Origin of the sequence: Sphingomonas sp. CBMAI 2297 (assembly GCF_029870595.1) — a bacterium.
In the GTDB taxonomy this organism is placed as follows: Bacteria; Pseudomonadota; Alphaproteobacteria; order Sphingomonadales; family Sphingomonadaceae; genus Sphingomonas.
The window spans coordinates 53844-106277 of record NZ_JAPDIR010000010.1 but is presented as its reverse complement, the minus strand read 5'-3'; the positions used below and the strand labels follow the sequence as shown (position 1 = coordinate 106277).

The window sequence follows — 52434 nt, the reverse complement described above, 5'->3', positions numbered from 1 at the left end:
TCGCTGCCTTCGGTGCCCAGCGTGTGGCCGACATAGTCGGTGGCGGAGGCGCCGACGATCAGCAGGTCGGTATGGCCCGACTGGCCGAGCTTCATGTCGGCAGCGAGCCCGGCGGCCGTGGCCACGATCGCCTCGTCGAACTCGGGCGAGGCGCGGAAGGCAGTGCTGTTGCCGGCGGCGCGGGCGAAGCGGCCGTCGCCGACGCTGCGGTTGGGGTTGAGCTGGAAGGCGCGGCTGCGCGCCTGGCAGAAGGGCGGCAGCTCGAGCGGCTCCTGCGCCTCGGCGATCCGCTTGGTCACATTGGCGTTCATCCGCGTGACCATCGCCGGCTCGGCGCGGCCGGCATAGGAGACGAACGCCTTGCCGTTCCACCACCAGATCTCGTCGGTCTTGTGGCCGCCCATCATCACGGCGGCGCGATCCTTGCCCGCCACCGAGACCACCCGGCTCTGCGGGTCGGCGAGCTTCATCCACTCGCCCAGCGTCGACACCTTCAGATGCTTGTCCGAGACGGTGTAGCTGTTCGAGGTGCTGCCGGGGACGCTCTCGTCCTCGGCGCAATAGACCGTCTTGTCGGCGCGCGGCGCGCTGAAGTCGATCCAGTCATTGGCGATGATCCCGGTCTTCGACGGATGGTCGCCGGTCAGGATCGTCGAATGGCCCGGGCAGGTCTCGGTCGCGGCATGGCTCTGATAACCCGAGGGGAAGACCGCGCCCGACATCAGCCGGGCGAAGCCGGCGCTGAACTGGGCGCGATATTCCGCGAACAGATCGGCCGAGAACTGGTCGACCGAGATCACTACCACCAGCGACGGCGCGGCGCGCGGCGCCTCGGAGGGGACATTCCGCGCCGGGGCGGTTTCCTGGGCGGCGAGCGGGGCTGCGGCGAGCAGCGCGGCGGCTGCTGCGAGCGGACGGAACGACTTCATGCTTTGGCCACCTCCGGCGTGTGCAAATCCTGCCGGGCTGCTATTGGGCCAACAGCTCTTCCACGGCAAGGACGCTCCATGACGGCGGTTCGTTTCGGATTGATGGCTTTGCTGTTCTGGATGTTTGCCGGCATGGCCATGGCCCAGGCGCCGGGCGAGGAGCACGTGCGGATCACGCTGGTCGCGGAGAGCGATCGGCCCGCGCCCGGCAGCGAAGTTACGCTCGCGCTCGCCTCGGTGCCCGAGAAGGGCTGGCACGCCTATTGGCTCAATCCCGGCGATGCCGGCCTGCCGGCGCGCGCCGAATGGACGCTGCCCAAGGGCGCGACCATCGGCGCACTCCGCTATCCGGTCCCCGAGCGGCTGACGATCGCCGGGCTGATGAACTATGTCTATGAGGGGCCGTTCGCGCCGCTGGTGACGCTCAAGGTCCCGGCGGATGCGAGCGGTGCCTTCCCGATCCAGCTGAAGCTCAACTATCTGGTCTGCACCGATGCGATCTGCGTGCCCGGCAAGGCGGACCTGGCGACCACGCTCCAGATCGGCGACGGCAGCGTGGTCCCCGGGATGCGGGCGCAGTTCGACGCCTGGCGCGCGGCATTGCCCAGGCCGCTCGGCGCGCAGGGAGTCTATCAGGTCCAGGGCAAGGCGCTGCGCCTCGCCATTCCGTTCCCGGCCGCCGCGACCGCACCGGGCGAAGGCTATTTCTTCCCCGCCACGCACGGCGCGTTCGACTATGCCGCTCCCCAGAAAGTGACGCGCGACGGCGACCGGGTGGTGGTCGACACGGCGGGCGTGAAGTCGGTGGGCCCGATCGAGGGGCTGCTGGCGTTCGGCAAGCAGGGTTTCTGGGTGCGCGCGGTGCCCGGCGTCGTTCCCGCCGCCAAGGCCGCGCCCGCGCAGCTGCCGTGGAGCGGCGCGCTGCTCGCCTTTCTCGGCGCGGTGCTGGGCGGGCTGATCCTCAACATCATGCCCTGCGTCTTCCCGATCCTCAGCCTCAAGGCGCTGAGCCTGGCCAAGGCCAATGCCGAGGGCGGCAGCCCGCGCGCCGAGGCGCTGGCCTATACCGCCGGGGTGGTGCTGGTCTGCCTGGCGCTGGGCGGCACGTTGCTGGCGCTGCGGGCGGGCGGCGCGACGCTGGGCTGGGCCTTCCAGCTGCAGGATCCGCGCGTCATCCTGGTGCTGCTGCTGCTCGTCACCGGCATCGGCTTCAACCTGGCCGGGCTGTTCGAGCTTTCCGCCCCGGGCTTCGTCAATCGCGCGGCTTCCAGGGGAACCGGCGGCGCCTTCATGACCGGCGCGCTCGCCGCCTTTGTCGCGACGCCGTGCACCGGCCCGTTCATGGGCGCGGCGCTGGGCGCGGCGCTGGTGCTGCCCTGGCCGGCGGCGCTGGCGGTGTTCGCCGGGCTCGGGCTCGGCATCGCGCTGCCCTTCCTGCTGCTCGGCTTCGTGCCCGCCTTCCGCCGGCTGCTGCCCAGGCCCGGCGCCTGGATGGAGACGCTGCGCCGCATCCTTTCGGTGCCGATGTTCCTCACCGCGCTCGCGCTTGCCTGGGTGCTGGGGCGGCAGGCCGGGGTTGCCGGCATGACGATCGGCCTTGCCGCCGCGCTGCTCGCGGTGTTGGGCCTGTGGTGGACGGGCCTGCGCCAGCGCCGGGGCAGGGCGCTCGCCTGGCTGCCGGCGGCGGCGCTGCTCGTCCTTGCCCTTGGCGCGATCGCCCTGGTCAGCGCGGCGCCCACCGAGGCCAGGGCGGTGCCGGGCGCCGAGAAGTTCAGCGAGGCCCGCCTCGCCGAGCTGCGGGCGCAGGGCAGGCCGGTCTTCGCCTATTTCACTGCCGACTGGTGCCTCACCTGCAAGGTCAACGAGAAGGCGGTGATCGAGACGGATGCCGTCGCCAGGGCGCTGGCCGATCGCAAGGTGGCGGTGCTGGTGGGCGACTGGACCGATGGCGATCCCGCGCTCGGCCGCTTCATCGAACGCCACAACCGCGCGGGCGTGCCGCTCTATCTATGGTACAAGCCGGGCGAGGCCGAGCCGCGCGTCCTGCCCCAGATCCTGACCCGGGCGATGCTGATCGACCTCGCAAACGGGGATTGAGAAGGAGAGCGAAGATGATTCATCGCATGCTGGTCGGTGCCGCCATCGTGGCGGCGGGTGTCGCGGCCTCGCCGCTGATGGCCGAGCCCGAGATCGCCGCCGCCGTCCCCAATTTCCGCGCCCTGGACATGCACGGCAAGGTGGTCGACCTCTCCGCCTATCGCGGCAGGACCGTGGTGCTCGAATGGAACAACCCGGGCTGCCCCTTCGTGAAGAAGCATTATGGCAGCGGCAACATGCAGAAGACCCAGGCGGCGGCGAGCGCGCAGGGCGTGGTGTGGTTGACGATCAACTCGGGCGCGCCGGGCCTGCAGGGACACATGACCGGGCCGGAGGCGCAGAAGTTCGTCGCCGCGGAGAAGGCGCGGCCCACTGCCTATCTGCTCGATCCCAAGGGGCTGGTCGGCAAGGGCTATGGCGCCAAGACGACGCCGCACCTGTATATCATCGATGGCCAGGGCCGGCTGGCCTACAAGGGCGCGATCGACGACCGGCCGACGGCGGACGTCGCGGACATCGCCGGCGCGCGCAACCATGTGCTGGCGGCGCTGGCCGAGATGCGCGCGGGCAAGCCGGTATCGGTGCCTGAGACCCGGCCCTATGGTTGCAGCGTGAAATACGCCGGCTAGCTCCCTCTCCCCGCGAGCGGGGAGAGGGTCGGGGAGAGGAGAGTGCGGGCACCATGCCCCTCTCCCCAGAAGGGGAGAGGGAGATACTTCCCCTTGTGCAACGCAACAAAGCGTTGCAGCATGCGATCCGTCGGCATTACCGGCACATGGGAGGCGCATGGCGGCAGGCGGGGCGTTCGACGAAATCTGGGGGCATGGCGGGCCTGACAGTCCGCGCGCCGAGTTCGCCGCGCTTTCGAGATGGCTGGCCGATACCGATGCCGCCGAGCTGCAGCGCCGCCAGCAATCCGCCGAAGCCGCGTTCCGCCAGCTGGGCATCACTTTCGCCGTCTATGGCGACAGCGACGCGGCGGAGCGGATCATCCCGTTCGACATCGTGCCGCGCGTGTTCCTGGCGGGCGAATGGGCCCGGCTCTCGGAAGGGCTGGTCCAGCGGGTCGAGGCGATCAACGCCTTTCTCGAGGACATCTATGGCGAGCGCCGGATCCTGCGCGAAGGCGTGATCCCGCCCGAGCTGATCTATCTCAACGAGCAGTTCCGCGCCGAGGTCGACGGCATCCGCCCGCCGCACGGCGTGTGGGCGCATATCTGCGGCATCGACCTGGTGCGCACCGGCCCGGACCAGTTCTATGTGCTGGAGGACAATGCCCGCACGCCCTCTGGCGTGTCGTACATGCTCGAGAATCGCGAGGCGATGATCCGGCTCTGCCCCGAGCTGTTCCGCGATTTCCGCGTGGCGCCGGTGGACAGCTATCCGGACATGCTGCTCGAAACCATGCGATCGGTGGCGCCCGGCACCAATCCCAAGCCGGTCTGCGTCGTGCTCACGCCCGGTCATTTCAACTCGGCCTATTACGAGCATTCGTTCCTGGCGGACTCGATGGGCGTCGAGCTGGTCGAGGCGGCGGACCTGGTGGTGGACGACGACATCGTCTGGATGCAGACGATCGCCGGGCGCGTGAAGGTCGACGTCATCTATCGCCGCATCGACGACGATTTCCTCGATCCGCTGGTCTTCCGTCCGGATTCGATGCTCGGCGTGCCCGGCATCCTGGCGGCGTATCGCGCGGGCAATGTCGCGATCCTCAACGCGCCGGGCAACGGCATCGCCGACGACAAGGCGATCTACAGCTACATGCCCGAGATCGTGCGCTTCTATTCGGGCGGCGAAGCGAGGCTGCCCAATGTCGAGACCTGGCGCTGCCGCGAGCCCGAGGCGCTGAAATATGTGCTCGCCAACCTGCCGGAGCTGGTCGTCAAGCTGGTCGACGGGTCGGGCGGCTATGGCATGCTGGTCGGCCCCACCGCGACCCGGGCCGAGATCGAGGCGTTCCGCGCCGCGCTGATCGCCGAGCCGCATCGCTACATCGCCCAGCCGACGCTGGCGCTGTCCACCGTGCCGACGCTGGCGGATCGGGGCCTGGCCCCCCGCCATGTCGATTTCCGCCCCTTCGTGCTGACCGGCCGCGACGGCGTGCGGGTGGCGCCGGGCGGGCTGACGCGCGTGGCGCTGCGCAAGGGCTCGCTGGTGGTGAACTCCAGCCAGGGCGGCGGCACCAAGGACAGCTTCGTACTGCTGGACGACGGGGCATGAGGGGCATGATCCCAGGCCCTTCCCGCGCCTGCATCGCGAGGGAGGCATGCACATGCTGATGCTCTCCCGCACCGCCGCCGCGCTCTACTGGCTTGGCCGCTATCTCGAGCGGGCGGACTTCATCGCCCGGCTGGTCGAGGCGACCGTCCGCCTCGACGCCCTCTCCGCCCGTCCCGCCGGCGAGGCGGCGTGGCAGAGCGCGCTCGCCGTCACCTATACCGACCAGGCCTTTGCCGCGACCGGGCAGGAGCCGACCCAGGCCCATGTCGCGCGATTCCTCGCGCTCGACGACGGCCATCCCGGCTCGATCGTCCGCTGCCTGGAGATGGCGCGCAACAATGCCCGGGCCGTGCGCACCGCGCTGACCCGCGAGGCCTGGACGGCGATCAACCGCGCCTGGCTGCTCTTCCAGAACCGCCAGACCATCGGCGGCGCCACCGCGACGCTCAACCTGCTCGAGCAGGTGAAGGGCGAGACGCGCGGCTTCGAAGGCGCGATCCACCGGATGATGCGCAACGAGGCGACCCTGCTCATCCAGCTCGGCGCCGCGATCGAGCGGGCGGACAACACCGCGCGGCTGGTCGACGTCAAATACCACCTGCTGCTTCCCGAGGGCGAGCGGGTGGGCGGCGTGGTCGATCGTGATCAGTGGAACACGATCCTCCAGACCGTCTCGGCGGTGAACGCCTATCGCTGGCTCTACAATGACGGGCTTCAGCCGGCCAATGTGATCGACCTGCTGATCAGCCGTGCCGAGCTGCCGCGCAGCCTCGCGGCCTGTGTCGAGGAAGTGGTCGCGCTGCTCAACGCGCTCGCCAAGCGCACCGGCCTCCAGGGCGAGGCGGATCGCATGGCCCGCACCCGCCTGGCCCGGATGCAGAAGACCAGGACGCATGACGTGATCGTCTCCGGCCTGCACGAGTATCTGGGGGCGTTCGTCCGCGAGAATGCGATGCTCGACGGGGCGATCGCCCGGCAGTTCAGGTTCATCTAGGGGGCGGCATGCGGATCGCGATCGAGCACCGGACCCAGTATCGGTTCAGCGAGCCGCAGGCGCGCATCGTCCAGATGCTGCGGCTCACGCCCTGCGACACGCAGGACCAGACGGTGGTGAGCTGGCTGGTCGGCGTGGATTGCGACGCGCGCCTGCGCGACGCGGGCGACGGCTTCGGCAATTCGGTGACGATGCTCTATGCCGAGGGGCCGATCGAGGCGCTCGACATCACCGTCACCGGCGAGGTGCTGACCAGCGAGGCCAGCGGCATCGTGCGCGGCAGCCTGGAGCCGCTGCCGCCGCTCTTCTATCTGCGCGCCACTCCGCGCACCAGGGCGAGCGACGCGCTGTTCGCCTTCGCCGCGGAGAGTATCGGTGCCGGCGGCGACCGGCTGGAGCAGCTCCACGCGCTCAATGCGGCGCTGCGCCAGCGCTTCCCCTGCGTGCCCGACTTGCCCGATGCCGGCTGCACGGCGTCAAAGGCGTTCGAGGCGGGGCGGAAAGTCAGCTCGCGCGACATCGCCCAGATGTTCATCGCCGCAGCGCGCAGCCTGTCGGTGCCGGCGCGCTATGTCTCCGGATATCGCGCCGAGGATGCTGCCCGCTCGGCCCCGCATGCCTGGTGCGAGGCGCATGTCGAGGGCCTGGGCTGGGTGGGCTTCGATCCCTCGACCGGGCTCAGTCCCGACGAAAGCTATGTCCGCGTCGCGATCGGGCTCGACGCGAGCGCCGCCGCGGCGACGGGCGGCATGCGGATCGGACAGGGGCAGGAGCAGCTGGCCGTGGACCTGCACGTCGATCAGCTGGGGGGCGAGGCGTAATTCCTCCCGAGGAGCTGCGCTCCGAGAGGAATTGGATCAGGCAAATGCCGGCGCGTTCGCCCGTGCCGGCATCGCGACGTGCAGGTCCTCGTCCTCCAGCACCGTCCAGCCATTGGGGCCGAGCACTTCGATCGGGCGATAGCGCGTCTTGTAGGCCATCCGCTCGCTGCCCTTCACCCAATAGCCGAGATAGACATAGGGCAGGCCCGCCGCCTGGCTGCGCAGGATGTGCTCCATGATGATGAAGTTGCCCAGGCCCGGGCGGCTGTCGTCGTCGGCGAGGAAGAAGCTGTAGATCATCGACAGGCCGTCGGCCTGCTGATCGGTGATGCAGGCGCCGACCAGCCGGCCGCGCGCGCCGTCCACCGAAGGCTCCCGATATTCGATCACATAGGAGCTGACCGGCGACTGCTCGACCATGTCGGCATAGTCGTTCTCGTCCATCGCCGCCATGCCGCCGCCCGGATGGCGCGCCTTCAGATAGCGGTGGAGCAGCGTGAACTGCTCCTCGGTCGCCCAGGGCTTGCAGGCGGTGATCTCGAGGTCGGAATGGCGCTTGAGCAGCTTGCGCTGGCTGGCATTGGGCCGGAACGCATCGGCGACGACGCGGACGGAGACACAGGCGGTGCAGCCCGCGCAGCTGGGCCGATAGGCGACCGACTGGCTGCGGCGAAAGCCGATGCGACCCAGCGCGTCGTTCAGCTCGCCCGCGTGCAGGCCTGAAAGCTCGGTGAAGATCTTCCGCTCCTGCCGTCCCGGCAGATAGGGGCAGGGGGAAGGGCTGGTGACGAAGAACCGTGGAAAACGGGAAAGTGCAGTCACCCCTGATGCCCCTATCTTCTGGCCGATACGATGACCCGACAAGGCTGAATATGCGGTGCTTCGCGAAGGATGAAAAGCGACTTTACCATGAAAGAGGGTTAACGATTCACCAGTTTCGCGGAGAGCGTGGGCGTTAACCATCGGGCCGCGTAAACTGCTGCCTGAAAAGGGGAATTTATCCTGTGCGCGCATCATACCGGCTGCGGTGAATCGTGTGAATCCAGCGACGACTCAATTCGTCGCGCGTGCGATTCGTTTCGTCCGGTTGGCGTGGAACACAAGGAGTCCGGCGGAGTCGCGAGTGGCGCTCCCCTCCCTGGAAGGGAGGGGCTGGGGGTGGGTAGATGACCGCGTTACGGTGCGGCCGGTACTCGGCCAGCAGTATCGCCCGGACCCACCTATCCCCGACCCCTCCCTTCCAGAGAGGGGAGCCGCGCTTGCAATACAGGATCTCGCCCGCGCCCCGCGGGGAACCCCAGGTCGCCCGGATGCCCCGCGCCCGGCCTATGCCAGTTCGACCAGCTGCACTTCGTACTGCGCGCGCCGCAGCGCGGTCATCAGCCGGTCGAGATGGTCGCGGTCGCGGGTCTCGCACTCCACGTCGAGGCTCAGGCCCTTGGCGGGGAGGTTGGTGAAGATGCGCTGGTGCGACAGCTCGAGGATGTTGACCGAGAGCTGCTCGAAGATCTGCGCCACCTTGTAGAGCGCGCCCGGCCGGTCCTGCAGGCGGATGCGCAGCCGCGCCATCCGGCCCGAGCGGGCCAGGTCGCGCAGCAGCACATAGGCGAGCAGCCGCGGATCGATGTTGCCGCCGCACAGCACGATGCCCACGGTCTTGCCCTTGAAGCGCTGCGGCTCGGCGAGCAGCGCGGCGAGGCCGGCGGCGCCGGCGCCCTCGACCACGGTCTTCTCGATCTGGAGCAGCAGGCTCACCGATTCCTCGAGCCGGCGCTCGCTCACCAGCACGATGTCGTCGACCAGCGCCTCGACCAGCTTGGCGGTGATGCCGCCCGGCTGCTTCACTGCGATGCCCTCGGCCAGCGTGTCGCCGGCGCAGGGCATGTCGGTGTGGTGGATGCGATTGTACATCGAGGGGTAGAGCTCGGCCTGCACGCCGACCACCTCGATGTCGCGCCCTTCCGACTTGGCCACCGTGGCGCAGCCCGAGATCAGGCCGCCGCCGCCGATCGGGATGATCAGCGTGTCGATCTCCGGCACGTCCTCGACCATTTCCAGCGCGACGGTGCCCTGGCCCGCGATGATGCGCGGATCGTCGAAGGGATGGACGAAGGTGAAGCCGTGCTCGGCTTCGAGCTGGCGGGAATGGGCATAGGCGGCGTCGAACGTCTCGCCTTCCAGGATCACGTTGGCGCCGTGATGCTCGGTCTGCGTCACCTTCACGATCGGGGTATTCTTCGGCATCACGATCGTGCTCGGGATGCCGAGCCGGGTGGCGTGATAGGCGAGGCCCTGGGCATGGTTGCCGGCCGATGCGGCGATCACGCCCTTGGCGCGCGCGGCCTCGTCGAGCTGGAGCAGCGTGTTGAGCGCGCCGCGCTCCTTGTAGGCGGCGGTGAACTGCAGGTTCTCGAACTTGAGATAGACGGTCGCGCCGGTCAGGTCGGACAGGGTCTTGCTCACCAGCGTCGGCGTCCGCACGATCTGGCCCATGATGCGCGCCTGCGCTGCACGGACGTCGTCGATCGATACGGAGAGCGGCTGGGTCGCCGGGACTGTCTTGCTGGCCATGATTCCGCTCGCCTAGACCATCTGGCGGCGGGGGGAAACCACGCTTCTGCAATGAAGGCCATGTTCGGCGGGCATGAAGGCGCCGTATCTGGCGCGCGGGGAGAACAGGCCCTATGCCCTGGCCCCATGCTGAAGCGCCTCCTGCGGCTGTTCGCCGCGCTCGCCCTCGTCCTCGCCCCTGCCGCCGCCATGGCGGACGGGCTGATCGACAACGTCAACGGCATGACGCTGGACGAGAAGGGCGATGTGGTCCGCTTCAACGGCATAATGTTCAACCGCGACGGGCAGATCACCGCGCTGCTCACCCGCGAGCACAAGCGGCCCAAGAAGCTGGAGTGGAAGCTCGACATGGGCGGCAAGACGCTGCTGCCGGGCATGATCGACGGGCACGGCCATGTGATGGGGCTGGGCGCGCAGCTGCTGCTGCTCGATCTCTCCGCGACCACCTCGCTCGACGAGGCGCTGGCGAAGATCAAGGCCTATGCCGACGCCAATCCGACCAAGTGGATCATCGGCCGCGGCTGGAACCAGGAGACCTGGAAGCTCGGCCGCTTCCCCACCGCGGCGGAACTGGACCGGGCGGTGTCGGACCGGCCGGCCTGGCTGCAGCGGGTCGATGGCCATGCCGCCTGGGCGAACAGCCGCGCGATCCAGCTGGCGGGCGTCACCGCCGCAACCAAGGATCCGAATGGCGGCCGCATCGAGCGGGACGCCAAGGGCGCGCCCGCGGGCGTGTTCGTCGACGGCGCCACGGCCCTTGTCGACAAGTTCGTGCCCCGGCAGACCCCGCGCGAGCGCAATGCCGCCTTCCTCGCGGCGCAGGACCGGCTGCTGTCGCTCGGCATCACCGCCACCGCCGACATGGGCACCAGCGTGGACGACTGGCTCACCTATCGCCGCATGGCGGACCTGGGCCAGTTGCGGATCCGCATCATGAGCTATGCCAGCGGCGTCGAGACCGCGCTGGCGGTGGCGGGGCAGGGGCCGACGCCCTGGCTCTATGGCGACAAGCTGCGCATGGGCGGGATCAAGCTCTATGCGGACGGCGCGCTCGGCAGCCGCGGCGCGTGGCTCAAGGCGGCGTACAGCGACGCGCCGGGCGAGAAGGGGCTGGGCTTCCTCACCGACGACCAGCTCCTCAACATGATGACGCGCGGCGCGATGGACGGCTTCCAGATCGCGGTCCATGCGATCGGCGACCGCGCCAACCAGCAGGTGCTCGACGCGGTGGAGGTGCTGTCCGACACCTATAAGGACGATCGCCGCTGGCGGATCGAGCATGCCCAGATCGTCGATCCCCGGGATCTGCCGCGCTTCGCCAAGCTGGGCGTGATCGCCTCGATGCAGCCGGTCCACCAGACCAGCGACATGAAGATGGCCGAGGCGCGGCTCGGGCCCGACCGGCTGGCCGGTGCCTATGCCTGGAAGACGATGCTCAGGGACGGTACCCGTATCGCCTTCGGCTCGGACTATCCGGTCGAGAGCCCCGATCCCTGGGCGGGCTGGGCCGTGGCCTTCACGCGCACTGACGCCGATGGCCAGCCCTTTGGCGGCTGGCGGATCGAGGAGGCGGTGACGCGCGAGCAGGGCTGGGCGGGCTTCACCACCGGCGCGGCCTGGGCGGGCTTTGCCGAGAAGCAGATCGGCCGCCTCGCGCCGGGCATGCGCGCCGATTTCATCATCGTCGACCGCGATCCGCTGCTCGCCTCGCCGGCCGAGCTGCGCGGCACCCAGGTGCTTGAGACCTGGGTCGGCGGCGCGCGGGTATTCGTGAAGAAATAGGCGGCGCGGATGCGGGTTGCGACCGGACGGCGGGGGGCGCCTTGCTGACCCCGTTCGCGGCCTGTCGGCTGCTCGAAGGCGCGGAGGGGCGGCTGCGCACCATCCCGTTGCCGATAGCGGGGGAACGGAACGAAGATGCTCGAGCGGCTTGATCGACCGCTGCGCCTGCGCCAGCTTTCCGGCACCAATTGGCGGGAGCGTGCCGTCGCCGCGCTGGGAGCGGCGCTCGCCATTGGCGCCGCCGGGGCGATCAGCGCGCTGATCGTGGGCAGCCATGCGGCGCTGCTGCTCGCGGCGCCGATCGGGGCCTCGGCGGTGATCCTGTTCGCGGTGCCGTCGAGCCCGCTCGGCCAGCCCTGGCCGGTGATCGTCGGCACGATCCTGTCGATCGCCTGCGGCATTCTCGCCACGCAGCTGCTCGGCCATGGTCCGCTCGCCGCCGGCATGGCGGTGGGGGCGTCGATCCTGCTCATGTCGGCCACGCGCTCGCTGCATCCGCCCGGTGGCGGCTGCGCGCTCCTGGCCGTGCTCGGCGGGCCCGAGCTGCTTGCCAAGGGCTATTGGCTCGCGCTGGTGCCGGGCGGACTCAATGCCGCGCTGCTGGTGGTCGCCGGCCTGGTCTTCCACCGCTTCTCGGGCCACAGCTATCCGCACCGCGCGGTGCCGGCGCCGGCCGATCCACGCATTCTGCCTGAGGATATCGATGCCGCGCTCGAGGCGGCGCAGGAAAGCTTCGACGTCAGCCGCGCGGATCTTGTCGGGTTGTTCGAGGCGGCGGAACGCCATGCCGTCGCGCGGCGCCGGCGGGCATAAGCGAAAGGCCGCGATCCTCGTCGGACCGCGGCCTCGCCAACCCCCTGGAAACCCGTTGCGTCAGGCGACGGCCGAAACCGGCTCCTCGATGCCGTCGGGCTCGCGCAGCACATAGCCGCGGCCCCAGACGGTCTCGATGTAATTCTCGCCGTCGCATGCCATGCTGAGCTTCTTGCGCAGCTTGCAGATGAACACGTCGATGATCTTGAGCTCGGGCTCGTCCATGCCGCCATAAAGGTGGTTCAGGAACATTTCCTTGGTGAGCGTCGTGCCCTTGCGGAGCGAGAGCAGCTCCAGCATCGCATATTCCTTGCCCGTCAGGTGCACGCGGGCGCTGTCGACCTCGACCGTCTTCGCATCGAGGTTCACCGCCAGCTTGCCGGTGCGGATGACCGACTGGCTGTGTCCCTTGGAGCGGCGGACGACGGCATGGATGCGCGCCACCAGCTCTTCGCGGTGGAAGGGCTTGGTCACATAATCGTCGGCGCCGAAGCCGAACGAACGGACCTTGGAATCCATCTCGTTGATGCCGGACAGGATCAGCACCGGCGTCTGCACGCGGGCGACCCGGACCTTCTTGAGGACATCGTACCCATGCATGTCGGGCAGGTTCAGGTCGAGCAGGATGATGTCGTAGTCATAGAGCTTGGCCAGATCCAAGCCCTCCTCGCCGAGGTCCGTCGTATAGACGTTGAACCCCTCGGCCGTGAGCATCAGCTCGATCGCCTTGGCAGTGCTCGGCTCGTCTTCGATCAACAGCACGCGCATCGTCAAAGTCCCCTTGCCCGCAGGCTGCCTTGCCCCAATGAAAGGCATGCCCTGAGCGATTCATTAACCTAAGCGTGTCTGAAGGCAAAAGGTTAATTTCTCCCTAACCGGCCTGAATCCACGAGTCGTGGGGAATCTACCTAGGGAGGGACTCGTTCTCGTTACGGAGTCGAGTCCTTTCGACGCGAATCTCGCCGCAGGTCCGCTTCAGCTGCTCGGACAGGAACGCGATCATCGTCTCGACACGCGCGGGGCGGAGCGTTCCGGGCGGGGTGAGCAGGTGGAGCCCGGACGCGCTGGCCGACCATTCGTCGAGCACGGCTTCCAGCCTTCCCTTGGCCAGATCGTCTCCCACCATGAATTCGGGAAGCCGGGCCACGCCCAGCCCGGCGCGCAGCGCGGGCAGCATGGCGTCGCCATTGTCGGTGCGCATGGGCCCTTCGACCCGCACCGCGGCTTCCTCGCCACCCGCCTTGCGGAAGCGCCACACATCGGGATTGGCGGTGTTGGTGTAGACGAAGCAGGAATGGCGTGCGAGGTCGGCGGGGTGCTGGGGCCGCCCCACCCGATCGAAATAGGCGGGCGACCCGACGATATGGGCAACCATCGGCCCGAGGCGGCGGGCGCGCAGCGAGCTGTCCGGAAGCTCGGCGATGCGCAGCGCGATGTCGATCCCTTCCCCGACGATGTCGACAAAGGCGTCGGAAAGCCGGAGCTCCACCTTGATCCCGGGATAGAGCTTCATGAAGTCGGCGAGCACGGGCGCCACCGCCTGGATGCCGAAGGTGAGCGGTGCCGCGACCCGGACCAGGCCGGCGGGCGCGCTGGCGGATTCGAAGGCGGCTTCCTCCGCCGCCTCGCCTTCGCTCAGGATGCGCTGGGCGTGTTCGGCAAGGCTGCGGCCGCTGTCGGTGAGCGTCAGCCGGCGCGAGGTGCGGTGGAAGAGTGTGGTGCCGAGCCGCGCTTCCAGGCGCGTGATCGCCTTGGAAACGGTCGCCTTGGACACTGCCAGCGCGTCCGCCGCGCCCGAGAAGGAGCGGTGCTCCACCACCGCGGCGAAAACGGCCCAGGCCTCAAAATCCGGTAGCTTCATGCGTTGTTTCTCTTGCTGGCGCTCACGGGCGCCGGGTGTCGACGGCGATCCAGTTCAATTCCCAGCTCTTGCCGCCATCGGTTGAAAATGCCTGTTCGAACCGCGCCGCGTTCGGCGTGATGTCCGAGATCACGAAGCGCACCAGGATGGCGCGCCCTTCCCAGCTGTCCTGCGCATAGAATTCGCCACAGCCCTTGTGGAACGCGCCGATCGGCGCCGGCGTGAGCACGCCTCCGCCGGCGCTGGCGAAGTTCAGCGACCATTGGCGGGCGTGCGGATTGTAGAGGCGCAGCGAGGCGCCCTCGATCCGGCCCGCCGGCCCCTCGACCTTGAGCTCCACCAGATTGGCCCGCCCGCCCATCACCGGGCGCACTTCGCTGGTGCCGCGATATTCGACCCAGGTCGTCGAGCCCGAGAGCGGGCTCTTCAGGCGCTTGAGGTGCGTCGTCCAAGATCCGATCTCCCAATCGAAATCCTTCTGCCCGTCCCCGTCCGGCGTCGTCGCGGCGGGGCAGGTCGTCGGCACCGGGGCCCGCTGCGCCAGCGCGGCGGCGGGCAGGACGAGCAGGATGGCTGGGGCGAGGAGTCGACGAAGCACATGCGGCATGACGGCTGCTTTCGGCGGTGGGGCGGCCCAGTCTAGCAGCTTTCGCCTCGAACGGAAGTCTTGGGAAACGATCGGTTTCCAACGTTTCCATTTACCGTGCGATCCTGCCGCCTATCTTCCTGTTCAACACAGGAGGTTCACACCCCATGATCGATAAGAGACCCTTTGAGACGCTTGGCCATGCCGACCATGGCTGGCTCAATGCGCGGCATCATTTCAGCTTCGCCGACTATTATGACCCGAGCCGCATGAGCTGGGGCGCGCTGCGCGTCTGGAACGACGACGAGATCGCCGCGGGTGCCGGCTTCCCGCCGCATCCGCACCAGGACATGGAGATCATCACCTATGTCCGCCGGGGCGCGATCACGCACCAGGACTCGATGGGCAACAAGGGCCGCACCGGCGCGGGCGACGTCCAGGTGATGAGCGCGGGCACCGGCGTGCGCCATGCCGAATATAATCTCGAGCCGGAGACGACGACGCTCTTCCAGATCTGGATCATGCCGCGCGAGCGGGGCGGCCAGCCGAGCTGGGGCGCCAAGCCTTTCCCCAAGGGCGATCGCTCGGGCCGGTTCGTCACCCTGGCGAGCGGCTTTGCCGAGGATGCCGACGCGTTGCCGATCCGGGCCGATGCCCGGGTGCTCGGCGCCACGCTGAAGGCCGGCGAGAGCGTAACCCACGAAGTGGGCGCCGGCCGCCACGCCTATCTGGTGCCCGCGGTCGGCCGGATCGAGATCGACGGCGAGCCGGTCAATGCCCGGGACGGCGCCGCGCTCGCCAGCGGCAAGGCCTACACCATCACTGCGATCGAGGACGCCGAGATCGTCCTGGTCGACAGCGAATAACCGACTTCCCCCCTCCCGCTCGCGGGAGGGGCTGGGGGGAGGGCGTGCGGCCTTCCCGCCATGATCACCCCTCTCCCAATCCCTTCCGCCAGCGGGAGGGGAACTCGAAGGAAACCGTCATGTCCAAGATCCTGGTCCTCTATTATTCGTCCTATGGCCACCTCGCGAAGATGGCCGACGCCGTTGCCGAAGGCGCGCGCAGCGCCGGTGCCGAAGTGGATGTCCGCCGCGTGCCCGAGACTGCGCCGTTCGAAGTGGCGCAGGCCGCCGGCTTCGTCGCCGACCACAGCCATGCGGTGCTCGAGGACGTCAACGAGCTCGCCAGCTATGACGGCATCATCGTCGGCGCGCCGACCCGGTTCGGCCGCATGGCCAGCCAGATGGCTTCTTTCTGGGATCGCGCCGGCGGCGTCTGGTTCCAGGGCCAGCTGAACGGCAAGGTCGGCGGCGCCTTCACCTCGACCGCCACCCAGCATGGCGGCCAGGAGACGACGCTCTTCTCGATCATCACCAACCTGCTGCATTTCGGCCTGACCGTCGTCGGCCTGGACTATGGCTTCCAGGGCCAGTCCGGCGTCGGCGAAGTGAAGGGCGGCTCGCCCTATGGCGCGACCACCATCGCGGACGGCGACGGCAGCCGCCAGCCGAGCGAAGTGGAGCTGGACGGCGCCCGCTATCAGGGCCGGCGCATCGCCGAGGTGGCCAACAAGCTCGCGGCTTCCCCCCGCGAAGTCGAGACCGCGTAATCTCCCCCTCCTGGCGCGGTCTCCAGGGACGGCGGCCGGACTTCGTGTCCGGCCGCCGTTTTCATTTGCGCGGGCGGAATGGCGGGAGGCGCCGGGAAGTTCGTCCGCGCGGCGGCGAAGCGGGCACGGGCCGCGGGCGCACCCACCCAGCGCCAATGCCAGGGTTCCCAGCCCACGCCCTGCCTGTTGCCCGCCGGGAAGGAGAGCTCGAAGCCGAACGCCGCCGCCCGGCGCATCAGCCATTGCCCGCCCGGGGTCAGCGCGAAGCATTGCTCGGCCGCGCGGCAATCCGCGCCGCGCTGAACGAAGTCGATCGCATAGCCGGTGGCATGCTCGCTATAGCCCGGCGGCGCCACGAAACGGGCGCGAAGGGCCGCCTCGCCGTCGCAATCGCGCAGCCCCGCGCAGAACAGCTGGCGCTGATGGGCGATCGAGCGGAAGCAGGACAGGGCGCCGAGCGCGATACCCTCCGCCCGCGCCGCCGCGAGCAGCCGCTCGACATCGGGCACCGCCGCGCGTGCCATGACGCAGCCCGCTAGGCCCGGCACCGGCTGCAGGTCCGCCGGTGCCGCCTCGCCATAGGGGAGATGGTTGAACAGGCGCGCGACGGGCGCGGGCGGGGGCGCGGCATCGTCGCCGGCATGCGCCGTCAGCGGCAGGAGCGAGAGCAGGATCAAGGCCGAAGGACGCATACGCAACCTCGCGACGCTGAAAAAAGGCGTCACCCGTTCAAACGCGGTTCAAGCGGAAAGGCTCACGCAACTTTGCACATTGCTGTGTCGTTGCGCAGTTGTGTCCACAGGGCCAAAAACGGGCCCGCCGTTGCAGCAGAGGGAGAAATCATCATGTTCCTGCGAGTTTCCTGTCTTGCCTTGTCCGCGGTGCTGTTGAGCACCACCGCTTCGGCGGCGCCGGCGCCCGGTTACGCCGCGCCCGCCGCCATGCAGCGAGTGGACGGCAACAATGTCGGCCGCGTCCGCCACAGCGGCGGCGGCGCCTTTGTCGAGACCCGTCCGGGCCGCTGGGTCGAGTTCGCCGACGACGGCACGCTCATCCACCGCTTCGACGAGACCAATCGCAGCCGCGACGCCGTCAACCTCTATGATCCGTCGCGCGGCGCCCGCGTGCGCCTCGACCTGCGCCGCGGCGACATCTCGGGCGTGCCGCGCTCGGGCCCGCCGCGCTTCCTCTACCGCATCACCGACGTCGACCCGCGCCGCAACAACGGCTGGGGCGACAATGGCGGCTGGGGCGAGGGCGGCTGGGGCCGTCCGGGCGGTGGCCGCCCGGGTGGCGGCGGCTGGGATCGTCCCGGCGGCGGCCGCCCCGGCGACGGCGGCTGGGATCGCCCCGGTGGCGGCCGTCCCGGTGATGGGGGCGGCTGGGGCACCGGCGGCGTGATCCGCGACATCGAGGTCGGCCCGCTCTGGAACCAGTCCGACGCCGATCGCAAGTGCCGCGACACCGCGCGCGACATGCGCGGCGAATGGACCGGCAACTGGCACACCACCGTGCAGGGCCGCCAGTCGGTCTGCTCGATCCGCTTCCAGCGCTGATCCGAACCCACCACCGCTGGCGCTTCGGCGCCGGCGGTGGCATGGGCAGGCGATGTTCAAGGATCGCGTGCTCTTCATCGACGGCGAGGCATTGGTGATCGACAAGCCCGCGGGCCTGCCGGTCGATCGTCCGCGGGACCGCGCGGAAAGCCTCGAGGACCTGCTCGACCAGCTCACCTTCGGTTTCCAGCGCTTGCCGGTGCCCGTCCACCGGCTCGACCGCGACACCAGCGGCTGCCTGCTGCTCGCCCGTAACCCCAAGGCGCTGAAACGCTTCGCCCAGGCCTTCGAGGCCGGGGCCGTGGCCAAGCGATATCTGGCGATCCTCGACGGCGAACCCGCGCAGGACAGCGGCACGATCGACTTGCCGCTCGCCAAGGTCTCGACGCGCGAGCAAGGCTGGCGGATGGTCGGCGATCCCCGGGGCAAGCCCTCGATCACGCGCTACAAGGTGATGGAGCGCAAGGGCGGCAGGAGCCTGGTCGCCTTCTATCCCGAGACCGGCCGCACCCATCAGATCCGTGTGCATGCGGCCGAAGGGCTGGGCGCGCCGGTGATGGGCGATCCGGTCTATGGCCGGGGCGGGCCGGCGATGATGCTGCACGCCATCGAGCTGACCCTGCCGCGCGAGGGCAAGGACGATATCCACGCCACCGCCCCGCTGCCGGTGCGCTTCCACAATGCGGGTTTCGGGGCCGGCTTCGGCCATGGCTGAGATACCCGACGAGGCGATCGTCGAGGAGAAGTTCCTCGCCTCGACCGGGCCGGGCGGGCAGAACGTCAACAAGGTCGCCACCGCCGTCCAGCTGCGGATCGACGTGTTCAAGCTGGGCCTGGCGCCTTATGCCTATCAGAAGCTCAAGACGCTGGCCGGCACCAAGCTGACCGCGGGCGGCGAGCTGGTGATCACGGCCCGCAAGTTCCGCACCCAGGAAGCCAATCGCGCCGATGCCCGCGAGCGCGTCGCCGAGCTGATCGCCAAGGCGTATGAACGCGATGCCAGGCGGATCAAGACCAAGCCGAGCAAGGCAGCCAAGGCGCGGCGCGTGGACGAGAAGAAAGGGCGCAGCGCCGTGAAGGCGGGCCGGGGCAAGGTGCGGCTCGACTAGGCGGGGAAGCCTTACTCACTCTACTCGTCATCCCCGCCCGCGCGGGGATGACGGCGCTTCTCGAAGGCATCGCGACCCTGGCATTCCCGTTCCAGCCATCCGCGCGGGCTCGTGCCGGTCCAGCGCTTGAACGCGCGGGAGAAGGCGCTGGGATCGGAGAAGCCGACCAGATAGGCGGTTTCGTTCACCGAGGTTCGCCCGCCGCTCAGATAGTTGAGCGCCATGCGGTGGCGGAGCGCGTCGAGCACCGCTTCGAAGCCGCTGTCCTCGTCCTTCAGCCGGCGCTGGAGCGAGCGCCGGCTCAGCCCGAGCTTGCGGGCAACGGCCTCCATCGTGGCGTCGCCGCGGTGGAGCATCGGCATCAGCGCGCCTTCCACCCGGCCGCGCATCGACTTGGCGCTCTCCAGCGCGCGCATCAGCCGGTCGGCGCGCTCGCTGAGCACGCCAAAGGCATAGCGGCTGGGATTGTGCAGCGCGATGCCGAGCCAGGACGGATCGATCCGGATCGCATTGCGATCGCTGGCGAAAGTGACCGGCACGCCGAGCACCGCTTCATATTCGGCGGCATGGGCCGGGGCGGCATGAGTGACGTGCACGGCCAGCGCGAAGGGCGCATCGGGAAAATGGCGCCGCGTCTCGCCGATGAAGCGCGCCCAGCTGGCCTCGGTCATCTCGGGAAAGGCATTGGGATCGGCGCGCGTGTCGGTCAGCCAGGTGCCGCCGTCGCGCTGCTCGATCCGGAAGCGCGGGCCGGTCATCGCCAGATCGACCTCGGCGACGAGCCGGCCATAGCGATTCAGCTCGGCCAGCGCTTCGCCCATGGTCGGCGCGGCATAGCAGATGAGGCCGACGACCGAGAATTCGCGAAAGTCGTTGCCCGCGCCCAGGTGCAGCGCCAGCGCGGGCATGCGGCAAAGCTCCTTCGCGGCGCGCATCAGCGCCTGATAGCGGGCGAAGGGCACGCGGATGTCGGGATCGGCGAGGCCGGCGGGATCGATCCCCGATCGCCGCGCCAGCTCGGCCGCATCGGCGCCGCGCGCCACGGCGAAGCGCCATAGATAACCGGCATAGCCCGCCGAGACGGTGGGCGCGGCCTGGCGCGCAAAGTCATGTTTTCCGATCGGCGCGGTCATGTCCGAGGCCAGTCTCGCCGGGTTATCGACCGCTTGGCAAGTCCGGGAGGGAAGATGACCGAGAAGACCGTCGCCATGTGGAGCGTGAAGGCGCTGAGGGGTTCCGTCCTCTTCTGGTTCGCCGTCGCGACGACCGGCCAGCTCGCCTTCGTCCTCTATATCGCCGGCTTTTATGGCCGTGCCGCCGTGCAGGGCGATTTCGCGCGGTGGAACCAGGTGCTGGTCGGCGGCTATGTCCCGGGCGGACTGGCCGGCAACCTGGTGCTGGCGATGCACCTGCTGCTCGCCGCGGTGATCACGCTGGGCGGCCCGCTCCAGCTCGTGCCCGCGATCCGCCGCCGCTGGCCGCGCTTCCACCAGTGGAACGGCCGCACCTACATGCTCACCGCGCTGCTGATCAGCCTGGGCGGCCTCTACATGGTGTGGACCCGGGGCACGGCGGGCGGGCCGTTGCTGCGGATCGGAATCAGCCTGAACGGGCTGCTGATCCTCGGCGCGGGGGCAGTCGCCTGGCGACTCGCCCGCCGGCGCCGCTTCGCCGAGCATCGCCGCTGGGCGCTGCGCGCCTTCGTGCTGGCGAGCGGCGTGTGGTTCTTCCGCGTCGGGCTGATGTTCTGGATCCTCGCCAATCGCGGCCCGCTGGGCATCGGGGCCGATTTCGACGGCCCCTTCGTCCGCGCCTGGGCCTTTGGCTGCTATCTCGCGCCGCTGGCGATGCTCGAGATCTACCTGGCCTCCGAACGGCGCGGGCCGCTGTCGCGCTTAGCCGTCGCTGCGGGGCTCGGGCTGCTCGCGCTGGCGGCCGGGATCGGCATCTTCGGCGCGGTGATGGCGATGTGGCTGCCGCGCCTGCTCGGTTGACCCCTCCCGCCGGGGCGCGGGATCGACTACATGGGCGCCATGTACGCCTTCGACATCGACACCGCCGACAAGACCGAGCTCTATCGCGACCTGGCCGCCGCGCTCGACGCGCTTACCGCCGACGAGCCCGACGCGATCGCCAACATGGCGAACGTCGCGGCGCTGATCTGGCAATATCTGCCCGACCTGAACTGGGCGGGCTTCTATCGCAACGTGAACGGCGAGCTGGTGCTCGGGCCGTTCCAGGGCAAGGCCGCCTGCATTCGCATCCCCTTCGGCAAGGGCGTCTGCGGCGCCGCCGCGACGACGCGCGAGACGCAGCTGGTCGAGGACGTGCACGCCTTTCCCGGCCATATCGCCTGCGATGCCGCCAGCCGCTCCGAGCTGGTCGTGCCGATCGTCGTCCAGGGAGCGCTGATCGGCGTGCTCGATCTCGACAGCCCCAGCCCGGCCCGCTTCGATGCCGGCGACGCCGCCGGCTGCGAGGCGCTGATGCGCATCCTGGGTCCCCGTCTGGCCGGCTGACCCGGATCGGGACTCCGTTAAGCATAGGCAAAAGTGGCGCCGCGTACGTGCGGGGTTTAACTCTTTGGCAACCATCGGAGCAGCGCGCGCTCCGGCATGGGGCGAAGGAGTATCGATATGCGTCACCTGTTGAAGCCGGCCCTGATGGCCTCGGCGCTGCTGGCAGCGCTGCCGGCGGTTGCGCAGGTGGCCGCGCCCGGCCCCGCCTGGGGCGGCAGCGGCGGCCCGATCCCGGCGCCGGGCGGCGCCTATGGCGGGCGGGGCGTGCCGATGCCGCCGCCGCCGCGCGTTCCCGGGCCGCCGCCCGTCGTCCAGAACGGCCCGGGCGTGCCGACCGCCGGCGCGCGCGTCTGGCAGAATGGCCGCTGGATGGCGCTGCCGCCGCGCGGCCATGGCCAGGTGACCCGGCCGAACGGCAATCGCTGGGGCGGAATGATCGGCGGCCGCTGGTATGCCGGTGCCCAGGCGCCGGGCGGCTGGAACGGCTATCGCCGGCTCGGCCGCGGCAATCATCTGCCCGGCTATTGGATGGGCGGCGGCTTCCGCATTCCCGATTATCTGAGCTGGGGCCTCGCCGCGCCGCCCTATGGCTATTTCTGGGTCCGTTATTACGACGATGCCGTGCTGGTCGACGATCGCGGCGACGTGTGGGATTCGGTGAGCGGCATCGGCTGGGCCGATGCGGATTCCTGGGCCGATTCGAGCGGCAGCTATTCGAGCGCCTATAGCCGGTCCGGCACCGGCGCCGGCTATCGCGAGCCCATCCGGCCGATCGATCCGAACGACTATTATGACGGCTATCCCGGCGACTATGCGCCGCCGGCCGACGCGCCGCCGCCGCCGGGCGTGCAGGTCCAGGGCTATTACGGGTCCGGCGGGGCCTATTATGGCGGGGGCAGCCACCAGTCCGGCGCTTATTATTATGGCGCGCCGATGGGCTCGACCGTGATCGTCACCATGCCGGCCGTGACCACCACGACCACGGTGACCGAGGAAGTGGTCGAGCGGACCACCTATGTCCGCGCCGCGCCGCGCCGGGTGGTGCGCAAGGCGCCGGTGCGGCGGTACAAGCCCCGGGTGCAGTGCTGCGTCTGCGGCTGCCGGTGATTTCCCGCCGCGCCGCGTGGCGAATGCGCGGCGATCCCATATTGCAACCGCAGGAATAAGCTCCCCTTCCTTCCCGGGAGGGGAGTGACGGGCTTCACCGCCGCCCGAACGTCACCAGGCTCTCGGCCCCGTCCGCGCCGAGCGCCGACACACCGACGAAATTGTCGTCGACCACCACGCCCTTCAGGCTGGCTTCGGTGCCGGTGACGTCGAGATGGCCGGCCCAGTCGCGGGCATCGGCGCGGCGCCAATGGACGCGGTATCCGACCGCGCCGGGCACGGCCGCCCATTTCACCGAAGTGTCGGAGGCGAGCGCGCCGCCGATCGTCACTCGGTCGGGTGCCGCCGGCGCGGCGGCCAGGCGGCGGATCGTCGCGACGTTGAGCGCAGTCACCTTGGCCAGATAGGGGAAGTCCATCTTATCGACCGTGTCGCCCTTGCCGAGGGCGAGGTCCTGGTGCTGCGCGTCGTAATTCTCGATCCCTACCGAGAAGCGCACCGTCGGATAGCCGAGTTTCTGGAACGGCGAATGGTCGCCGCCGCGGCCGAACCGGTCGGGCCGGCGGACGAGGAACGCCTGGAGCCCGCCGGGGACGGCGCCCGCGACCTGGCCGATCGCCTTGGCGAGCGCGCGCGAGGGGCCGTCATCCTCGCCGCCATCGGCGCGCAGGCCCTGGAGCGCCGGGGCGGCGTCATTCTCGCCGAAGCTCTCGGAGAAGACGCGCACCCGGTCCGCCACCTTGCGCCCGTCGGTGCCGACGGTGTTGCCGACGATGTCGTTGTTGAGCACCGCCGTGACCGTCCAGCCGCGTTCCTTCGCGGTCTCGGCGAGCAGCTGGCCGCCGAACAGCCCCTGCTCTTCGCCCGAGAGCGCCGCATAGACGATCGTCGCCCGGAATTTCTCTCGGGAAAGGATGCGCGCCGCCTCGAGCACCAGCGCGACGCCGGAGGCATCGTCATTGGCGCCGGGGGCATCGGCGGTGGCGTTCATCACGTCGCTCACCCGGCTGTCGATATGGCCCATCACGATGACGACGCGCTTGGGATCGGTGCCAGCCTGGAAGCCGAGCACGTCGACGATCTGCACCCCGCCCGGCGCGCGGGGCCCGGTGAAGCCGCGCGCGATGTTGGCGACTTCGATGCAGCCGCACCGGTCCCCCAGCCTGGCGAGCTCGGCGGCGAACCAGCGCCGGGCGGCGCCGATGCCGCGATTCGGGTCGTCCGCGTCCGAAAGCGTGTGGCGCGTGCCGAAGCCGACCAGCTTCTCGACGCTGGCCTTCAGGCGCGCGGGATCGGGCTTTTCCTGGGCCTGGGCCTGGGCAGCGACGGGGAGGGCGAGGAGGAACGAAGCCAGGGCGAGGATGCGCATGCGGCGAAAGTGGCGGGCGAGGGGGGATGGGTCAATCGCCCTCACCGTCCCCCGCCGCGAGGCCGGAGGGCAAAATGGGGCGCGCCGCTCGCGGGCGTTCAGCTCAGCCGGTCGATCGCGTCCATGTCGAGCGCCCCGGGAATCACCATCAGCGGCACCGGCAGCTTGCCCGCGTCCGATCCGGAGAAATGCGCGACCATCGGCCCCGGCGGCCCGCTCGCCGCGGCGCCGAGCACCAGGGCGGCGATGTCGCGATTGGCGGCGATCATCTCGCGGACGATCCGGGGGCCGTCGCCCTCGCGCACGGTGATCGAGGGCTGGAGCCCCGATTCGGCGAACAGCGTGCCGGCGGCGCGGGCGACCAGCGCCTCGGCGCGTTCGCGCGCTTCCTCCTCGATCGTCGCCATCACGCCGCCCCATTGGACGAAGTCCGGCTTGGGGATTAGCGCGAGGATTTCGACGTTCCCGCCGGTCTTCACGGCACGCCGCGCGGCGAAGCGCAGCGCGATCTCCGCCTCCGGACTCTCGTCGATCACCACCAGATAGGTGCGCATGGAAGGTTCCTCTTGGTCGTGCGTTACGTGCCCCGTAGCGTCATTTCCTGCAAGCGCGTCTCTTGACCCGGGGCGGGGGCGGCGCAAAGAGGGCCCGAACCTGTTCAGGGCTCCAACAACGGGAACCTTCATGTCGATCGAAATCAAGATGCCGGCGCTTTCTCCCACCATGGAAGAGGGTACCCTCGCCAAGTGGCTCGTGAAGGAGGGCGATACGGTGAAGTCCGGCGACCTCATGGCCGAGATCGAGACCGACAAGGCGACCATGGAGTTCGAAGCGGTGGACGAAGGCGTGATCGCCAAGATCCTCGTCCCCGAGGGCACCGACAATGTGAAGGTCGGCACCGTGATCGCGGTGCTGGCGGGCGAGGGCGAGGACGTCTCCTCGGCCGCCGCCGCGCCGGCTCCCGCTCCGGCGGCTGCGCCGGCTCCCGCGCCGGCAGCGACTCCGGCCGCCGCTGCGCCCGCGCCGACTCCGGCGCCCGCCCAGGCCCAGGCCGCCTCGGGCGACCGCGTGAAGGCGAGCCCGCTCGCCAAGCGCATTGCCGCCGAGAAGGGCGTCGACCTGGCCGGCGTCGCCGGCTCGGGCCCGAACGGCCGCATCGTCAAGGCCGATGTCGAGGGTGCCAAGCCCGGCGCCGCGCCCGTTGCCGCCGCTCCGGCCGCTGCCGCCGCCTCGGCCCCGGCCGCGCCGGCTGCCGCCCCGGCCGAGCACAAGCCGGTCTGGTGGGACGAATCGATCCCGCACGAGGCCGAGAAGCTCTCGAACATCCGCAAGACGATCGCGCGCCGGCTCACCGAGTCGAAGCAGACCGTCCCGCACATCTACCTCACGCTCGACATCCGGCTCGACGCGCTGCTCAAGCTGCGCGGCGACCTGAACAAGGCGCTCGAGGCGCGCGGCATCAAGCTCTCGGTCAACGACCTGCTGATCAAGGCGCTCGGCGTGGCGCTGGCCCAGGCGCCCAAGTGCAACGTCACCTACACCGGCGACCAGCTGATCAAGTACAGCCGCTCGGACGTGTCGGTCGCGGTCTCGACTCCGACCGGGCTGATCACCCCGATCATCCGCGACGCCGCGAACAAGGCGGTCTCGGCGATCTCGACCGAGATGAAGGACCTGGCGGCCCGTGCGCGCGACGGCAAGCTGAAGCCCGAGGAATATCAGGGCGGCACCGCCTCGCTTTCGAACATGGGCATGTTCGGGATCAAGCAGTTCGAAGCGGTGATCAATCCGCCCCAGGGCATGATCATGGCGATCGGCGCGGGCGAGAAGCGCCCCTATATCGTCGACGACGCGCTGGGCGTGGCGACGGTGATGTCGGCCACCGGCAGCTTCGATCACCGGGCGATCGACGGGGCCGACGGCGCCGAGATGATGAAGATCTTCAAGGAACTGGTCGAGAATCCCTTCGGGATGATCGCCTGAACCGGAGGGCGCGGCAATGCGCGTGCTGATCGAAGTGGTGCACATCGCGATCGGGCTGCTCGCCGCGGCGCTGATCTCGGCCGCGGCGGCGTGGTCCTATCCGCGCGCGACCGGGGACATCTGGCTGGTCGGCTATGCCTGCATGATCGCCGTGGTGCTGATGGGCGTCGGCCCGGTGCGCCGGGCGTTCGCCGAGGACAAGGCCCGGCTCGCCGGCACGGAGCCGCGCGCCGATGGTTGAGGGCGGCGCGACGCCCCCGCAGCAGCAGCCCGCGATCCGCGTGAGCACCATGCCCGCGGACGCCAATGCCTATGGCGACATCTTCGGCGGCTGGCTGATGGGCCAGATGGACCTGGCCGCGGGCCTGGTCGCCGCGCGCCATTCGCGCGGGCGGGCGGTCACCGTCGCGGTGGAGGGCATGAAGTTCCACGCGCCGGTCTCGGTGGGCGACGAAGTCTCGGTGTTCGCCGATATCGTGAAGGTGGGGCGCACCTCGATGACGATCGACGTCCAGTCCTGGCGCCGCGCCCGCCACTCCGAGGAAAGCTGCCTGGTCACCCAGGCGCAGTTCGTGTTCGTCGCGGTGGACGAGCACAAGCGGCCGCGGCCCGTGGACGCGATCCCGGCCAACCCTATCTGATACAGAACCAATTAAGCGGAAGGACTTCCCCCTTGGCTGACACCTATGACGTGATCGTGCTCGGCTCCGGCCCCGGCGGCTATGTGGCGGCGATCCGCGCCGCGCAGCTGGGCCTCAAGACGGCGATCGTCGAGCGCGAGCTGCTGGGCGGCATCTGCCTCAACTGGGGCTGCATCCCCACCAAGGCGCTGCTCCGCTCGTCCGAGATCTATCACTATATGCAGCACGCCAAGGATTACGGCCTGGTCGCCGAGAAGATCAGCGCCGACCTGGAAGCAGTGGTGAAGCGCTCGCGCGGCGTCGCCAAGCAGCTCAACCAGGGCGTCACGCACCTGATGAAGAAGAACAAGATCGCGGTGCATTTCGGCACCGGCGTGCTGACCGCGCCGGGCAAGCTCACGGTCACCGGTGACGACGGCAAGAAGACCGATATCGAGGCGAAGAATATCATCGTCGCGACCGGCGCCCGCGCCCGCGACCTGCCCTTTGCTCCGGCCGACGGCAAGCGCATCTGGACCTATCGCACGGCGATGACTCCGCCGGAGATGCCGACCAAGCTGCTCGTCATCGGCTCGGGCGCGATCGGCGTCGAGTTCGCCAGCTTCTACAACGACATGGGCAGCCAAGTGACCATCGTCGAGATGCTCGACCGGATCGTGCCGGTGGAGGACAAGGACGTTTCCGCGCATCTCGAGAAGCAGTTCAAGAAGCAGGGCATGGACATCCGCACCGCGACCGGCGTCGAGAAGATCGACGTGACCGGCACGGGCGTGAAGGCTTCGATCAAGGGCAAGGACGGCAAGGTCACCGTCGAGGAGTTCAGCCACGTCATCGTCGCGGTCGGCATCGTGCCGAACACCGAGAATATCGGGCTGGAGACGCTGGGCGTGAAGACCGAGCGCGGCCACATCGTCACCGACGCGGCCTGCAAGACCAACGTGCCCGGCCTCTATGCGATCGGCGACGTCACCGCGCCGCCGTTCCTTGCGCACAAGGCGAGCCATGAAGGCGTGATCGCCGCCGAGGCGATCGCCGGCAAGCACCCGCACGCGATGGACGTGCGCAACATCCCGGGCTGCACCTATTGCCACCCGCAGATCGCGTCGGTCGGCCTGACCGAGGCCAAGGCCAAGGAAGCCGGCTATGAGGTGAAGGTCGGCAACTTCCCCTTCATCGGCAACGGCAAGGCGATTGCGCTGGGCGAGGCAGAGGGCTTCGTGAAGACGGTGTTCGACGCCAAGACCGGGGAACTGCTCGGCGCGCACATGATCGGCGCGGAAGTGACCGAGATGATCCAGGGCTATACGATCGGCAAGACGCTGGAGACGACCGAGGCGGAGCTGATGGAGACGGTGTTCCCGCACCCGACGATCAGCGAGACGATGCACGAAGCCGTGCTCGGCGCCTATGGCCGCGCGCTCCACATCTAGGCGGTCTTCACGCTTTGTTGCCGATCTCCTGCCATGTTCGCCCGAACTGGTCGGAGATTCGGCGTGCGCATGTTCAAGCTGATCCTGTCGCTGCTGCCCCTCGTCTTCATCGGGGGGCTGCTGTTCTATTTCACCGGCCTCGAAGGCTGGAACGGCGGATCGCTCAGCCAGGGGCTGGGGCCGACGGTGCTCGGATTGGGCGCGGTCGGGCTGATCTTCTGCATCCCGCTCGCCTTCCGGCTGCTCAAGCTGACGATCACGCCGCGCGGCCCGTCCGAGGCGAAGGGCGGCGAGGCGGAGGAAGAGGAAGCATCGAGCTTCGACGCCGATGCCGCGCTCGCCCGCTATCTGGCGCGCAAGGCCGAGGCCGGCGAAGCGATGCCGGAGAGGGGCCCCGAACGGCCGCTCGCCTTCCCGCACGGCGATGCCCCGCCGCGCCCCGTGTTCGGCCGCAAGATCGGCTAGGAGCCTCGCATTGAGCCGTGTGTCGCCCGCGGTCCGGGCGGCGCTCGCCGCATCGCTGCTCTGCCTCGCCATGCTCGCCTGCTTCTGGCCGGGCATCGCGATGTTCGACACCGTCAACCAATATGCCCAGCTGCGCTCCGGCAGCTATGATGACTGGCACCCGCCGGCGATGGCGCGCCTCTGGGCGCTGTTCCATGCGGCGGGCTGGCCCGGCCAGGCGCCGATGTTCGTGCTGCAGACTCTGTCTTGCTGGGCCGGCCTGGGCCTGTTCGCGGCGGCGCTGGCCCGGCAGGGCGCGCGGATCGCGGCGGGCGCGGTGCTGTTGCTCGGCATCTGGCCGCCGATCGCCGGCTGGCAGGTGGCGGTGCTGAAGGATGCGCAGATGGCGGGTGCGCTGCTCGCCGCCACCGGGCTCGCCGCCTGGTGGCGGCTGCGGGACCTGCCGCTGCCGCGCGCGGCGGCGCTGCTGATCGGCCTGTTGCTGCTCTATGCGACGCTCGTCCGCATCAATGCGGTGTTCGCCACCGTGCCGCTTGCCTTCGGGCTGCTCGGGGCGGGGACGTGGCGACGCCCGGTGCGGCGCGGGGCGATGATGCTGGCGGCGATGATCGCGGTGCTCGCGGTGCTGCCGCTGGTCAATCACGGCCTGCTGCGCGCCGGCGCCAGCGAGGTTGGGCGGGCGCTGCCGACCTATGACCTGGCCGGGATCGCGCATCATGCCGGCGCCGAGGCGGTGCCGGTGCTGCCGGCACCGGTATGGCAGGCGGCGGAGGCGGAACGGTGCATCCGGCCGATGCTCTGGGATCCGCTCGGCGATCGCTGCGATTTCGTCGCGGAGGGGCTGGCGATCACTGCGCCGGGCCGCAAGCTCACCGAGGCCTGGCTGGTGACGATCGCGCGCCACCCGGTCGCCTATGCCGAGCATCGGCTGGCGCATTGGAATGCGACGATGCGCTGGCTGGTCCCCTGGCGCTACCCGCTGGCCGAGCCGCAATCGGATTCGGAGCCCAACAGGCTGGGAATCGCCTCGCCCTCGCCGCGGATCGCGCCGTTCCAGCGGCTTGCGGGGACGCTTGCCGAAAGCCCGCTCGGCGCGCCGATATCGTGGCTGGTCGCGGCGCTGGCGGTGCTGGCGCTGGCCTGGCGGCGCGAGGACCAGCGGAGCCGGCTCGCGGTCACGCTCGCGCTGTCCGCGGTGCTGACCGAGCTGGCCTTTCTGGTGATCAGCGTGGCCGCCGACTATCGCTACCATCTGTGGGCGATGCTCGCGACCGGGCTCGCCGTCGCGCTGATGGCGGGCACCCCCCTGCCACGGCGCGGCCTGAGGATCGCGCTCGCCGCGCTGCTGCTGGTCGGCGCGACCGGCATCGCGGCGCGGATCGCGCTGCCACCTGTCGGAGAAACTTACACCGATGCGGCCGGATAAAATCCGCCGCTACGGGAAACCCCGGATAGGGCGAACCGTTACGCATGGGTAACATGCGGTTAACGGAGAAACGGGTGGCCCAACGCGACGACCATGAGGAGATCCGGCGCAAGTTCCACGAAGTGGTGAACATGACGCCGGAAGAGATCGAGGAATGGCTGGAGACGGCGGAGAGCCGCAAGGTCGGCCTCAAGCGGGACGGCGGGGAGAGCGTGGGTCATGCCTCCGGCCGCCGGATCGTCGGCATCCTGCGGACGCGAGAGGCGGATCTCGACGGCGGCGACTATGCGCATATGCGCAAGGTGGTCGGCTTCGTCGCCCGCCACCGCGCGCAGGGGCCGCATGAGGAATATCGCATTCCCACCTCGCGCTGGCGCTATTCGCTGATGAACTGGGGGCATGATCCGCTGAAATGCTAGACTTGGAGCCCGGCCGGGCCATCCCCGCCGGGGCCAGCGATGGCGGGACGGCCGGTGACCCGTTTTGGTCATATTTCCGGCATGTATCCGTAGCGTTATCCGGCTAGGGCGGCGGCATGTCCATTGCCGCGCTCCGCACCCTCCTCGCCGCCCTGCTCGCTCCGGCGCTCCTCTTCCCGATGGCGCCGGCTACGGCTCGCCATGCCGGCGCCGGGGCGCCGGTCGCCGCGATCGCGGCATGGCTGGCCAGGCCCGAAGCCGGACGGCGGCTCGACGATCCGGCGCTTGCCCGCCCGCTGCGCAGGGCGGAGGCGGATCGCGCGTCGGCGTTGCTGGGTGCGGCCCGCCTGCGCGCGGTCGCGGCGCGTTCGGCCGAGGCGATCGCCGCGCAGCGGATCACCATCGGCGACAAGACGCTGAAATGGGAAAGCAAGATCTTCGGTAACGCGGCGCCGGGCAAGCGCAGCCTGTGGATCTCCATGCATGGCGGCGGCAATGCTCCGCCGGCGCTGAACGACCAGCAGTGGCGGAACCAGATCGGCCTCTACGCGCCGGCCGAGGGCATTTACCTGGCCCCGCGCGCGCCGACCGATAGCTGGAACCTGTGGCATGAGGGGCATATCGACCCGCTGTTCCAGGCGTTGATCGACGCGCAGGTGGCGGCGAATGGCGCCGATCCCAACCGCGTCTATCTGATGGGCTATTCGGCGGGTGGCGACGGCGTGTGGCAGCTGGCGCCGCGCATGGCCGATCGCTTTGCCGCGGCGGCGATGATGGCGGGCCATCCGAACGAATCCTCGGTGCTCGGCCTGCGCAACCTGCCCTTCGCGATCTTCATGGGCGGCGCCGACGACGCCTATGACCGCAACAAGATCGCCGCGGACAAGACCGCGGAGCTCGACCGGCTGCACGCGGCCGATCCGGGCGGCTATGTCCATATGTCGCGCATCTATCCGGGCCTGCCGCACTGGATGGACCGCAAGGATGCCGAGGCGCTGCCCTGGATGGCGGGCTTCACGCGCGATCCCTGGCCGAAGCGCATCGTCTGGCGGCAGGATGACGTGACGCACGACCGTTTCTACTGGCTCCGCATCCCCGATGCGGCGGCGGCGAAGGCCGGCGACGAGATTGTCGCGACGGTCCAGGGCCAGGCCATCACGCTGACCGGCGCCGTTCCGTCGGGCATGACGCTGCGCCTTTCCGACCGTCTGCTCGACCTCGATCGGCCGGTACAGGTGATCGTGAACGGCCGGACGGCCTATTCGGGCAAGGTCGCCCGGACAGGGCTGGCGATCGAGCAGTCCCTGCTGGAGCGGGCCGATCTGCCTTCCGCGGCCACGGCGGTATTGCGGCTCCGCTGAGTCGGGGCTCGCCTTACCCCCAGGGGCACCATCTCCTTCTCCCTCTCCGCGCGGGCGGAGCTGCCGGAGGCGGGTTCAGGCGCGAGCGGCATATTCCCCGGTGAGCCTGTCCCAGTCGCTCCAGTCGGGATCGCCCGGATAGCGCTTCGCGGCACCGGTCTCGACCCAGGGGAGCTTCTCGTCCGTCCAGGTCTCGAGGAAGGGCGGGGCGTCGTCGGGCGCATCGAGCATCGTCGTTCGGACATTGACGAACCAGTCGATCCCCTCGGCGCGGGTGAAGACCCAGCTCTTGCAGCGATCGCAGTGATAATGATGGGCGACCGGGCCGTGCAGGCCGCCGATCACCGGTTCGCCCTGGAGCAGCGCGAAGCCGGCGGCGGGCATGGTCAGCGTCAGCGAGAAGGCGCTGCCGGTCATCTTCTGGCAGCCCGTGCAATGGCAGGCGCTGGTGAGCATCGGCGCGCCGGTCAGGCGGAAGCGCAGCGCGCCGCAGCGGCAGCCGCCCTCATGAGCCTGAGTCCAGTCGGTCATTCGGTATCTCCCTCGCTTCGCCGCGTCGCGCCACGATAGCCGGAACGGCGCCCGCATGCTCGCGTTCCTTTGCTGAAACAGGAGGATGCCTGGATGAACCGATACTTCTTCGCGCTGGGCCTGGGCCCGGCCGTCGCGCTGGGCGCCTGTGGCGGCAGCGCGCCGATCACCACGGTCGACAACATCATCGCCAGCGACACGATCGTCCCCGAAAACGGCAGCGATGCGAATGTCGTGGCCGGCGCCGCGGCCATGACCGGCCAGGACTTTGCCGATGCCGTCGGTGCGGGCGATGCCTATGCGGTGACGGCGGGCGAGCTCGCCCGGCAAAAGGCGACCATGCCCGCGCTCAGGGATTTCGGCCAGGCGATGGCGCGGGCGCACGCCGAATCGGCCGCCCGGCTGAAGGTGGCGGGCGCCCGGGCGATGCCGGTGATCCTTCCCGATCCCAGGCCGAGCGCCGAGCAGACGGCGAATCTGGAGACGCTGCGCCAGGCGACGGGCGCGGACTTCGACGCTGCCTACAAGGCGCAGCAGATAGCGGCGCAGGAGAAGGCGCTGGCGGTGATGCGGGACTATGCCGCGAACGGCACGGTGCCGGCGCTCAAGGCCTTCGCGGCGGCGAGTGTTCCGGCGGTGCGGGCGCGTCTGGACAAGATCCAGGGCCTATAGGCCGCCCCGGCCGCGGCCCCGGGGCCTGTCCCGGGGCGATGATGGGCGGCGGCGCGGTCGCCCAGGGGAACCGTCGCCAAAAGGAAAGGGCGCGCTCCGCCGGGGAGCGCGCCCTTTCCCGTTTCCGCGAGAAAATCGCCGCCTATTCGTTCGCCGCCGCCGCGAAGGGGGAAGGCGCCGCCTCGACCGGGCGGGGGCCCGCCGGGGCCGCTGCCGCCGCCGGCACGGTGCTCATGTGCTTCAGGCGGCCGTCGATATGGCCGCCATTCTCGATGGTGATGTTCTCATATTCGACATCGCCGGTGATCTTGGCCGAGCGCTCGATCGTGAGCTGGCGCACGCGCACCGTGCCCTCGATCGCGCCGGCGAGGCGAGCGGTCTCCGCGGTGACGTTGCCGAAGACCTGGCTGTCGGCCCCCTGGGCCAGGCTGCCGCAATTGACGTCGCCTTCGATCCGGCCGTCGATATGCAGGTCCGCGCTGGCGGAGACATTGCCGGTGACGGTCACGTCCGGACCGATCACCGAGAACATGCCGCGCTTGCCCCCATTGCCGCCGCTCTGCTGCGGAGGCGCCGGCGGCATCGCCGGACGTTCGTCGCGATCGCGACCACGATTATTACCGTTGAACATTCACGCTACTCCCCAAATTCGGAACCCGAATCCCTGGCGATTTCCCTAGCATAATGCAGGGAGGCAGGCATCGGCGAAAAGCGGAGCCAAAAGCGGGGTACGCGTTCCAGAGAGGGATTGTCGTTCGCGGCGGGGCAGCGCGCGCGGCAACGCCAGGCGGCGGCGAGCATCGCCCCGCCGGCGAGCGCCGCGGCGAGGGGGCCCGTGCCGAGCGCGGCGAGCGTGCCGGCGAGTGCCAGCGCCGCGGCGAATCGCTCGGCCGGCGGCAGCGCGACGGCGAGTGTGGCGGGCACGAGCAGGGCGGCGGCACCGACATGGGGGAACACGATCAGCGGCACCAGGGCTGCGGGCAGCGCCGCCCGGGCGACCGGCCCGGGGGGCAGGGCGCTCAGCTGCGCGAGATGCCAGGCGAGGAAGCCGGCGCCGCCGGCGATCGCGAGTCCGAACAGCTCCCAGGAGAGCAGGCCGGCGGGCGCGGCGATCGCGGTGCCGAAGCCGCCCAGCAGGAGAGTCGCGGCCAGGGCGGCCAGCGCGGCGGCAAAGGGTCTGAGTCGGGGAGCGTGACGAATCATCGCGCCGGCTCTAGCCCGGCGGAGGTTGACGCTCTCTTATCCTCCGGCCGACTCAGTTGACCCGCTCGCCACCCGTCGCTATAGGCGCCCCCGTTCCGCGAGGGGCCGGTATTCCGGCGCATATCCCGCGTGGGGCAAGAGCTGAACGTTGCTGGAGACGCAATGGCCCGGGGGGTCAAGGACACCCGGGGCCTTTTCGTATTTCTCGTACCAGGGTTCCAGCAAAGTAACCGCCGGCCATGCCGGTAACATAAGGTGAAGGGCTTCATGCCGACGATCAACCAGCTGGTCCGCAAGGGCCGCGAACTGCAGAAGACCAAGTCGAAGGTCCCTGCGATGGAGCAGAACCCGCAGAAGCGCGGCGTCTGCACCCGCGTCTACACGACGACTCCGAAGAAGCCGAACTCGGCGCTCCGCAAGGTTGCCAAGGTCCGCCTGACCAACCAGCGCGAAGTCATCTCGTACATCCCGGGCGAAGGCCACAACCTGCAGGAGCACTCGGTGGTGCTGATCCGCGGCGGCCGTGTGCGCGACCTTCCGGGCGTGCGCTACCACGTGCTGCGCGGCGTGCTCGACACCCAGGGTGTCAAGGACCGTCGTCAGTCGCGTTCGAAGTACGGCGCCAAGCGTCCGAAGTAATCACAGCCATAGTAAGCCCCGGACGGGTTCCGGATCGGCTGAAGTTTGTAAAGGAAGTTTCAGATGGCTCGTCGTCGTCGCCCCGAAAAGCGGGAAATCCTGCCGGACCCCAAGTTCGGTGACATCGTTCTTTCGAAGTTCATGAACTCGGTGATGCTGGACGGCAAGAAGTCCGTCGCCGAGGGCATCGTCTATTCGGCCCTGGAAACCGTCGAGACCCGCGCCAAGCGCGATCCGATCGGCGTGTTCCATGACGCGCTGAACAACATCAAGCCGGGCATCGAGGTCCGCAGCCGCCGCGTCGGCGGCGCGACCTATCAGGTGCCGGTGGAAGTCCGTCCGGAGCGTGCCCAGGCGCTCGCGATCCGCTGGCTGATCTCGTCGGCCCGCAACCGCAGCGAGAACACCATGTCGGCCCGCCTCTCGGGCGAGCTGCTCGACGCTTCGAACAACCGCGGCAACGCGGTGAAGAAGCGCGAAGACACCCACCGCATGGCCGAGGCGAACCGCGCCTTCAGCCACTACCGCTGGTGAGTCTCGGGGCGCCGGCAGGTCTGGCGCTCTCAACTTTCGTTCCTACATATCGGGGAGCCGGATCGTCCGGCTCCCCACATCCTTAAGGAAACCAGGTCATGGCCCGCAGCCATCCCCTCGAGCGTTACCGTAATATCGGCATCATGGCGCACATCGACGCCGGCAAGACGACGACGACCGAGCGCATCCTCTACTACACCGGCAAGTCCTACAAGATCGGCGAAGTGCACGAAGGCACCGCGACGATGGACTGGATGGAGCAGGAGCAGGAGCGTGGCATCACCATCACGTCCGCGGCGACCACCTGCAAGTGGCGCGCCGAAGAGGGCAAGGGTGAAGAGCACCTGATCAACATCATCGACACCCCCGGCCACGTCGACTTCACCATCGAAGTCGAGCGTTCGCTGCGCGTGCTCGACGGCGCGGTTGCGTGCTTCGACGGCGTTGCCGGCGTGGAGCCGCAGTCGGAGACGGTGTGGCGCCAGGCGGAGAAGTACAAGGTTCCGCGCATGTGCTTCGTCAACAAGCTCGACCGCACGGGCGCGAGCTTCGAGCGCTGCGTCGACATGATCAAGGATCGCCTGGGCGCCCGTCCGGCCGTGCTGTACCTCCCGATCGGCATCGAGGGTGGCTTCAAGGGCCTGGTCGACCTGGTCGAGAACCGCGCGATCATCTGGCTCGAGGAGAGCCTGGGCGCGAAGTTCGAATATCAGGACATCCCGGCCGATCTGGCGGATGCCGCCGCGACCGCGCGCGCCGAGCTGATCGAGATGGCCGTCGAGCAGGACGATGCTCTGATGGAAGCCTATCTCGAGGGCAACGAGCCGAGCGTGGCCGACCTCAAGAAGCTGATCCGCAAGGGCACGCTGAACTTCTCGTTCGTGCCGATCGTCTGCGGCTCGGCGTTCAAGAACAAGGGCGTGCAGCCCCTGCTCGACGCCGTGGTCGACTATCTGCCGAGCCCGCTCGACATTCCCGACGTGCAGGGCGTGAAGCTCGACGGCGAGACCCCGGATTCGCGTCCGGCCTCGGACACTGCGCCGCTTTCGCTGCTCGCCTTCAAGATCATGAACGATCCGTTCGTCGGCTCGCTCACCTTCGCCCGCATCTATTCGGGCACCCTCACCAAGGGCCAGTATCTGAACTCGGTGAAGGACAAGAAGGAGAAGATCGGCCGCATGCTCCTGATGCACGCGAACTCGCGTGAGGACATCGAGGAAGCGCGCGCCGGCGACATCGTCGCGATCGCGGGCCTCAAGGAGACCACGACCGGCGACACGCTGTGCGACACGGCGCACCCGATCATCCTGGAGCGCATGGAGTTCCCGGAGCCGGTGATCGAGCTGTCGGTGGAGCCGAAGACCAAGGCCGACCAGGAGAAGATGGGCCTCGCCCTGAACCGCCTGGCCGCCGAGGATCCCTCGTTCCGCGTTTCGACCGACCATGAGTCGGGCCAGACCATCATCAAGGGCATGGGCGAGCTCCATCTCGAGATCCTGGTCGACCGCATGAAGCGCGAGTTCAAGGTCGAGGCGAATGTCGGCGCGCCGCAGGTGGCGTATCGCGAGTATCTCGCGAAGCCGGTGGACATCGACTACACGCACAAGAAGCAGTCGGGCGGCACCGGCCAGTTCGGCCGCGTCAAGGTCAAGCTGACTCCGGGCGAGCGCGGCTCGGGCTTCGTCTTCAAGGACGAAGTGAAGGGCGGCAACGTGCCGAAGGAGTATATCCCGGCGATCGAGAAGGGCTTCCGCGAGACGGCGATGACCGGTTCGCTGGTCGGCTTCCCGATCATCGACTTCGAAGTGCTGCTGTATGACGGTGCGTATCACGACGTCGACTCGTCGGCGCTCGCGTTCGAAATCACCGCCCGCGCCGCGATGCGCGAAGCTGCCCAGAAGGCCGGCATCAAGCTGCTCGAGCCGGTGATGAAGGTCGAGGTCGTCACTCCCGAGGATTATCTCGGCGACGTCATCGGCGACATCAACAGCCGCCGCGGCCAGATCCAGGGCACCGACAGCCGCGGCAACGCGCAGACGGTCGAGGCGATGGTGCCGCTGGCCAACATGTTCGGCTATGTGAACCAGCTCCGCTCGTTCACCCAGGGCCGCGCGCAGTACAGCATGCAGTTCTCGCATTACGACGAAGTGCCGCCGAATGTGGCCGACGAAGTGAAGGCGAAGCTGGCGTAACCAGGAATCAGCCGCTATGGGGCTCGCCTTCCGGCGAATCCCCTGGCGGCGCGGAAACAGAGATCAGAAGGTAGGAAAACAATGGCGAAGGCAAAGTTTGAGCGGAACAAGCCGCACCTCAACATCGGCACCATCGGCCACGTCGACCATGGCAAGACGTCGCTGACCGCCGCGATCACCAAGGTTCTGGCCGAGAACGTCGCGGGTAACGCCGCCGTCGACTTCGCCAACATCGACAAGGCTCCGGAAGAGCGCGAGCGCGGCATCACCATCTCGACCGCGCACGTCGAGTACGAGACCGACAAGCGTCACTATGCGCACGTCGACTGCCCGGGCCACGCCGACTATGTGAAGAACATGATCACCGGCGCCGCGCAGATGGACGGCGCGATCCTCGTGGTCGCCGCCACCGACGGCCCGATGCCGCAGACCAAGGAGCACATCCTGCTCGCCCGCCAGGTCGGCGTGCCGACCATGGTCGTCTTCCTGAACAAGGTCGACCTGGTCGACGACGAGGAAATCCTCGAGCTCGTCGAGATGGAGATCCGCGAAGAGCTGTCGCGTCGTGAGTTCGACGGCGACAACATTCCGATCATCCGCGGCTCGGCCACCGCCGCGCTCTCGGGCTCGGACGACAAGCTCGGCAAGGACGCGATCCTGGCCCTGATGGCCGCCGTCGACGAGTCGATCCCGCAGCCGGATCGTCCGCTCGACAAGCCGTTCATGATGCCGATCGAAGACGTGTTCTCGATCTCGGGCCGCGGCACCGTGGTGACCGGCCGCGTCGAGACCGGCGTGGTCAAGGTCGGCGAGGAAGTCGAGATCGTCGGCATCCAGGAGAACGTCCGCAAGACCACCGTCACCGGCGTGGAAATGTTCCGCAAGCTGCTCGACCAGGGCGAGGCCGGCGACAACATCGGCGCGCTGATCCGCGGCGTCGGCCGTGACGAAGTCGAGCGTGGCCAGGTTCTGGCCAAGCCGGGTTCGATCAAGCCGCACACCGACTTCAAGTCGGAAGTGTACGTGCTGTCGAAGGACGAGGGTGGCCGTCACACGCCGTTCTTCGCCAACTATCGTCCGCAGTTCTACTTCCGCACCACCGACGTGACCGGCACGATCGAGCTGCCGGAAGGCACCGAGATGGTGATGCCGGGCGACAACGTCGCGCTGGGCATCAAGCTGATCGCGCCGATCGCCATGGACGTCGGCCAGCGCTTCACGATCCGCGAAGGCGGCCGCACCGTGGGTGCCGGTGTCGTCGCCGAGATCCAGAAGTAAGCTTCACCCTTTCAGGGTAGAGTTCGAAGGGCCCGGCCTCCTGCGAAGGAGGCCGGGCTTTTTCGTGCGTAGCCGGGCGACCCGGCTCGGCGGGCAGGGCTGTTGCGGTTGCCGGCATTCAGGCAGACACTGAGCCCATGGCGGGGCGGTCATGGTCTCTTGTGGTCTGCTTGGTGCTGCCGGGCTGCGCGGCGGTTGCCCCGACGCGCCTGCCATCCTGCTGGGAGAGTGAATCGTACAAGGATGGCGACCATATCATGGGCAAGGTTACCGTGCTGATCTCGGACTATATGCCCGACATGGAGCGCGGGACCGTCGTCATGGTGACGCCCCTGACATGCGAGAATGGCTCCTTCCGCGTGATCGATCCCCCAAGTGATCTGGCGAAACTCTCGCGACCGTTCACCGAGGGCAGCCCTATCTTCGGGAGGGCTTTCGAAGCCGAAGTCGCGGGCACCGTCCGGTTGATTCATGCGAACGGCCATCTGGGCCCGGAGAACCCATATCACCTGAAGCTGTCGCGAGTCGGCAATCTGAAGGCCGTTGCCCGGCCGGGTTGGTGGGCTGGCGAATGGCGCTAGCGGTAATTCGGGCGCTCCGGGCGGCCAGGCGTGGGCTTCCCTCTGGCGAGTGAAGCCGTCCGAAATCTGCCGTATCCCCCTTGATCCGAATCGCGCTCCCATGTAAGGGCCGCGCCTCAGTTCAGTTCAACACAGCAAGAGCGCCGGAAACGGCGCCCGCTCTTTCGCATTGGTAGGGACATGGAAACGCAGAATATCCGTATTCGCCTGAAGGCGTTCGATCATCGAGTGCTCGACCAGGCGACCGGCGACATCGCCGACACTGCGCGCCGCACCGGCGCTCTCATCCGTGGCCCGATCCCGCTTCCGACGAAGATCGAGAAGTTCACGGTCAACCGTGGCCCCCATATCGACAAGAAGTCGCGCGAGCAGTTCGAGGTGCGCACCTACAAGCGCATGCTCGACATCGTGCAGCCGACTCCGCAGACCGTGGACGCGCTGATGAAGCTCGACCTCGCCGCCGGCGTCGACGTCGAGATCAAGCTGGCCTGAGCCAGCGGACGGGCCCCTGCGAAAGCGGGGGCCTTTCACGTCCTGCCGCATCCTTCCAAGGAATGCAGGTGAGGGGGTGGACAGGGAAGCGCTGCTGACGTAAAGGCGCGCCTCCACACGAGATTCGCGATTCCCCCGAGGGGGATTCGCCAGGTTCCTCCACTGGATCGATCCCGATCCGACGCAAGGAACCGGAGGGCGCCACGAGCGCACTCGCATCGCGATAGGGATACCGCCGGCCTCTTCGGAGAACCGGGTCTGCGTCCCCCGTCGCCTCTTCCTTCGGGAAGGGGTTCAGCCCGGACGGGGGCTCGCATCATATTTTCGGGCTGAAGCACGCACCCGAGGGAATGGTCCCGAGGGTGCCTATGCATAGGAGCAACTGGTCATGCGCACTGGCGTGATCGCGAAGAAGTTGGGGATGACCCGCCTGTTCCAGGACGACGGCCGCCACGTGCCCGTCACCGTCCTGGCGCTCGAAGGCGTGCAGGTCGTCTCCGTCCGCGAGAAGGATCGTGACGGCTACACTGCCGTCCAGCTCGGCGCCGGCACGGCGAAGAGCAAGAATGTCGCCAAGCCGCAGCGCGGCCACTTCGGCAAGGCCGAAGTCGAGCCCAAGGCGGTGGTCCATGAATTCCGCGTCGACGCGGACGGCCTGCTCGAAGTGGGCGCCGAGATCTCGGCCGACCATTATGTCGCCGGCCAGTTCGTCGACATCCAGGGCAAGACCCAGGGCAAGGGCTTTGCCGGCGGCATGAAGCGTTGGGGCTTCGGCGGTCTGCGCGCCACCCACGGCGTCTCGGTCTCGCACCGCTCGCTCGGTTCGACCGGTCAGCGCCAGGATCCGGGCAAGGTCTTCAAGAACAAGAAGATGGCCGGCCACATGGGCGACAAGTTCCGCACCCAGCAGAACCTCGAGATCGTCGGCACCGACGTCGAGCGCGGCCTGATCTTCGTCAAGGGCTCGGTCCCGGGCTCGAAGGGTGGCTGGCTGTTCGTCAAGGACGCCGTGAAGGTCGCCCGTCCCGACGCTGCGCCGTTCCCGGCCGGCATCAAGTCGGTTGCCAACAACAACGACACCGCCCCCGCGGAGACCCCGGACGTGACCGAGGCCCCCGAGGCGACCGAAGGCCAGGAGGGCTAAGTGAAGGTCAAGGTTCAAACCCTCGACGCCAAGGCATCGGGCGACATCGAGCTCAACGACACCGTCTTCGGTGTCGAGCCGCGCGCCGACATCCTGCACCGCGTCGTCACCTGGCAGCTCGAGAAGCGCCGCGCCACCGCGCGCGGCACTCGCGAGCGCGCCGATGTCGCCCGTTCGGGCAAGAAGTTCGGCCGCCAGAAGGGCGGCGGCACCGCCCGTCACGGCGATCGCCGCGCTCCGGTGTTCATCGGCGGCGGTAAGGCGCACGGCGCTCGCGTTCGCGACTTCAACCCGTCGCTGAACAAGAAGGTCCGCGCGCTCGGCCTGAAGATGGCTCTCAGCAGCCATGCCAAGGCGGGCTCGCTGATCGTCGTCGACGCGTTCGGCACCGCCAAGACGGCGGAGCTCAAGGCGCAGTTCGCCAAGCTCGGCACCGGCAAGACCGCGCTGGTGATCGATGGCGAGGCCGGCAACGGCTTCCTGGCCGCGCGCAACCTGATCGGCGTGAACGTCCTCCCCGCGGTGGGCGCCAACGTCTATGACATCCTGAAGCACGACACGCTGGTCCTGACCCGCGCTGCCGTCGAGAAGCTGGAGGCGCGCTTCAATGGCTAAGAAGCAGGCAGCCGCGATCGACAACCGTCATTACGACGTGATTGTCGCGCCGCATATCACCGAGAAGTCGACGCTCGTCTCCGAGCACAACGCCGTTGTGTTCAAGGTCGCCGGCGACGCCACCAAGCCCGAGATCAAGGCCGCCGTCGAGGCGCTCTGGAAGGTCAAGGTGACCGGCGTCAACACGATCGTCCAGAAGGGCAAGACCAAGAAGTGGAAGGGCGCCCCCTACAAGCGCTCTGACGTGAAGAAGGCTATCGTGACGCTCGCCGACGGCGACCAGATCGACGTGACCTCGGGGGTCAATTCGTAATGGCACTCAAGAATTACAATCCGACGTCGCCTGGCGTCCGCGGCCTGATCCTGATCGACCGTTCGGCCCTGTACAAGGGGCGCCCGGTCAAGGCTCTCACCGAGGGCAAGACCAAGACCGGCGGCCGCAACAACAAGGGCCATGTGACCTCGCGCGGCATCGCCGGCGGCCACAAGCAGCGCTATCGCATCATCGATTTCAAGCGCCGCCTGTGGGACGTCGAGGGCACCGTCGAGCGGATCGAGTATGACCCGAACCGCACCGCCTTCATCGCGCTGGTGAACTATGGCGCCGACGAGAACGGCAAGGACCGCGTCGCCTATATCATCGCGCCGCAGCGCCTCGCCGTCGGCGACAAGGTGATCGCCGGCAAGAAGACCGACGTGAAGCCGGGCAACGCCATGGAGCTGTCGTCGATGCCGGTCGGCACCATCGTCCACAATGTGGAGATGAAGCCGGGCAAGGGTGGCCAGATCGCGCGTTCGGCGGGCACCTATGTGCAGGTCGTCGGCCGTGACCGCGGCATGGTGATCGTTCGCCTGAACTCGGGCGAGCAGCGCTACATCCATGGCAACTGCATGGCGACCGTTGGTGCGGTGTCGAACCCCGACAACCAGAACACCAATCTCGGCAAGGCCGGCCGCAACCGCTGGAAGGGCATCCGCCCGCTGACCCGCGGTGTCGCGAAGAACCCGGTCGACCACCCGCATGGCGGTGGTGAAGGCCGCACCTCGGGCGGCCGTCACCCGGTCACCCCGTGGGGCAAGCCGACCAAGGGTGCGCGCACCCGCCACAACAAGGCGACGGACAAGATGATCATCCGCAGCCGTCACGCGAAGAAGAAGGGCTAACCGATGGCTCGCTCCGTTTGGAAGGGTCCGTTCGTGGACCTCCACCTGCTCAAGAAGGCGCAGACCGCGCAGGAGCAGGGCACCCGCGCCGGTCCGATCAAGACCTGGTCGCGCCGCTCGACGATCCTGCCGGACTTCGTCGGCCTGACGTTCAGCGTCTATAATGGCCGCAAGTTCGTGCCGGTCTCGGTCAACGAGGACATGGTCGGCATGAAGCTCGGCGAGTTCGCGCCGACCCGGTTCTTCCCGGGCCACGCCGCCGACAAGAAGGGTAAGCGCTAATGAGCAAGCCTGCAGCCCCCCGTAAGGTCGGCGACAAGGAAGCCCTTGCCGTCGCCACGCAGATCCGCGGCTCGGCCCAGAAGCTGAACCTCGTTGCGGGCCTGATCCGCGGCAAGAAGGCCGGCGATGCGCTGAACATCCTTCAGTTCTCGACCAAGGCCATGGCCGTGGACGCGCGCAAGGTTCTCGCCTCGGCGATCGCCAATGCGGAAAACAACCACAACCTCGACGTCGACGCGCTCGTCGTCGCCGAGGCTTCGGTCGGCAAGTCGATCACGATGAAGCGCTTCGCGACCCGCGGCCGTGGCAAGTCCACCCGCATCCTGAAGCCGTTCAGCCGTCTTCGCATCGTCGTCCGCGAGCAGGAAGAAGCATAATGGGTCACAAGAGCAACCCGATCGGTCTTCGCCTCCAGGTCAACCGCACCTGGGACAGCCGCTGGTTCGCCGAGGGCGCCGATTACGGCCGCCTTCTCATGGAGGACCTCAAGATCCGCAAGTACATCCTCGAGACGCTGCCCCAGGCCGCGATCTCGAAGGTGGTGATCGAGCGCCCGGCCAAGCTGTGCCGCGTGTCGATCTACGCTGCCCGTCCCGGTGTGATCATCGGCAAGAAGGGCTCGGACATCGAGAAGCTGCGCAAGACGCTGAGCGCGATGACCTCGAGCGACGTGAGCCTGAACATCGTCGAGATCCGCAAGCCGGAAGTCGACGCCAAGCTCGTCGCCCAGGGCATCGCCGACCAGCTCGAGCGCCGTATCGCCTTCCGCCGCGCCATGAAGCGCGCGGTGCAGTCGGCGATGCGTCTCGGCGCCGAGGGCATCCGGATCAACTGCGGCGGCCGTCTCGGCGGCGCCGAGATCGCCCGTTCGGAATGGTATCGCGAAGGTCGCGTTCCGCTGCACACGCTGCGCGCGAACATCGATCACGCCACTGCCGAAGCGCACACCGCCTATGGCGTCTGCGGCGTGAAGGTCTGGATCTTCAAGGGTGAGATCCTCGGCCACGATCCGATGGCGACCGATCGCCTCAACCTGGAATCGCAGACGACGGGCGTGCGCCCGGCGCGCGAAGACCGCCGCTAAGGGTTAGGACAGACTAATGCTGCAACCGAAGCGCACCAAGTTCCGCAAGGCCTTCAAGGGCCGCATCCATGGCGACGCCAAGGGTGGCACGGCGCTCAACTTCGGGTCCTATGGCCTGAAGGCGATGGAGCCGGAGCGGATCACCGCCCGCCAGATCGAAGCGGCTCGCCGCGCGATCACGCGTCACATCAAGCGCCAGGGCCGTCTCTGGATCCGCATCTTCCCGGACGTGCCGGTTTCGTCGAAGCCCGCCGAAGTCCGCATGGGCTCGGGCAAGGGCTCGCCGGAATTCTGGGTCGCCCGCGTCAAGCCGGGCCGCATCCTGTTCGAGCTGGACGGCGTGCCCGGCCCGCTCGCGGCGGAAGCGTTCGAGCGTGCGGCGATGAAGCTGCCGATCAAGGTCAAGGTCGTGGCTCGCCTCGGCGATACCTCGCACCTGGAGGGTTGATAGAATGACCAAGGCTACCGATCTTCGTGCGAAGACCGAGGACCAGCTGAGCGAGGAGCTCGGCAACCTGAAGCGCGAGGCGTTCAACCTTCGCTTCCAGGCCGCGACCAGCCAGCTCGAGAAGCCGAGCCGGGTTCGCGAAGTCCGTCGCGACATCGCCCGCATCAAGACGCTGCAGAACGAGCGCTCGCGCTCGGCTGCGAAGTAAGGAACGAGACCATGCCGAAGCGCGTGCTGACCGGGAACGTGGTTTCCGACAAGGGCGACAAGACGGTCGTCGTGCTCGTGGAGCGTAAGGTGAAGCACCCGCTCTACGGCAAGATCATCCGTCGCTCGAAGAAGTATCATGCCCATGACGAGGGCAATGAGTACAAGGCCGGCGAGACCGTGCGCATCGAAGAGACTGCGCCGATCTCGAAGCTCAAGACCTGGAAGGTGATCGAGCGGGTGAACACCCACGCGACCCCGACCAAGTCGGACGCAGCCGCCTAAGCATTTTCAACTGGAACCGCCGGGCGATCCGTCCCGGTAGGCCGAACGAGAAGGAACCGGATCGATGATCCAGATGCAGTCCAATCTCGACGTCGCAGACAACAGCGGCGCGAAGCGGGTGCAGTGCATCAAGGTGCTGGGCGGATCGAAGCGTCGCTTCGCCTCCGTGGGCGACGTCATCGTCGTCAGCATCAAGGAAGCTGCTCCCCGCGGCAAGGTGAAGAAGGGTGACGTGCACCGCGCCGTCATCGTCCGCACCGCCAAGGACGTCCGCCGCGCCGATGGCTCGGTCATTCGCTTCGACGGCAACGCTGCCGTCCTGGTCAACAAGAACGAGGAGCCGATCGGCACCCGTATCTTTGGCCCGGTGGTCCGCGAGCTGCGCTCGAAGGGCTTCATGAAGATCATTTCGCTCGCCCCCGAGGTGCTGTGATGGCTGCTGCCAAGATCAAGAAGGGCGACCAGGTCATCGTCCTGTCCGGCAAGGACAAGGGCCGGACCGGTGAAGTCGTCAAGTCGCTGCCCAAGGACGGCAAGGTCGTCGTCTCGGGCATCAACGTCGCCGTGCGCCACCGCAAGCCGAGCCAGACCAACCCGCAGGGTGGCCTGGAGCGTTCGGAAGCGCCGATGGCGGTGTCGAAGGTCGCGCACGTGACCAAGGACGGCAAGCCGACCCGCGTCCGCTTCGAGGAGCGCGACGGCAAGAAGGTCCGCGTCGCCGTCAAGACCGGGGAGGTCATCAATGGCTGATTCCTACACGCCGCGCATGCGCAAGCTCTATGACGAGAAGATCGCCCAGGCGATGACCGAGAAGTTCGGTTACAAGAACGTCATGGAAGTGCCGAAGATCGAGAAGATCGTGCTCAACATGGGCGTCGGCGAAGCCACGCAGGACAAGAAGAAGGTCGAGCAGGCCGCGTCGGAGATGGAGCTCATCGCCGGCCAGAAGCCCGTCGTGACCAAGGCGAAGAAGTCGATCGCGCAGTTCAAGCTGCGCGAGGGCATGCCGATCGGCGCGAAGGTCACGCTTCGCCGCGAGCGCATGTACGAGTTCCTCGACCGCTTCATCACGATCGCGCTGCCGCGCGTTCGCGACTTCCGTGGCCTGAACCCGAAGTCGTTCGACGGCCGTGGCAACTATGCCTGCGGCCTCAAGGAGCAGCTGATCTTCCCGGAAATCAGCTACGATAAGGTCGACAAGATCCGCGGCATGGACGTGATCGTGACCACCACCGCGAAGACCGACGAGGAAGCCCGCGAGCTTCTCCGTCTCTTCGGTTTCCCGTTCCCGCAGGATGCGGACGGCGAAGCCAAGGCCGCGTAAAGGAAAGAGAACTTAAGTCATGGCGAAACTGAGTTCCGTGAACAAGAACGAGCGTCGCAAGCAGCTGGTGAAGAAGTACGCCGGCAAGTATGCGAAGCTGAAGGCGATCGCGAACGACCAGAGCCTCGATGAGACCGAGCGTCTCATCGCGCGTCTCAAGCTGGCCGAGATTCCCCGCAACGGGAACCCGACCCGCATTCGCAACCGGTGCGAGCTCACCGGGCGCCCCCGCGGTTACTACCGCAAGTTCCGTCTCGCTCGTGTCATGCTGCGCGATCTGGCCAACAAGGGCCTCATCCCCGGCGTCACCAAGTCGAGCTGGTAAGGATCACGAAGATGGCAGTGACCGATCCCCTGGGTGATATGCTCACCCGCATCCGCAACGGCCAGCGCGCCCGCAAGGACTCCGTCCTGACGCCGGCGTCGAAGCTGCGTGCGCGCGTTCTCGATGTGCTCCAGCGCGAAGGCTATATCCGTGGCTATAGCGAAGAGCAGATGGGCCCCGCCGCGGGCATCCGCATCGAGCTGAAGTATTTCGAGGGCCAGCCGGCGATCAAGCACGTCGCGCGCATCTCGAAGCCGGGCCGCCGCGTCTACTCGGGCAGCCAGGAGCTTCCCCGCGTGCGCAACGGCCTGGGCATCACGATCGTCTCGACGCCTCGCGGCGTTCTCTCGGACGCGGAAGCGCGCGAGCAGAATGTCGGCGGCGAAGTGCTGGCGGAGGTGTTCTGATGAGCCGCATCGGTAAGAAGCCGGTCGTCGTCCCCGCCGGCGTGACCGCGAGCCTCGACGGCGACCAGGTTTCGGTGAAGGGCCCCAAGGGCACCCTCTCGATCCCGAAGGCCGATCTGATCAGCTACGAGCTGGTCGAGGGCGGCATTTCGGTGCAGCCGGCGAACGACACCAAGCGCGCCCGTGCCTTTTGGGGCATGCAGCGCACCCTGGTGCAGAACCTCGTCACCGGCGTGACCACCGGCTTCTCGAAGAAGCTGCTGATCACCGGCGTCGGCTACCGCGCGAACGCGCAGGGCAAGAAGCTCAAGCTTCAGCTCGGCTATTCGCACGACGTCGACATCGACGTGCCGGAAGGCATCGAGATCAAGACCCCGGATCAGACCACGGTCGAGATCTCGGGCATCGACAAGCAGAAGGTCGGCCAGATTGCGGCCGAGATTCGCCGCTGGCGCAAGCCCGAGCCGTACAAGGGCAAGGGCATCAAGTACGACGGCGAGTTCATCTTCCGTAAGGAAGGGAAGAAGAAGTGATCAGCACCAAGGGTCTCTCGCTTTTCGCGAAGCGTCGCCGCCGCAACCGTACTGCGCTTCGTGCGCGTGCCGGTGGTCGCCCGCGTCTTTCGATCCATCGCTCGGGCAAGCACATCTATGCCCAGGTGATCGACGATACCGCCGGCAAGACCGTCGCGGCTGCCTCCACCCTCGACAAGGACGCGCGCGGCAAGACCGGCGCGACCATCGAGGCTGCGCAGGAAGTCGGCAAGCGCGTTGCCGCGGCCGCCAAGGCCGCCGGCATCACCCAGGTCGTGTTCGACCGCGGTGGCTTCCTCTATCATGGCCGCGTCAAGGCGCTGGCCGATGCCGCTCGTGAGAGCGGGCTGGAGTTCTGAGAATGGCTGACGAAAACAACCAGGCGCCGGAAGGCGCGGGCTTCGAGGCCCAGGACGCCGGTGCTCCCCAGGAGCAGCAGGGTCGCGGCCGTGGCCGTGGCCGTGGTGGTCCGGGCGGCGGCGATCGCGGCCGTGGCGGCCGTGACGGCAACCGCGGTCGTCGTGACGACCGTCGTGGCCAGAACGCCGAGGACGGTGGCGAAGAGCTGATCGAGAAGCTGGTCCACATCAACCGCGTCTCGAAGACCGTGAAGGGCGGCAAGCGCTTCGGCTTCGCGGCGCTGGTCGTCGTGGGCGACGGCAAGGGCCGTGTCGGCTTCGGCCATGGCAAGGCCCGCGAGGTGCCGGAAGCCATTTCGAAGGCGACCGCTTCGGCCAAGAAGAAGATGCTGCGCGTTCCGCTCAAGGAAGGCCGCACGCTGCACCATGACGGTGCGGGTCACTTCGGCGCCGGCCGCGTCTATGTGCGCTCGGCTCCGCAGGGTACCGGCATCATCGCGGGCGGCCCGATGCGCGCCGTCTTCGAGAGCCTGGGCGTGGCGGACGTGGTGACCAAGTCGGTCGGTACGTCGAACCCCTACAACATGATCCGCGCCACCTTCGAAGCGCTCGGCGAGCAGACCTCGCCGAAGAGCGTTGCGCAGCGCCGCGGCAAGAAGATCGCCGACCTGCTCGGCCGCGGTGGTTCGCAGACCGCCGAGGCGGATGCGGCCGCGATCGCGGAGTAAGCGACATGGCCCAGGAAACCCGCAAGACCGTCAAGATCCAGCAGATCGGCTCGCCGATCCGCCGCACCAAGGATCAGCGCGCGACGCTGATCGGCCTTGGCCTCAACAAGATGCACAAGGTCTCGGAGCTCGAGGACACGCCCGAAGTTCGGGGCATGATCCGCAAGCTGCCGCACATGGTGAAGGTGCTCGAGGGCTGAGGCCTTCGCCACCCGGCAAGATTGAGAAGGGGCGGTAGGTGACTACCGCCCCTTTTCGTTTGCGTTCCAGACCGCTGCGCCTGCCATCCGCGATGGCCGGGCTGCTGCTTGTAGCGCGGCGAAGCCGAAGGTAGCATCGCGGCCATGGGGGGAAGCCGGACAGCAAGGCGATTCTGGGTGCGCGCGGGCCTTGTCCTTGTCTTTGTGCTTGTTGCTGCGGCGGGGGGAGGCCTCGTGCTGCTTCGGTTCGGCCGAGAGGAATCCGAGCTCCCGCCGCCCGTCCCCGCGATTGTCGAGGGCATCTTCGCCGAGCAAAGGCTCTGGCTGCGTTTGGACAACGGGGACCTGGTCTCGCTTCGCCCGGACGCGGCCAGGCCGGAACCGGAGGCGTTGCCGGGCAAGGCGCTGGGCATCTGCCGTGCGGGGGCATTGCCGATGGTGCTGAGCCAGGGGGCGGGGCAGGGTGCATGGCTGCTCCAGACCCGGGCTTCGGGAAAGTGGAGCCCCGGCAGATCGCTGGCGGCGGAGAAGGACAGCTTGATCGCCTTCGGCTGTGGCGAACGGAGCGTGTATATCGTCACCAGCCGACGGCTCCTCACCGTCGAAGGTGATACGGTGCGCGAAACTGCGCTTGGCCGCGAACTCGAAGCCCCGATTGTCAGCACCACGCTTTTCGCCGACGCCGCATCCCTGTGGATCGGCTTCAACAATGGGGAGTGGGGTGGGGGCCTGATTCGTATCCGCCGTTCGGACGGGAAGTTGGAGTCGCTCGAACGTAATGCTTCGGGGACGCTCTGCGGCGGGCCGCTCAACGCCGGATGCGACCCGGTCAACGCGATCGCGGCTTCCCCGCGCGATCCCGCCTGCGTCGTGGCCGCGATCGGCCTGGTGCACATGATGTCGCATGGCAGGATCGTGGAGCTTTGCGGCAACGGAATCCGGCGTCTCTATTACAAGGCGGAGGATCACCAGCCACCCTATCCGGACAAGAATGCCGACGAACCGGGAAATACCGTCGCCTTCTTCGGGGCAACGCGCGTCGGGGGCAACTTGTGGGCGGTAGGGTCCGACGGGCTCTATCGGTTTCCCGGTTCCGGGCCCGTTGCCTTTCGCTCCCTGCCGCGCTTCGAGGAACGCGGGGGCTATCGTGTGAGCTTCGCGATACCGGACGTAGTGCTGGTTCTTACCAATGTGAACGGCAAGGCATCCCTGGGCGGGGCGGTGCCGCTTCTGGTCGTGCGCTGAAGGCGGAACGCGCGCGGATTGGGGAGTCGACAAGACGTCGCCACCCCGCTATGGGCCCCGCTTCCTTTTCCATCAGCGCGACAAAAGCGAAAGCGAGTGCACGACCATGAAGCTCAACGATCTCCGCGATAACAATGGTGCCCGCCAGGGCCGCGTCCGTGTCGGCCGCGGCATCGGCTCGGGCCTGGGCAAGACCGCCGGCCGCGGCCAGAAGGGCCAGAAGAGCCGCGAAGGCGTCTCGATCAAGGGCTTCGAGGGCGGCCAGATGCCGCTCCACATGCGCATCCCGAAGCGCGGCTTCAACAACATCTTCGCCAAGGACTATGCCGAGGTGAATCTGGGCGCGATCCAGAAGGCGATCGATTCGGGCAAGCTGACCGCGACCGACCTGACCCAGGCCGAGCTGAACGCGGCGGGCCTGACCCGTGGCGGCAAGGACGGCGTGCGCCTGCTCGGCAAGGGCGAGCTCAAAGCCAAGCTGAACTTCACCGTTGCCGGCGCGTCGAAGAGCGCGATCGAGGCGGTCGAGAAGGCCGGCGGCACCGTGACGATCCCCGAGATCGTGCCGGCGGCCGAGAAGGCCAAGGCCAAGCACCGCGTCGCGCAGAAGGCCCGCGCGGCGGACAAGGAAGCCAAGAAGGCCGCCGCCAAGGCTTGAGCGTCATCCCGGCGAAAGCCGGGATCTCGTGCAACGTGCGCGCGCCCGCGGCCTGAGACCCCGGCTTTCGCCGGGTGACGGAAGAGCGGCGAACGCCGGAGCAGGGCGAGGGCGCATTGCCCTTCGCAGCTTAGGACTTATATCAGCGGCGGGGGGCGGTAGAACGCTTTCCCGCCGCTTTGATTTCCGGGACTGACCAACACATGGCCTCCGCCTCCGATCAACTTGCTTCCAGCATCAACCTGGCGAAGTTCGCCCAGGCGACCGATCTCAAGAAGCGCCTGTGGTTCACCCTCGGCGCGCTGATCGTCTTCCGGATGCTGAGCTACGTGCCCCTGCCGGGCGTCGACCCCACCCAGCTCAACCTGCTCGCGCAGCAGACCCAGGGCGGCGTGCTCGACTTCTTCAACAACTTCACCGGCGGCGCGCTCAACCGCATGTCGATCGTCGCGCTCGGCGTGATGCCCTACATTACCGCCTCGATCGTGGTGCAGCTGGCGACTTCGCTGTCGCCGCAGCTCAACGCGATCAAGAAGGAAGGCGAGAGCGGCCGCAAGCGGCTGAACCAATATACCCGCTACGGCACCGTCGCGCTGACCGCGGTGCAGGGCTATTTCATCGCCGTCGGGCTCGAGACCTTCGGCGCGAGCCAGGGCCTGCAGCCCGTGGTGGAGCCCGGCCTGATCTTCCGCATCGGCGCGGTGATCTCGCTGATCGGCGGCACCATGTTCCTGATGTGGATCGGCGAGCAGATCACCAATCGCGGCATCGGCAACGGCATCTCGCTGATCATCATGGCCGGCATCGTCGCCCGCCTGCCCACCACGCTCGTCCAGCTGTTCGAGAGCGGCCGCACCGGCTCGATCGATCCGCTGCGCCTGATCACGATCATCGTCGGCGTCGCGATCCTGGTGCTGTTCATCTGCTTCATGGAGCGCGCCCAGCGCCGCATCCTGATCCAGTATCCGAAGCGCCAGACCGCGCGCGGCGTCCAGGCCGAGCGCAGCCACCTGCCGCTCAAGCTGAACACCGCCGGCGTGATCCCGCCGATCTTCGCCTCGTCGCTGCTGCTGCTGCCGCTGACCATCACCCAGTTCGCCGGCAACATGACCGCAGGCGAGAACTGGTGGGGCGACCTGGTGATCAACCTGAACACCTGGCTGCGCCACGGCTCGCCGGTGTACATGACGCTCTACGGCCTCGGCATCATCTTCTTCTCCTTCTTCTACACCGCCGTGGTGTTCAATCCGGAGGAGACCGCCGAGAACCTCAAGCGCTATGGCGGGTTCATCCCGGGCATCCGCCCCGGCAAGAACACCGAGCTCTATTTCGATTACGTGCTCACCCGCATCACCGTGATCGGCGCGGCCTATCTGACGATCATCTGCCTCGTTCCCGAAGCGGTGTTCTCGTCGATGAGCATTCCGTTCCTGATGGGCGGCACCAGCCTGCTCATCGTCGTCAACGTGACGATGGACACGGTGACGCAGATCCAGTCGCACCTGCTGGCGCACCAGTATGGCGACCTGATCAAGAAAGCGAAGCTCAAGGGCCGCGCGCGCTGAGCGCGGCCCGAACTAGCCGAAACTGAGGGGATAGGCTTAGTGAACATCATCCTGTTGGGCCCGCC

General features: G+C 68.1%; 66 protein-coding genes (2 of these 66 running past the window's edge). 53 read left to right on the top strand and 13 right to left on the bottom strand.

Annotation, left to right across the window (positions count from 1 at the left end; all coding sequences use genetic code 11):
• Positions 1-929 carry the 5' portion of an alkaline phosphatase family protein gene (locus tag OMP43_RS15105; protein WP_280280343.1) on the bottom strand. 727 nt of this gene lie to the left of the window's left edge, so only the first 929 of its 1656 coding nucleotides appear in the window; it begins with the start codon at positions 927-929; its stop codon lies off the left edge, out of view.
• Positions 930-1007: 78 nt separating this feature from the next.
• On the opposite strand from OMP43_RS15105, the gene OMP43_RS15100 reads away from it, so the two are divergent.
• From OMP43_RS15100 to OMP43_RS15080, 5 genes are all read left to right on the top strand, one after another.
• A complete protein-coding gene (locus OMP43_RS15100; protein ID WP_280280342.1) occupies positions 1008-3026 on the top strand; it encodes a protein-disulfide reductase DsbD domain-containing protein in 2019 nt (672 codons plus the stop codon).
• A 14-nt stretch (positions 3027-3040) separates the two neighbouring features.
• A complete protein-coding gene (locus OMP43_RS15095) occupies positions 3041-3655 on the top strand; it encodes a redoxin domain-containing protein (protein ID WP_280280341.1) in 615 nt (204 codons plus the stop codon).
• 157 nt (positions 3656-3812) lie between these two features.
• On the top strand, positions 3813-5249 hold the full coding sequence (locus tag OMP43_RS15090; protein WP_280280340.1) for a circularly permuted type 2 ATP-grasp protein: 1437 nt from the start codon (positions 3813-3815) through the stop codon (positions 5247-5249).
• A 58-nt stretch (positions 5250-5307) separates the two neighbouring features.
• A complete protein-coding gene (locus tag OMP43_RS15085; protein WP_280280418.1) occupies positions 5308-6243 on the top strand; it encodes an alpha-E domain-containing protein in 936 nt (311 codons plus the stop codon).
• Positions 6244-6251: 8 nt separating this feature from the next.
• Positions 6252-7064 (top strand): transglutaminase family protein, encoded by an 813-nt coding sequence (locus tag OMP43_RS15080; RefSeq protein ID WP_280280339.1) that lies wholly within the window; start codon positions 6252-6254, stop codon positions 7062-7064.
• 36 nt (positions 7065-7100) lie between these two features.
• Here the strand turns inward: OMP43_RS15080 and OMP43_RS15075 are convergent, their stop codons facing one another.
• Together OMP43_RS15075 and OMP43_RS15070 are read right to left on the bottom strand one after the other, a co-directional pair.
• Positions 7101-7886: an arginyltransferase gene (locus OMP43_RS15075; RefSeq protein WP_280280338.1), complete on the bottom strand. Its 786-nt coding sequence runs from the start codon at positions 7884-7886 to the stop codon at positions 7101-7103.
• Positions 7887-8390: 504 nt separating this feature from the next.
• Positions 8391-9635, bottom strand: a complete 1245-nt coding sequence (locus OMP43_RS15070) for a threonine ammonia-lyase (protein ID WP_280280337.1) — start codon at positions 9633-9635, stop codon at positions 8391-8393.
• A gap of 126 nt (positions 9636-9761) precedes the next feature.
• On the opposite strand from OMP43_RS15070, the gene OMP43_RS15065 reads away from it, so the two are divergent.
• Positions 9762-11417 carry an amidohydrolase gene (locus OMP43_RS15065; RefSeq protein ID WP_280280336.1) on the top strand — a complete coding sequence of 552 codons (1656 nt, stop codon included), beginning with the start codon at positions 9762-9764 and terminating at the stop codon, positions 11415-11417.
• A gap of 135 nt (positions 11418-11552) precedes the next feature.
• Positions 11553-12230 carry an HPP family protein gene (locus OMP43_RS15060; protein WP_280280335.1) on the top strand — a complete coding sequence of 226 codons (678 nt, stop codon included), beginning with the start codon at positions 11553-11555 and terminating at the stop codon, positions 12228-12230.
• A 60-nt stretch (positions 12231-12290) separates the two neighbouring features.
• On the opposite strand, the gene OMP43_RS15055 is transcribed toward OMP43_RS15060, so the two are convergent.
• The 3 genes from OMP43_RS15055 to OMP43_RS15045 all read right to left on the bottom strand — a co-directional run bounded on the left by OMP43_RS15055 (position 12291) and on the right by OMP43_RS15045 (position 14689).
• Positions 12291-12998: a response regulator transcription factor CtrA gene (locus OMP43_RS15055; protein WP_280280334.1), complete on the bottom strand. Its 708-nt coding sequence runs from the start codon at positions 12996-12998 to the stop codon at positions 12291-12293.
• Between the two features lie 136 nt (positions 12999-13134).
• Entirely contained in the window at positions 13135-14091 is a 957-nt protein-coding gene (locus OMP43_RS15050; RefSeq protein ID WP_280280333.1) for a LysR family transcriptional regulator, read from the bottom strand.
• Positions 14092-14113: 22 nt separating this feature from the next.
• The gene (locus OMP43_RS15045; protein ID WP_280280332.1) at positions 14114-14689 is read right to left on the bottom strand and encodes a hypothetical protein; all 576 of its coding nucleotides are present in this window, start codon (positions 14687-14689) and stop codon (positions 14114-14116) included.
• A gap of 155 nt (positions 14690-14844) precedes the next feature.
• Between OMP43_RS15045 and OMP43_RS15040 the strand changes: the two genes are divergently transcribed.
• Positions 14845-15543: a pirin family protein gene (locus OMP43_RS15040; RefSeq protein WP_280280331.1), complete on the top strand. Its 699-nt coding sequence runs from the start codon at positions 14845-14847 to the stop codon at positions 15541-15543.
• Positions 15544-15662: 119 nt separating this feature from the next.
• Positions 15663-16289 (top strand): NAD(P)H:quinone oxidoreductase, encoded by a 627-nt coding sequence (wrbA, locus tag OMP43_RS15035; RefSeq protein ID WP_280280330.1) that lies wholly within the window; start codon positions 15663-15665, stop codon positions 16287-16289.
• On the opposite strand, the gene OMP43_RS15030 is transcribed toward wrbA, so the two are convergent.
• Positions 16220-16981: a M15 family metallopeptidase gene (locus OMP43_RS15030; RefSeq protein ID WP_280280329.1), complete on the bottom strand. Its 762-nt coding sequence runs from the start codon at positions 16979-16981 to the stop codon at positions 16220-16222. The genes wrbA and OMP43_RS15030 overlap by 70 nt on opposite strands.
• Before the next feature lie 153 nt (positions 16982-17134).
• Between OMP43_RS15030 and OMP43_RS15025 the strand changes: the two genes are divergently transcribed.
• From OMP43_RS15025 to arfB, 3 genes are read left to right on the top strand one after another with little or no spacing between them, the layout of a single operon-like run.
• Positions 17135-17845 carry a mannan-binding lectin gene (locus OMP43_RS15025; RefSeq protein WP_280280328.1) on the top strand — a complete coding sequence of 237 codons (711 nt, stop codon included), beginning with the start codon at positions 17135-17137 and terminating at the stop codon, positions 17843-17845.
• Positions 17846-17897: 52 nt separating this feature from the next.
• The gene (locus tag OMP43_RS15020) at positions 17898-18560 is read left to right on the top strand and encodes an RNA pseudouridine synthase (protein ID WP_280280327.1); all 663 of its coding nucleotides are present in this window, start codon (positions 17898-17900) and stop codon (positions 18558-18560) included.
• Complete coding sequence (gene arfB, locus OMP43_RS15015; RefSeq protein WP_280280326.1) at positions 18553-18954, top strand: alternative ribosome rescue aminoacyl-tRNA hydrolase ArfB; 402 nt, start codon at positions 18553-18555, stop codon at positions 18952-18954. The genes OMP43_RS15020 and arfB overlap by 8 nt, the downstream gene beginning before the upstream one ends.
• Positions 18955-18974: 20 nt before the next feature.
• Here the strand turns inward: arfB and OMP43_RS15010 are convergent, their stop codons facing one another.
• Positions 18975-20087, bottom strand: coding sequence for an AraC family transcriptional regulator (locus OMP43_RS15010; protein WP_280280325.1), 1113 nt, complete (start codon positions 20085-20087; stop codon positions 18975-18977).
• A 54-nt stretch (positions 20088-20141) separates the two neighbouring features.
• Here OMP43_RS15010 and OMP43_RS15005 point away from each other — a divergent pair, with 54 nt between their 5' ends.
• The 3 genes from OMP43_RS15005 to OMP43_RS14995 all read left to right on the top strand — a co-directional run bounded on the left by OMP43_RS15005 (position 20142) and on the right by OMP43_RS14995 (position 22580).
• Complete coding sequence (locus tag OMP43_RS15005) at positions 20142-20948, top strand: DUF2306 domain-containing protein (protein WP_280280324.1); 807 nt, start codon at positions 20142-20144, stop codon at positions 20946-20948.
• A 39-nt stretch (positions 20949-20987) separates the two neighbouring features.
• Positions 20988-21473 (top strand): GAF domain-containing protein, encoded by a 486-nt coding sequence (locus tag OMP43_RS15000; protein WP_280280417.1) that lies wholly within the window; start codon positions 20988-20990, stop codon positions 21471-21473.
• A gap of 117 nt (positions 21474-21590) precedes the next feature.
• On the top strand, positions 21591-22580 hold the full coding sequence (locus tag OMP43_RS14995) for an RcnB family protein (RefSeq protein WP_280280323.1): 990 nt from the start codon (positions 21591-21593) through the stop codon (positions 22578-22580).
• A 94-nt stretch (positions 22581-22674) separates the two neighbouring features.
• On the opposite strand, the gene OMP43_RS14990 is transcribed toward OMP43_RS14995, so the two are convergent.
• On the bottom strand, positions 22675-23949 hold the full coding sequence (locus OMP43_RS14990) for a M20/M25/M40 family metallo-hydrolase (protein ID WP_280280322.1): 1275 nt from the start codon (positions 23947-23949) through the stop codon (positions 22675-22677).
• Positions 23950-24047: 98 nt separating this feature from the next.
• Entirely contained in the window at positions 24048-24503 is a 456-nt protein-coding gene (locus OMP43_RS14985; RefSeq protein ID WP_280280321.1) for a universal stress protein, read from the bottom strand.
• A 130-nt stretch (positions 24504-24633) separates the two neighbouring features.
• Between OMP43_RS14985 and OMP43_RS14980 the strand changes: the two genes are divergently transcribed.
• From OMP43_RS14980 to OMP43_RS14945, 8 genes are all read left to right on the top strand, one after another.
• Positions 24634-25932, top strand: a complete 1299-nt coding sequence (locus OMP43_RS14980) for a pyruvate dehydrogenase complex dihydrolipoamide acetyltransferase (protein ID WP_280280320.1) — start codon at positions 24634-24636, stop codon at positions 25930-25932.
• 16 nt (positions 25933-25948) lie between these two features.
• On the top strand, positions 25949-26173 hold the full coding sequence (locus OMP43_RS14975) for a hypothetical protein (protein WP_280280319.1): 225 nt from the start codon (positions 25949-25951) through the stop codon (positions 26171-26173).
• On the top strand, positions 26166-26573 hold the full coding sequence (locus OMP43_RS14970) for an acyl-CoA thioesterase (protein ID WP_280280318.1): 408 nt from the start codon (positions 26166-26168) through the stop codon (positions 26571-26573). The genes OMP43_RS14975 and OMP43_RS14970 overlap by 8 nt, the downstream gene beginning before the upstream one ends.
• A 32-nt stretch (positions 26574-26605) precedes the next feature.
• Positions 26606-28003 (top strand): dihydrolipoyl dehydrogenase, encoded by a 1398-nt coding sequence (gene lpdA, locus OMP43_RS14965; RefSeq protein ID WP_280280317.1) that lies wholly within the window; start codon positions 26606-26608, stop codon positions 28001-28003.
• 63 nt (positions 28004-28066) lie between these two features.
• Entirely contained in the window at positions 28067-28468 is a 402-nt protein-coding gene (locus tag OMP43_RS14960) for a hypothetical protein (protein WP_280280316.1), read from the top strand.
• A gap of 19 nt (positions 28469-28487) precedes the next feature.
• Entirely contained in the window at positions 28488-29894 is a 1407-nt protein-coding gene (locus tag OMP43_RS14955; RefSeq protein WP_280280416.1) for a hypothetical protein, read from the top strand.
• Between the two features lie 74 nt (positions 29895-29968).
• Positions 29969-30313: a DUF3140 domain-containing protein gene (locus OMP43_RS14950; protein ID WP_280280315.1), complete on the top strand. Its 345-nt coding sequence runs from the start codon at positions 29969-29971 to the stop codon at positions 30311-30313.
• 116 nt (positions 30314-30429) lie between these two features.
• Complete coding sequence (locus OMP43_RS14945; RefSeq protein ID WP_280280314.1) at positions 30430-31674, top strand: hypothetical protein; 1245 nt, start codon at positions 30430-30432, stop codon at positions 31672-31674.
• A 75-nt stretch (positions 31675-31749) separates the two neighbouring features.
• On the opposite strand, the gene OMP43_RS14940 is transcribed toward OMP43_RS14945, so the two are convergent.
• A complete protein-coding gene (locus OMP43_RS14940) occupies positions 31750-32205 on the bottom strand; it encodes a GFA family protein (RefSeq protein ID WP_280280313.1) in 456 nt (151 codons plus the stop codon).
• A 93-nt stretch (positions 32206-32298) separates the two neighbouring features.
• Between OMP43_RS14940 and OMP43_RS14935 the strand changes: the two genes are divergently transcribed.
• Complete coding sequence (locus tag OMP43_RS14935; protein WP_280280312.1) at positions 32299-32877, top strand: DUF4142 domain-containing protein; 579 nt, start codon at positions 32299-32301, stop codon at positions 32875-32877.
• Between the two features lie 142 nt (positions 32878-33019).
• Here OMP43_RS14935 and OMP43_RS14930 read toward each other — a convergent pair whose 3' ends face one another.
• Positions 33020-33508, bottom strand: coding sequence for a polymer-forming cytoskeletal protein (locus OMP43_RS14930; RefSeq protein ID WP_280280311.1), 489 nt, complete (start codon positions 33506-33508; stop codon positions 33020-33022).
• A 5-nt stretch (positions 33509-33513) separates the two neighbouring features.
• Positions 33514-34080: a hypothetical protein gene (locus tag OMP43_RS14925; RefSeq protein WP_280280310.1), complete on the bottom strand. Its 567-nt coding sequence runs from the start codon at positions 34078-34080 to the stop codon at positions 33514-33516.
• A gap of 267 nt (positions 34081-34347) precedes the next feature.
• Between OMP43_RS14925 and rpsL the strand changes: the two genes are divergently transcribed.
• The 29 genes from rpsL to OMP43_RS14780 form a co-directional block, all read left to right on the top strand.
• Entirely contained in the window at positions 34348-34719 is a 372-nt protein-coding gene (gene rpsL, locus OMP43_RS14920) for a 30S ribosomal protein S12 (protein WP_086129340.1), read from the top strand.
• 63 nt (positions 34720-34782) lie between these two features.
• Positions 34783-35253 carry a 30S ribosomal protein S7 gene (rpsG, locus tag OMP43_RS14915; protein ID WP_086128636.1) on the top strand — a complete coding sequence of 157 codons (471 nt, stop codon included), beginning with the start codon at positions 34783-34785 and terminating at the stop codon, positions 35251-35253.
• A 98-nt stretch (positions 35254-35351) separates the two neighbouring features.
• Positions 35352-37445: an elongation factor G gene (fusA, locus tag OMP43_RS14910; RefSeq protein WP_167297945.1), complete on the top strand. Its 2094-nt coding sequence runs from the start codon at positions 35352-35354 to the stop codon at positions 37443-37445.
• Between the two features lie 81 nt (positions 37446-37526).
• On the top strand, positions 37527-38723 hold the full coding sequence (tuf, locus tag OMP43_RS14905; protein WP_086128638.1) for an elongation factor Tu: 1197 nt from the start codon (positions 37527-37529) through the stop codon (positions 38721-38723).
• Positions 38724-38980: 257 nt separating this feature from the next.
• A complete protein-coding gene (locus OMP43_RS14900) occupies positions 38981-39304 on the top strand; it encodes a hypothetical protein (RefSeq protein WP_280280309.1) in 324 nt (107 codons plus the stop codon).
• A gap of 180 nt (positions 39305-39484) precedes the next feature.
• The gene (rpsJ, locus tag OMP43_RS14895; RefSeq protein WP_029936463.1) at positions 39485-39796 is read left to right on the top strand and encodes a 30S ribosomal protein S10; all 312 of its coding nucleotides are present in this window, start codon (positions 39485-39487) and stop codon (positions 39794-39796) included.
• A gap of 388 nt (positions 39797-40184) precedes the next feature.
• Positions 40185-40940, top strand: coding sequence for a 50S ribosomal protein L3 (gene rplC / locus OMP43_RS14890; RefSeq protein ID WP_280280308.1), 756 nt, complete (start codon positions 40185-40187; stop codon positions 40938-40940).
• Entirely contained in the window at positions 40941-41555 is a 615-nt protein-coding gene (rplD, locus tag OMP43_RS14885) for a 50S ribosomal protein L4 (RefSeq protein ID WP_280280307.1), read from the top strand. It abuts the gene before it with no gap.
• Positions 41548-41868, top strand: a complete 321-nt coding sequence (locus OMP43_RS14880; protein ID WP_086128642.1) for a 50S ribosomal protein L23 — start codon at positions 41548-41550, stop codon at positions 41866-41868. The genes rplD and OMP43_RS14880 overlap by 8 nt, the downstream gene beginning before the upstream one ends.
• Positions 41868-42719: a 50S ribosomal protein L2 gene (gene rplB, locus OMP43_RS14875; protein ID WP_086128643.1), complete on the top strand. Its 852-nt coding sequence runs from the start codon at positions 41868-41870 to the stop codon at positions 42717-42719. Before OMP43_RS14880 ends, rplB begins: the two co-directional genes overlap by 1 nt.
• A gap of 3 nt (positions 42720-42722) precedes the next feature.
• On the top strand, positions 42723-43001 hold the full coding sequence (gene rpsS, locus OMP43_RS14870; RefSeq protein WP_086128644.1) for a 30S ribosomal protein S19: 279 nt from the start codon (positions 42723-42725) through the stop codon (positions 42999-43001).
• Positions 43001-43378 (top strand): 50S ribosomal protein L22, encoded by a 378-nt coding sequence (rplV, locus tag OMP43_RS14865; protein ID WP_086128645.1) that lies wholly within the window; start codon positions 43001-43003, stop codon positions 43376-43378. The genes rpsS and rplV overlap by 1 nt, the downstream gene beginning before the upstream one ends.
• Positions 43378-44085 (top strand): 30S ribosomal protein S3, encoded by a 708-nt coding sequence (gene rpsC, locus OMP43_RS14860; protein ID WP_086128646.1) that lies wholly within the window; start codon positions 43378-43380, stop codon positions 44083-44085. The genes rplV and rpsC overlap by 1 nt, the downstream gene beginning before the upstream one ends.
• A gap of 16 nt (positions 44086-44101) precedes the next feature.
• Entirely contained in the window at positions 44102-44533 is a 432-nt protein-coding gene (gene rplP / locus OMP43_RS14855) for a 50S ribosomal protein L16 (protein WP_086128647.1), read from the top strand.
• A 4-nt stretch (positions 44534-44537) separates the two neighbouring features.
• Positions 44538-44741: a 50S ribosomal protein L29 gene (gene rpmC, locus OMP43_RS14850; protein WP_086128648.1), complete on the top strand. Its 204-nt coding sequence runs from the start codon at positions 44538-44540 to the stop codon at positions 44739-44741.
• Positions 44742-44752: 11 nt separating this feature from the next.
• Positions 44753-45025 carry a 30S ribosomal protein S17 gene (gene rpsQ, locus OMP43_RS14845; RefSeq protein WP_086128649.1) on the top strand — a complete coding sequence of 91 codons (273 nt, stop codon included), beginning with the start codon at positions 44753-44755 and terminating at the stop codon, positions 45023-45025.
• A gap of 64 nt (positions 45026-45089) precedes the next feature.
• Complete coding sequence (rplN, locus tag OMP43_RS14840; protein WP_086128650.1) at positions 45090-45458, top strand: 50S ribosomal protein L14; 369 nt, start codon at positions 45090-45092, stop codon at positions 45456-45458.
• Positions 45458-45775, top strand: coding sequence for a 50S ribosomal protein L24 (gene rplX / locus OMP43_RS14835; RefSeq protein WP_280280306.1), 318 nt, complete (start codon positions 45458-45460; stop codon positions 45773-45775). The genes rplN and rplX overlap by 1 nt, the downstream gene beginning before the upstream one ends.
• Positions 45768-46349, top strand: a complete 582-nt coding sequence (rplE, locus tag OMP43_RS14830) for a 50S ribosomal protein L5 (RefSeq protein WP_280280305.1) — start codon at positions 45768-45770, stop codon at positions 46347-46349. Before rplX ends, rplE begins: the two co-directional genes overlap by 8 nt.
• A gap of 19 nt (positions 46350-46368) precedes the next feature.
• Positions 46369-46674 carry a 30S ribosomal protein S14 gene (gene rpsN, locus OMP43_RS14825; RefSeq protein ID WP_280280304.1) on the top strand — a complete coding sequence of 102 codons (306 nt, stop codon included), beginning with the start codon at positions 46369-46371 and terminating at the stop codon, positions 46672-46674.
• A gap of 11 nt (positions 46675-46685) precedes the next feature.
• Complete coding sequence (rpsH, locus tag OMP43_RS14820; RefSeq protein WP_086128654.1) at positions 46686-47081, top strand: 30S ribosomal protein S8; 396 nt, start codon at positions 46686-46688, stop codon at positions 47079-47081.
• The gene (rplF, locus tag OMP43_RS14815; protein ID WP_280280303.1) at positions 47081-47614 is read left to right on the top strand and encodes a 50S ribosomal protein L6; all 534 of its coding nucleotides are present in this window, start codon (positions 47081-47083) and stop codon (positions 47612-47614) included. Before rpsH ends, rplF begins: the two co-directional genes overlap by 1 nt.
• Positions 47614-47973 carry a 50S ribosomal protein L18 gene (gene rplR / locus OMP43_RS14810; protein WP_280280415.1) on the top strand — a complete coding sequence of 120 codons (360 nt, stop codon included), beginning with the start codon at positions 47614-47616 and terminating at the stop codon, positions 47971-47973. The genes rplF and rplR overlap by 1 nt, the downstream gene beginning before the upstream one ends.
• Before the next feature lie 2 nt (positions 47974-47975).
• Complete coding sequence (rpsE, locus tag OMP43_RS14805; RefSeq protein WP_280280302.1) at positions 47976-48701, top strand: 30S ribosomal protein S5; 726 nt, start codon at positions 47976-47978, stop codon at positions 48699-48701.
• A 5-nt stretch (positions 48702-48706) separates the two neighbouring features.
• Complete coding sequence (gene rpmD / locus OMP43_RS14800) at positions 48707-48901, top strand: 50S ribosomal protein L30 (protein ID WP_167297948.1); 195 nt, start codon at positions 48707-48709, stop codon at positions 48899-48901.
• A 177-nt stretch (positions 48902-49078) separates the two neighbouring features.
• Complete coding sequence (locus tag OMP43_RS14795) at positions 49079-50146, top strand: hypothetical protein (RefSeq protein ID WP_280280301.1); 1068 nt, start codon at positions 49079-49081, stop codon at positions 50144-50146.
• Between the two features lie 106 nt (positions 50147-50252).
• Entirely contained in the window at positions 50253-50804 is a 552-nt protein-coding gene (rplO, locus tag OMP43_RS14790; protein ID WP_280280300.1) for a 50S ribosomal protein L15, read from the top strand.
• Between the two features lie 203 nt (positions 50805-51007).
• Positions 51008-52369, top strand: a complete 1362-nt coding sequence (gene secY / locus OMP43_RS14785; RefSeq protein ID WP_280280299.1) for a preprotein translocase subunit SecY — start codon at positions 51008-51010, stop codon at positions 52367-52369.
• 39 nt (positions 52370-52408) lie between these two features.
• Positions 52409-52434: the start of an adenylate kinase gene (locus OMP43_RS14780; protein ID WP_280280298.1), read on the top strand. The gene runs 628 nt beyond the window's last position; 26 of the gene's 654 nt are visible here — the first part of the coding sequence; its start codon is at positions 52409-52411; its stop codon lies off the right edge, out of view.

What these genes read in the sequence shown, in the direction of transcription:
- OMP43_RS15100 (WP_280280342.1), top strand. Translation starts at nt 1,008, where the DNA reads ATGACGGCGGTTCGTTTCGGATTGATGGCTTTGCTGTTCTGGATGTTT.
- OMP43_RS15095 (WP_280280341.1), top strand. Translation starts at nt 3,041, where the DNA reads ATGATTCATCGCATGCTGGTCGGTGCCGCCATCGTGGCGGCGGGTGTC.
- OMP43_RS15090 (WP_280280340.1), top strand. Translation starts at nt 3,813, where the DNA reads ATGGCGGCAGGCGGGGCGTTCGACGAAATCTGGGGGCATGGCGGGCCT.
- OMP43_RS15085 (WP_280280418.1), top strand. Translation starts at nt 5,308, where the DNA reads ATGCTCTCCCGCACCGCCGCCGCGCTCTACTGGCTTGGCCGCTATCTC.
- OMP43_RS15080 (WP_280280339.1), top strand. Translation starts at nt 6,252, where the DNA reads ATGCGGATCGCGATCGAGCACCGGACCCAGTATCGGTTCAGCGAGCCG.
- OMP43_RS15070 (WP_280280337.1), bottom strand. Translation starts at nt 9,635, where the DNA reads ATGGCCAGCAAGACAGTCCCGGCGACCCAGCCGCTCTCCGTATCGATC.
- OMP43_RS15065 (WP_280280336.1), top strand. Translation starts at nt 9,762, where the DNA reads ATGCTGAAGCGCCTCCTGCGGCTGTTCGCCGCGCTCGCCCTCGTCCTC.
- OMP43_RS15060 (WP_280280335.1), top strand. Translation starts at nt 11,553, where the DNA reads ATGCTCGAGCGGCTTGATCGACCGCTGCGCCTGCGCCAGCTTTCCGGC.
- OMP43_RS15055 (WP_280280334.1), bottom strand. Translation starts at nt 12,998, where the DNA reads ATGCGCGTGCTGTTGATCGAAGACGAGCCGAGCACTGCCAAGGCGATC.
- OMP43_RS15050 (WP_280280333.1), bottom strand. Translation starts at nt 14,091, where the DNA reads ATGAAGCTACCGGATTTTGAGGCCTGGGCCGTTTTCGCCGCGGTGGTG.
- OMP43_RS15040 (WP_280280331.1), top strand. Translation starts at nt 14,845, where the DNA reads ATGATCGATAAGAGACCCTTTGAGACGCTTGGCCATGCCGACCATGGC.
- wrbA (WP_280280330.1), top strand. Translation starts at nt 15,663, where the DNA reads ATGTCCAAGATCCTGGTCCTCTATTATTCGTCCTATGGCCACCTCGCG.
- OMP43_RS15030 (WP_280280329.1), bottom strand. Translation starts at nt 16,981, where the DNA reads ATGCGTCCTTCGGCCTTGATCCTGCTCTCGCTCCTGCCGCTGACGGCG.
- OMP43_RS15025 (WP_280280328.1), top strand. Translation starts at nt 17,135, where the DNA reads ATGTTCCTGCGAGTTTCCTGTCTTGCCTTGTCCGCGGTGCTGTTGAGC.
- OMP43_RS15020 (WP_280280327.1), top strand. Translation starts at nt 17,898, where the DNA reads ATGTTCAAGGATCGCGTGCTCTTCATCGACGGCGAGGCATTGGTGATC.
- arfB (WP_280280326.1), top strand. Translation starts at nt 18,553, where the DNA reads ATGGCTGAGATACCCGACGAGGCGATCGTCGAGGAGAAGTTCCTCGCC.
- OMP43_RS15010 (WP_280280325.1), bottom strand. Translation starts at nt 20,087, where the DNA reads ATGACCGCGCCGATCGGAAAACATGACTTTGCGCGCCAGGCCGCGCCC.
- OMP43_RS15005 (WP_280280324.1), top strand. Translation starts at nt 20,142, where the DNA reads ATGACCGAGAAGACCGTCGCCATGTGGAGCGTGAAGGCGCTGAGGGGT.
- OMP43_RS15000 (WP_280280417.1), top strand. Translation starts at nt 20,988, where the DNA reads ATGTACGCCTTCGACATCGACACCGCCGACAAGACCGAGCTCTATCGC.
- OMP43_RS14995 (WP_280280323.1), top strand. Translation starts at nt 21,591, where the DNA reads ATGCGTCACCTGTTGAAGCCGGCCCTGATGGCCTCGGCGCTGCTGGCA.
- OMP43_RS14990 (WP_280280322.1), bottom strand. Translation starts at nt 23,949, where the DNA reads ATGCGCATCCTCGCCCTGGCTTCGTTCCTCCTCGCCCTCCCCGTCGCT.
- OMP43_RS14985 (WP_280280321.1), bottom strand. Translation starts at nt 24,503, where the DNA reads ATGCGCACCTATCTGGTGGTGATCGACGAGAGTCCGGAGGCGGAGATC.
- OMP43_RS14980 (WP_280280320.1), top strand. Translation starts at nt 24,634, where the DNA reads ATGTCGATCGAAATCAAGATGCCGGCGCTTTCTCCCACCATGGAAGAG.
- OMP43_RS14975 (WP_280280319.1), top strand. Translation starts at nt 25,949, where the DNA reads ATGCGCGTGCTGATCGAAGTGGTGCACATCGCGATCGGGCTGCTCGCC.
- OMP43_RS14970 (WP_280280318.1), top strand. Translation starts at nt 26,166, where the DNA reads ATGGTTGAGGGCGGCGCGACGCCCCCGCAGCAGCAGCCCGCGATCCGC.
- OMP43_RS14945 (WP_280280314.1), top strand. Translation starts at nt 30,430, where the DNA reads ATGTCCATTGCCGCGCTCCGCACCCTCCTCGCCGCCCTGCTCGCTCCG.
- OMP43_RS14940 (WP_280280313.1), bottom strand. Translation starts at nt 32,205, where the DNA reads ATGACCGACTGGACTCAGGCTCATGAGGGCGGCTGCCGCTGCGGCGCG.
- OMP43_RS14935 (WP_280280312.1), top strand. Translation starts at nt 32,299, where the DNA reads ATGAACCGATACTTCTTCGCGCTGGGCCTGGGCCCGGCCGTCGCGCTG.
- OMP43_RS14930 (WP_280280311.1), bottom strand. Translation starts at nt 33,508, where the DNA reads ATGTTCAACGGTAATAATCGTGGTCGCGATCGCGACGAACGTCCGGCG.
- OMP43_RS14925 (WP_280280310.1), bottom strand. Translation starts at nt 34,080, where the DNA reads ATGATTCGTCACGCTCCCCGACTCAGACCCTTTGCCGCCGCGCTGGCC.
- rpsL (WP_086129340.1), top strand. Translation starts at nt 34,348, where the DNA reads ATGCCGACGATCAACCAGCTGGTCCGCAAGGGCCGCGAACTGCAGAAG.
- rpsG (WP_086128636.1), top strand. Translation starts at nt 34,783, where the DNA reads ATGGCTCGTCGTCGTCGCCCCGAAAAGCGGGAAATCCTGCCGGACCCC.
- fusA (WP_167297945.1), top strand. Translation starts at nt 35,352, where the DNA reads ATGGCCCGCAGCCATCCCCTCGAGCGTTACCGTAATATCGGCATCATG.
- tuf (WP_086128638.1), top strand. Translation starts at nt 37,527, where the DNA reads ATGGCGAAGGCAAAGTTTGAGCGGAACAAGCCGCACCTCAACATCGGC.
- OMP43_RS14900 (WP_280280309.1), top strand. Translation starts at nt 38,981, where the DNA reads ATGGGCAAGGTTACCGTGCTGATCTCGGACTATATGCCCGACATGGAG.
- rpsJ (WP_029936463.1), top strand. Translation starts at nt 39,485, where the DNA reads ATGGAAACGCAGAATATCCGTATTCGCCTGAAGGCGTTCGATCATCGA.
- rplC (WP_280280308.1), top strand. Translation starts at nt 40,185, where the DNA reads ATGCGCACTGGCGTGATCGCGAAGAAGTTGGGGATGACCCGCCTGTTC.
- OMP43_RS14880 (WP_086128642.1), top strand. Translation starts at nt 41,548, where the DNA reads ATGGCTAAGAAGCAGGCAGCCGCGATCGACAACCGTCATTACGACGTG.
- rplB (WP_086128643.1), top strand. Translation starts at nt 41,868, where the DNA reads ATGGCACTCAAGAATTACAATCCGACGTCGCCTGGCGTCCGCGGCCTG.
- rpsS (WP_086128644.1), top strand. Translation starts at nt 42,723, where the DNA reads ATGGCTCGCTCCGTTTGGAAGGGTCCGTTCGTGGACCTCCACCTGCTC.
- rplV (WP_086128645.1), top strand. Translation starts at nt 43,001, where the DNA reads ATGAGCAAGCCTGCAGCCCCCCGTAAGGTCGGCGACAAGGAAGCCCTT.
- rpsC (WP_086128646.1), top strand. Translation starts at nt 43,378, where the DNA reads ATGGGTCACAAGAGCAACCCGATCGGTCTTCGCCTCCAGGTCAACCGC.
- rplP (WP_086128647.1), top strand. Translation starts at nt 44,102, where the DNA reads ATGCTGCAACCGAAGCGCACCAAGTTCCGCAAGGCCTTCAAGGGCCGC.
- rpmC (WP_086128648.1), top strand. Translation starts at nt 44,538, where the DNA reads ATGACCAAGGCTACCGATCTTCGTGCGAAGACCGAGGACCAGCTGAGC.
- rpsQ (WP_086128649.1), top strand. Translation starts at nt 44,753, where the DNA reads ATGCCGAAGCGCGTGCTGACCGGGAACGTGGTTTCCGACAAGGGCGAC.
- rplN (WP_086128650.1), top strand. Translation starts at nt 45,090, where the DNA reads ATGATCCAGATGCAGTCCAATCTCGACGTCGCAGACAACAGCGGCGCG.
- rplX (WP_280280306.1), top strand. Translation starts at nt 45,458, where the DNA reads ATGGCTGCTGCCAAGATCAAGAAGGGCGACCAGGTCATCGTCCTGTCC.
- rplE (WP_280280305.1), top strand. Translation starts at nt 45,768, where the DNA reads ATGGCTGATTCCTACACGCCGCGCATGCGCAAGCTCTATGACGAGAAG.
- rpsN (WP_280280304.1), top strand. Translation starts at nt 46,369, where the DNA reads ATGGCGAAACTGAGTTCCGTGAACAAGAACGAGCGTCGCAAGCAGCTG.
- rpsH (WP_086128654.1), top strand. Translation starts at nt 46,686, where the DNA reads ATGGCAGTGACCGATCCCCTGGGTGATATGCTCACCCGCATCCGCAAC.
- rplF (WP_280280303.1), top strand. Translation starts at nt 47,081, where the DNA reads ATGAGCCGCATCGGTAAGAAGCCGGTCGTCGTCCCCGCCGGCGTGACC.
- rpsE (WP_280280302.1), top strand. Translation starts at nt 47,976, where the DNA reads ATGGCTGACGAAAACAACCAGGCGCCGGAAGGCGCGGGCTTCGAGGCC.
- rpmD (WP_167297948.1), top strand. Translation starts at nt 48,707, where the DNA reads ATGGCCCAGGAAACCCGCAAGACCGTCAAGATCCAGCAGATCGGCTCG.
- rplO (WP_280280300.1), top strand. Translation starts at nt 50,253, where the DNA reads ATGAAGCTCAACGATCTCCGCGATAACAATGGTGCCCGCCAGGGCCGC.
- secY (WP_280280299.1), top strand. Translation starts at nt 51,008, where the DNA reads ATGGCCTCCGCCTCCGATCAACTTGCTTCCAGCATCAACCTGGCGAAG.